The sequence below is a fragment of the Pseudomonas fluorescens genome, assembly GCF_900636825.1.
In the GTDB taxonomy this organism is placed as follows: Bacteria; Pseudomonadota; Gammaproteobacteria; order Pseudomonadales; family Pseudomonadaceae; genus Aquipseudomonas; species Aquipseudomonas fluorescens_BG.
In genome coordinates, this window is the sequence record NZ_LR134318.1 from 5007501 (window position 1) to 5065171 (window position 57671).

At 59.6% G+C, this 57671-nt stretch carries 53 protein-coding genes and 4 tRNA genes (2 of these 57 cut by a window edge); 32 read left to right on the plus strand and 25 right to left on the minus strand.

Annotation, left to right across the window (positions count from 1 at the left end; genetic code table 11):
* The 5 genes from msrP to EL257_RS22780 form a co-directional block, all read right to left on the minus strand.
* Positions 1-351, minus strand: the 5' end (the start) of a protein-coding gene (gene msrP / locus EL257_RS22760; RefSeq protein ID WP_126366413.1) for a protein-methionine-sulfoxide reductase catalytic subunit MsrP. Its footprint begins 663 nt before the window's first position; 351 of the gene's 1014 nt are visible here — the first part of the coding sequence; it begins with the start codon at positions 349-351; the stop codon falls past the left edge of the window.
* A 63-nt stretch (positions 352-414) separates the two neighbouring features.
* Entirely contained in the window at positions 415-1272 is an 858-nt protein-coding gene (gene pssA, locus EL257_RS22765) for a CDP-diacylglycerol--serine O-phosphatidyltransferase (protein WP_122599687.1), read from the minus strand.
* A gap of 147 nt (positions 1273-1419) precedes the next feature.
* Positions 1420-2436, minus strand: a complete 1017-nt coding sequence (gene ilvC / locus EL257_RS22770) for a ketol-acid reductoisomerase (protein WP_003228216.1) — start codon at positions 2434-2436, stop codon at positions 1420-1422.
* Between the two features lie 45 nt (positions 2437-2481).
* Entirely contained in the window at positions 2482-2973 is a 492-nt protein-coding gene (ilvN, locus tag EL257_RS22775) for an acetolactate synthase small subunit (RefSeq protein ID WP_003176102.1), read from the minus strand.
* A gap of 2 nt (positions 2974-2975) precedes the next feature.
* Positions 2976-4700 carry an acetolactate synthase 3 large subunit gene (locus tag EL257_RS22780; protein ID WP_126366414.1) on the minus strand — a complete coding sequence of 575 codons (1725 nt, stop codon included), beginning with the start codon at positions 4698-4700 and terminating at the stop codon, positions 2976-2978.
* 399 nt (positions 4701-5099) lie between these two features.
* On the opposite strand from EL257_RS22780, the gene EL257_RS22785 reads away from it, so the two are divergent.
* Positions 5100-5516 (plus strand): DUF4124 domain-containing protein, encoded by a 417-nt coding sequence (locus EL257_RS22785; RefSeq protein ID WP_126366415.1) that lies wholly within the window; start codon positions 5100-5102, stop codon positions 5514-5516.
* Positions 5517-5617: 101 nt separating this feature from the next.
* On the opposite strand, the gene EL257_RS22795 is transcribed toward EL257_RS22785, so the two are convergent.
* From EL257_RS22795 to mrcB, 3 genes are read right to left on the minus strand one after another with little or no spacing between them, the layout of a single operon-like run.
* Complete coding sequence (locus EL257_RS22795) at positions 5618-5953, minus strand: YqcC family protein (protein ID WP_126366417.1); 336 nt, start codon at positions 5951-5953, stop codon at positions 5618-5620.
* Entirely contained in the window at positions 5953-6702 is a 750-nt protein-coding gene (locus tag EL257_RS22800; RefSeq protein ID WP_126366419.1) for a tetratricopeptide repeat protein, read from the minus strand. Before EL257_RS22800 ends, EL257_RS22795 begins: the two co-directional genes overlap by 1 nt.
* 16 nt (positions 6703-6718) lie before the next feature.
* Positions 6719-9043, minus strand: coding sequence for a penicillin-binding protein 1B (mrcB, locus tag EL257_RS22805; RefSeq protein ID WP_126366421.1), 2325 nt, complete (start codon positions 9041-9043; stop codon positions 6719-6721).
* Positions 9044-9160: 117 nt separating this feature from the next.
* On the opposite strand from mrcB, the gene EL257_RS22810 reads away from it, so the two are divergent.
* The 3 genes from EL257_RS22810 to EL257_RS22820 all read left to right on the plus strand — a co-directional run bounded on the left by EL257_RS22810 (position 9161) and on the right by EL257_RS22820 (position 11700).
* The gene (locus EL257_RS22810) at positions 9161-10717 is read left to right on the plus strand and encodes an AAA family ATPase (RefSeq protein WP_126366423.1); all 1557 of its coding nucleotides are present in this window, start codon (positions 9161-9163) and stop codon (positions 10715-10717) included.
* Between the two features lie 91 nt (positions 10718-10808).
* Positions 10809-11153, plus strand: a complete 345-nt coding sequence (locus EL257_RS22815) for a pentapeptide repeat-containing protein (RefSeq protein ID WP_126366425.1) — start codon at positions 10809-10811, stop codon at positions 11151-11153.
* 274 nt (positions 11154-11427) lie between these two features.
* Positions 11428-11700, plus strand: a complete 273-nt coding sequence (locus EL257_RS22820; protein ID WP_007971093.1) for a TfoX/Sxy family protein — start codon at positions 11428-11430, stop codon at positions 11698-11700.
* A 324-nt stretch (positions 11701-12024) separates the two neighbouring features.
* Here the strand turns inward: EL257_RS22820 and EL257_RS22825 are convergent, their stop codons facing one another.
* From EL257_RS22825 to EL257_RS22840, 4 genes are read right to left on the minus strand one after another with little or no spacing between them, the layout of a single operon-like run.
* Complete coding sequence (locus EL257_RS22825; RefSeq protein ID WP_126366427.1) at positions 12025-12876, minus strand: ChaN family lipoprotein; 852 nt, start codon at positions 12874-12876, stop codon at positions 12025-12027.
* 21 nt (positions 12877-12897) lie between these two features.
* A complete protein-coding gene (locus EL257_RS22830; protein ID WP_126366429.1) occupies positions 12898-13665 on the minus strand; it encodes a heme ABC transporter ATP-binding protein in 768 nt (255 codons plus the stop codon).
* On the minus strand, positions 13665-14648 hold the full coding sequence (locus EL257_RS22835; RefSeq protein WP_172604578.1) for a FecCD family ABC transporter permease: 984 nt from the start codon (positions 14646-14648) through the stop codon (positions 13665-13667). Before EL257_RS22835 ends, EL257_RS22830 begins: the two co-directional genes overlap by 1 nt.
* A 50-nt stretch (positions 14649-14698) precedes the next feature.
* Positions 14699-15571: a heme/hemin ABC transporter substrate-binding protein gene (locus EL257_RS22840; protein WP_126366433.1), complete on the minus strand. Its 873-nt coding sequence runs from the start codon at positions 15569-15571 to the stop codon at positions 14699-14701.
* A 165-nt stretch (positions 15572-15736) separates the two neighbouring features.
* On the opposite strand from EL257_RS22840, the gene EL257_RS22845 reads away from it, so the two are divergent.
* A complete protein-coding gene (locus EL257_RS22845) occupies positions 15737-16054 on the plus strand; it encodes a Rieske (2Fe-2S) protein (protein WP_126366435.1) in 318 nt (105 codons plus the stop codon).
* On the opposite strand, the gene sfsA is transcribed toward EL257_RS22845, so the two are convergent.
* Both sfsA and EL257_RS22855 read right to left on the minus strand, forming a co-directional pair.
* Positions 16051-16764 (minus strand): DNA/RNA nuclease SfsA, encoded by a 714-nt coding sequence (gene sfsA / locus EL257_RS22850; RefSeq protein ID WP_126366437.1) that lies wholly within the window; start codon positions 16762-16764, stop codon positions 16051-16053. The two genes, EL257_RS22845 and sfsA, sit on opposite strands and share 4 nt — an antisense overlap.
* Positions 16764-17933 (minus strand): pyridoxal phosphate-dependent aminotransferase, encoded by a 1170-nt coding sequence (locus tag EL257_RS22855; RefSeq protein WP_126366439.1) that lies wholly within the window; start codon positions 17931-17933, stop codon positions 16764-16766. The genes sfsA and EL257_RS22855 overlap by 1 nt, the downstream gene beginning before the upstream one ends.
* Before the next feature lie 333 nt (positions 17934-18266).
* Here EL257_RS22855 and dksA point away from each other — a divergent pair, with 333 nt between their 5' ends.
* The 15 genes from dksA (at position 18267) to EL257_RS22945 (ending at position 38820) form a co-directional block, all read left to right on the plus strand.
* Complete coding sequence (gene dksA, locus EL257_RS22860; RefSeq protein WP_064118688.1) at positions 18267-18710, plus strand: RNA polymerase-binding protein DksA; 444 nt, start codon at positions 18267-18269, stop codon at positions 18708-18710.
* 210 nt (positions 18711-18920) lie between these two features.
* Entirely contained in the window at positions 18921-19817 is an 897-nt protein-coding gene (gene gluQRS, locus EL257_RS22865) for a tRNA glutamyl-Q(34) synthetase GluQRS (protein WP_126366441.1), read from the plus strand.
* 77 nt (positions 19818-19894) lie between these two features.
* Positions 19895-20071, plus strand: a complete 177-nt coding sequence (locus EL257_RS22870; RefSeq protein WP_003176118.1) for a hypothetical protein — start codon at positions 19895-19897, stop codon at positions 20069-20071.
* Complete coding sequence (locus EL257_RS22875; protein ID WP_172604516.1) at positions 20055-23009, plus strand: sensor histidine kinase; 2955 nt, start codon at positions 20055-20057, stop codon at positions 23007-23009. The genes EL257_RS22870 and EL257_RS22875 overlap by 17 nt, the downstream gene beginning before the upstream one ends.
* A gap of 22 nt (positions 23010-23031) precedes the next feature.
* Positions 23032-24468 (plus strand): sigma-54-dependent transcriptional regulator, encoded by a 1437-nt coding sequence (locus EL257_RS22880; RefSeq protein ID WP_126366443.1) that lies wholly within the window; start codon positions 23032-23034, stop codon positions 24466-24468.
* Positions 24469-25203: 735 nt separating this feature from the next.
* Positions 25204-26604: a polynucleotide adenylyltransferase PcnB gene (locus EL257_RS22890; protein WP_172604517.1), complete on the plus strand. Its 1401-nt coding sequence runs from the start codon at positions 25204-25206 to the stop codon at positions 26602-26604.
* A 3-nt stretch (positions 26605-26607) separates the two neighbouring features.
* Positions 26608-27087, plus strand: a complete 480-nt coding sequence (gene folK, locus EL257_RS22895) for a 2-amino-4-hydroxy-6-hydroxymethyldihydropteridine diphosphokinase (RefSeq protein ID WP_126366449.1) — start codon at positions 26608-26610, stop codon at positions 27085-27087.
* A gap of 386 nt (positions 27088-27473) precedes the next feature.
* A complete protein-coding gene (panB, locus tag EL257_RS22900; RefSeq protein ID WP_126366451.1) occupies positions 27474-28274 on the plus strand; it encodes a 3-methyl-2-oxobutanoate hydroxymethyltransferase in 801 nt (266 codons plus the stop codon).
* Positions 28271-29131, plus strand: coding sequence for a pantoate--beta-alanine ligase (gene panC, locus EL257_RS22905; RefSeq protein ID WP_126366453.1), 861 nt, complete (start codon positions 28271-28273; stop codon positions 29129-29131). Before panB ends, panC begins: the two co-directional genes overlap by 4 nt.
* A 354-nt stretch (positions 29132-29485) precedes the next feature.
* Complete coding sequence (gene pgi / locus EL257_RS22910; RefSeq protein ID WP_126366455.1) at positions 29486-31150, plus strand: glucose-6-phosphate isomerase; 1665 nt, start codon at positions 29486-29488, stop codon at positions 31148-31150.
* A 228-nt stretch (positions 31151-31378) separates the two neighbouring features.
* Complete coding sequence (acs, locus tag EL257_RS22920) at positions 31379-33316, plus strand: acetate--CoA ligase (protein WP_126366457.1); 1938 nt, start codon at positions 31379-31381, stop codon at positions 33314-33316.
* Positions 33317-33366: 50 nt separating this feature from the next.
* Entirely contained in the window at positions 33367-34239 is an 873-nt protein-coding gene (locus EL257_RS22925; protein ID WP_126366459.1) for an oxygenase MpaB family protein, read from the plus strand.
* 115 nt (positions 34240-34354) lie between these two features.
* The gene (locus tag EL257_RS22930; protein ID WP_126366461.1) at positions 34355-35371 is read left to right on the plus strand and encodes a class I SAM-dependent rRNA methyltransferase; all 1017 of its coding nucleotides are present in this window, start codon (positions 34355-34357) and stop codon (positions 35369-35371) included.
* A gap of 201 nt (positions 35372-35572) precedes the next feature.
* Positions 35573-38524 carry a DUF748 domain-containing protein gene (locus tag EL257_RS22940; protein ID WP_126366463.1) on the plus strand — a complete coding sequence of 984 codons (2952 nt, stop codon included), beginning with the start codon at positions 35573-35575 and terminating at the stop codon, positions 38522-38524.
* Positions 38521-38820 carry a DUF2845 domain-containing protein gene (locus EL257_RS22945; RefSeq protein ID WP_126366465.1) on the plus strand — a complete coding sequence of 100 codons (300 nt, stop codon included), beginning with the start codon at positions 38521-38523 and terminating at the stop codon, positions 38818-38820. The genes EL257_RS22940 and EL257_RS22945 overlap by 4 nt, the downstream gene beginning before the upstream one ends.
* A gap of 262 nt (positions 38821-39082) precedes the next feature.
* Here EL257_RS22945 and EL257_RS22950 read toward each other — a convergent pair whose 3' ends face one another.
* Positions 39083-39436, minus strand: coding sequence for a BON domain-containing protein (locus EL257_RS22950; RefSeq protein ID WP_126366467.1), 354 nt, complete (start codon positions 39434-39436; stop codon positions 39083-39085).
* Between the two features lie 296 nt (positions 39437-39732).
* Positions 39733-40149 (minus strand): pilin, encoded by a 417-nt coding sequence (locus EL257_RS22955; protein WP_126366469.1) that lies wholly within the window; start codon positions 40147-40149, stop codon positions 39733-39735.
* Positions 40150-40374: 225 nt separating this feature from the next.
* On the opposite strand from EL257_RS22955, the gene pilB reads away from it, so the two are divergent.
* Genes pilB through yacG form a run of 5 tightly spaced genes read left to right on the plus strand, consistent with a single transcriptional unit; the run spans position 40375 to position 44986 of the window.
* The gene (gene pilB / locus EL257_RS22960; RefSeq protein WP_126366471.1) at positions 40375-42075 is read left to right on the plus strand and encodes a type IV-A pilus assembly ATPase PilB; all 1701 of its coding nucleotides are present in this window, start codon (positions 40375-40377) and stop codon (positions 42073-42075) included.
* Between the two features lie 2 nt (positions 42076-42077).
* Positions 42078-43295 (plus strand): type II secretion system F family protein, encoded by a 1218-nt coding sequence (locus tag EL257_RS22965; protein ID WP_126366473.1) that lies wholly within the window; start codon positions 42078-42080, stop codon positions 43293-43295.
* A gap of 1 nt (position 43296) precedes the next feature.
* A complete protein-coding gene (locus EL257_RS22970; protein WP_126366475.1) occupies positions 43297-44169 on the plus strand; it encodes a prepilin peptidase in 873 nt (290 codons plus the stop codon).
* Positions 44166-44789: a dephospho-CoA kinase gene (coaE, locus tag EL257_RS22975; protein ID WP_126366477.1), complete on the plus strand. Its 624-nt coding sequence runs from the start codon at positions 44166-44168 to the stop codon at positions 44787-44789. The genes EL257_RS22970 and coaE overlap by 4 nt, the downstream gene beginning before the upstream one ends.
* Positions 44786-44986: a DNA gyrase inhibitor YacG gene (gene yacG, locus EL257_RS22980; protein ID WP_016773149.1), complete on the plus strand. Its 201-nt coding sequence runs from the start codon at positions 44786-44788 to the stop codon at positions 44984-44986. The genes coaE and yacG overlap by 4 nt, the downstream gene beginning before the upstream one ends.
* Before the next feature lie 32 nt (positions 44987-45018).
* Here the strand turns inward: yacG and EL257_RS22985 are convergent, their stop codons facing one another.
* Complete coding sequence (locus EL257_RS22985; protein ID WP_126366479.1) at positions 45019-45708, minus strand: energy-coupling factor ABC transporter permease; 690 nt, start codon at positions 45706-45708, stop codon at positions 45019-45021.
* Between the two features lie 188 nt (positions 45709-45896).
* On the opposite strand from EL257_RS22985, the gene EL257_RS22995 reads away from it, so the two are divergent.
* From EL257_RS22995 to EL257_RS23010, 4 genes are all read left to right on the plus strand, one after another.
* The gene (locus tag EL257_RS22995; RefSeq protein ID WP_126366481.1) at positions 45897-46523 is read left to right on the plus strand and encodes a DUF1780 domain-containing protein; all 627 of its coding nucleotides are present in this window, start codon (positions 45897-45899) and stop codon (positions 46521-46523) included.
* Entirely contained in the window at positions 46520-47047 is a 528-nt protein-coding gene (locus EL257_RS23000; protein WP_126366483.1) for an MOSC domain-containing protein, read from the plus strand. Before EL257_RS22995 ends, EL257_RS23000 begins: the two co-directional genes overlap by 4 nt.
* Positions 47048-47098: 51 nt before the next feature.
* A complete protein-coding gene (locus EL257_RS23005; protein ID WP_007909875.1) occupies positions 47099-47272 on the plus strand; it encodes a DUF3094 domain-containing protein in 174 nt (57 codons plus the stop codon).
* Positions 47273-47335: 63 nt separating this feature from the next.
* Positions 47336-48634 (plus strand): NAD(P)/FAD-dependent oxidoreductase, encoded by a 1299-nt coding sequence (locus EL257_RS23010; protein WP_100847187.1) that lies wholly within the window; start codon positions 47336-47338, stop codon positions 48632-48634.
* A gap of 208 nt (positions 48635-48842) precedes the next feature.
* On the opposite strand, the gene EL257_RS23015 is transcribed toward EL257_RS23010, so the two are convergent.
* The 8 genes from EL257_RS23015 to rluD all read right to left on the minus strand — a co-directional run bounded on the left by EL257_RS23015 (position 48843) and on the right by rluD (position 55722).
* A complete protein-coding gene (locus tag EL257_RS23015) occupies positions 48843-50468 on the minus strand; it encodes a methyl-accepting chemotaxis protein (protein ID WP_126366485.1) in 1626 nt (541 codons plus the stop codon).
* 162 nt (positions 50469-50630) lie between these two features.
* Positions 50631-50707, minus strand: a tRNA-Pro gene (locus EL257_RS23020).
* A 97-nt stretch (positions 50708-50804) separates the two neighbouring features.
* Positions 50805-50880 (minus strand) — tRNA-Lys (locus EL257_RS23025).
* 5 nt (positions 50881-50885) lie between these two features.
* Positions 50886-50962, minus strand: a tRNA-Pro gene (locus tag EL257_RS23030).
* Positions 50963-50971: 9 nt separating this feature from the next.
* Positions 50972-51047 (minus strand) — tRNA-Asn (locus EL257_RS23035).
* Positions 51048-51344: 297 nt separating this feature from the next.
* Positions 51345-53909 carry an ATP-dependent chaperone ClpB gene (clpB, locus tag EL257_RS23040; protein WP_126366487.1) on the minus strand — a complete coding sequence of 855 codons (2565 nt, stop codon included), beginning with the start codon at positions 53907-53909 and terminating at the stop codon, positions 51345-51347.
* 131 nt (positions 53910-54040) lie between these two features.
* Complete coding sequence (pgeF, locus tag EL257_RS23045) at positions 54041-54763, minus strand: peptidoglycan editing factor PgeF (protein ID WP_126366489.1); 723 nt, start codon at positions 54761-54763, stop codon at positions 54041-54043.
* Positions 54760-55722, minus strand: a complete 963-nt coding sequence (gene rluD, locus EL257_RS23050) for a 23S rRNA pseudouridine(1911/1915/1917) synthase RluD (RefSeq protein ID WP_007909858.1) — start codon at positions 55720-55722, stop codon at positions 54760-54762. Before rluD ends, pgeF begins: the two co-directional genes overlap by 4 nt.
* Positions 55723-55873: 151 nt before the next feature.
* Between rluD and EL257_RS23055 the strand changes: the two genes are divergently transcribed.
* The 3 genes from EL257_RS23055 to EL257_RS23065 all read left to right on the plus strand — a co-directional run.
* The gene (locus tag EL257_RS23055) at positions 55874-56890 is read left to right on the plus strand and encodes an outer membrane protein assembly factor BamD (protein WP_126366491.1); all 1017 of its coding nucleotides are present in this window, start codon (positions 55874-55876) and stop codon (positions 56888-56890) included.
* A 126-nt stretch (positions 56891-57016) separates the two neighbouring features.
* Positions 57017-57250, plus strand: a complete 234-nt coding sequence (locus EL257_RS23060) for a PP0621 family protein (RefSeq protein ID WP_126366493.1) — start codon at positions 57017-57019, stop codon at positions 57248-57250.
* Positions 57240-57671, plus strand: the start of a protein-coding gene (locus tag EL257_RS23065) for a sensor histidine kinase (RefSeq protein WP_126368242.1). Its footprint extends 1158 nt past the window's final position; 432 of the gene's 1590 nt are visible here — the first part of the coding sequence; the start codon lies at positions 57240-57242; the stop codon falls past the right edge of the window. The genes EL257_RS23060 and EL257_RS23065 overlap by 11 nt, the downstream gene beginning before the upstream one ends.

Consider the following 57671-nt stretch of genomic DNA (forward strand, 5'->3'; position numbering starts at 1 on the left):
CGGCTCGGTTTTAAGCGAGCCCGCATTCGCCGCCGGATCGCCCTTGTCGGTGCCGAACTCATAGAAGTTGTTGTAGTGCGTCGCGTCTTTGTAAGGCGTAATCGCCTCGTCCTTGACGTTGACCGCGCCCCACTGGGTAGAAGTGAGCTTCTCGGCGAACCAGCCCGGCGCCTTGCCCGGTTCGACATCAGCATAGCGAGCGCTATCGTCGGCCAGCGTCCAACGCGGCAGGCTGCTGGCAGCGATACCTGCAGCAGTGGCACCCAATAACTGGCGGCGCGAGAGGTAGATGGATTCAGGCGTGACATCCGACTCATTGCAGTCAGACGCTTTGGGGATTTTGATCAACATGGCAACTCCGCAGCTTTGGAGGACAGATGCACCCATAGACTGCGGAGTATGCGCGAAATTACATCACTCGGCTTTTTTGTGCCGACGTAGACGCAACAGGTACTGCACGGGGCCGGAAGCTGCATAGGCAAGGAACACCAGCAGCAGAATGCGCGGCGGATCGCTGAACACCACGGCGAACACCAACACCACGGCAAGAATCGCCACGAATGGCACGCGCCCTTTGAGATCCAGCTCCTTGAAGCTGTTGTACTTGATGTTGCTGACCATGAGCATGCCGGCCGCTGCCACCATCAGCGCAACGAGGAACGACATCTTCGAACCCTGGATGCCGTAATCGCTGAACGCCCAGACAATACCCGCCACCACACCGGCCGCCGCTGGACTGGCCAAGCCGATGAAGTAGCGTTTGTCCGCCGTGCCGACCTGGGTATTGAAACGCGCCAGACGCAACGCTGCACCGGCGACATAAATGAAGGCGACCATCCAGCCGACCTTGCCCATATCCCCCAGCGCCCAACCGAAGGCCAGCAACGCCGGCGCGACACCGAACGCGACCATGTCCGACAGCGAGTCGTACTCGGCGCCGAATGCGCTTTGTGTGTTGGTCATGCGCGCCACACGACCATCGAGGCCGTCGAGCACCATGGCGACGAAAATCGCGATCGCGGCGAACGCAAAATACTTGCTCGCATTCACCGAGTCGCCGGCGCTTAGCGCGGCCTGGGCGCTCATCGAATTGATGATGGAATAGAAACCTGCAAACAGGTTGGCAGTGGTGAACAGGTTCGGCAGCAGATAGATACCACGATGCCGGACTTTACGACCTTCTGCGTCATGCCCTTCTTCGATGTGTTCATCGATGGGCAGCAGGCTTTCGGCGTCAGAAGCCTTGTTCGGCTCTTCGGGACGTTCGCTCATGGACATTACCTTGCAACGGTTTGAAGAAATTCGACAGGTGCTTGAGGACGACAGATCGGCCACAAACGCTGCAGCTTTATACCAGAACCACCGGCTCAAACGAAAAAACGCGGCCGAGGCCGCGTTTTTCGTACAAGGAGCGACGACTTAGTTTTTGGCTTTGTCGACGATCTTGTTGGCACCGATCCACGGCATCATGGAGCGCAGTTGCTCGCCGATGATTTCGATACCGTGAGCGGCGTTGTTACGACGCTTGGCGGTCATCGAAGGGTAGCCGGTTGCGCCTTCGCTGATGAACATTTTGGCGTATTCGCCGTCCTGAATACGTTTCAGGGCGTTGCGCATGGCCTGACGGGACTCGGCGTTGATCACTTCCGGGCCGGTCACGTACTCGCCGTACTCGGCGTTGTTGGAGATCGAGTAGTTCATGTTGGCGATACCGCCTTCGTACATGAGGTCAACGATCAGCTTCAGTTCGTGCAGGCATTCGAAGTAGGCCATTTCCGGCGCGTAGCCAGCTTCAACCAGGGTTTCGAAACCGGCCTTGACCAGTTCAACAGTGCCGCCGCACAGAACCGCTTGTTCGCCGAACAGGTCGGTTTCGGTTTCGTCCTTGAAGGTGGTTTCGATGATGCCGGTACGACCGCCGCCAACGCCAGCTGCGTAGGACAGTGCAACGTTCTTGGCGTTGCCCGAGGCGTCCTGATAGATCGCGATCAGGTCAGGAATGCCACCGCCCTTCACGAATTCGGAACGTACGGTGTGGCCCGGGGCTTTCGGCGCGATCATGATCACGTCGAGGTCGGCACGCGGAACAACCTGGTTGTAGTGGATCGCGAAGCCGTGGGAGAAGGCCAGGGTGGCGCCCTTCTTGATGTTCGGCTCGATTTCGTTCTTGTACAGCGACGATTGGAATTCGTCCGGGGTCAGGATCATGACCAGGTCGGCCGCCGCAACAGCGGAAGCCACGTCGGTCACTTTCAGGCCGTGAGCTTCAGCTTTGGCAACGGTGGCCGAACCTTTACGCAGACCAACAGTAACGTCGACACCGGAATCTTTCAGGTTGCACGCTTGGGCGTGGCCCTGGGAACCGTAACCGATGATGGCAACTTTCTTGCCCTGGATGATCGACAGGTCGCAGTCTTTATCGTAGAAAACTTTCATGAATTTCCCCTTATATCCGGCCATTCAGGCCATACGCTAATTGGTTTAGATGCTGAGTACTTTGTCGCCGCGGGCAATGCCGGTCACGCCGCTACGGACGGTTTCCAGGATCGATGCGGTGCCGATGGACTGAATGAAGCTGTCGAGCTTGTCGCTGGTACCGGTCAACTGAACGGTATACACGCTGGCGCTGACGTCGACGATCTGTCCACGGTAAATATCGGTGGTGCGTTTGATCTCGGCGCGCTGGGCGCCAGTGGCCTTGACCTTGACCAGCATCAGTTCGCGCTCGATGTGAGCGCTTTCCGACAGGTCCACCAGCTTGACCACTTCGATCAGCTTGTTCAGGTTTTTGGTGATCTGCTCGATGACTTCATCGTGACCCACGGTGGTCAGCGTCAGACGCGACAGGGTCGGGTCTTCGGTCGGAGCCACAGTCAGGCTTTCGATGTTGTAGTTGCGCTGCGAGAACAGGCCGACTACGCGAGACAGAGCGCCGGGTTCGTTTTCCAGAAGCAGGGAAATAATGTGCCGCATGATTAAGTACGCTCCGTCTTGCTCAGCCACATATCGCGCATGGAGCCGTCTTTGATCTGCATCGGGTAGACGTGCTCGCTGGTGTCGACCGCAACATCAATGATCACCAGGCGATCTTTCATGGCGAACGCTTCGGCCATCTGCGACTTCAAATCCTTCGACTCGGTGATGCGTACACCAACGTGGCCGTAGGCTTCAGCGAGCTTGATGAAGTCGGGCAGCGATTCCATGTAAGAGTGCGAGTGACGGCTGCCGTAGCTCATGTCCTGCCATTGGCGAACCATGCCCAGCACACCATTGTTGAGAATGACGATCTTCACCGGCAAGCCGTATTGCAGGCAGGTAGACAGCTCCTGGATGTTCATCTGGATACTGCCTTCGCCGGTGACGCAGGCAACGTCGTCGTCCGGGAAGCTCAGTTTGATGCCCATCGCGGCTGGCAGACCGAAGCCCATCGTGCCCAGGCCACCAGAGTTGATCCAGCGGTTCGGCTTGTTGAACGTGTAGTACTGCGCAGCGAACATCTGGTGCTGACCAACGTCGGAGGTCACAAAGGCGTCGCCCTTGGTCACTTCGCAGAGGGTTTCGATCACGGTCTGCGGCTTGATCTTGCTGCCGTCACCCTTTTCATAAGGGAACAGGCCGCGATCACCGCGCCATTCATCCACCTGCTTCCACCAACTGGCGACGGACTCCTTGTTCGGGGTCTCGCCGATTTCCTTGAGGATCGCGACCATTTCGGTCAGGACGCTCTCCACCGGACCCACGATCGGCACGTCGGCCTTGATAGTCTTGGAGATCGACGCCGGGTCGATGTCGATGTGAATGATCTTGGCGTTCGGGCAGAATTTCGCCGGGCCGTTGATCACGCGATCATCGAAACGCGCGCCGACCGCAAGGATCACGTCGGCATGGTGCATCGCCAGGTTGGCGGTGTAGCTGCCGTGCATGCCGAGCATGCCGATGAACTGGCGATCAGTTCCCGGGAAAGCGCCCAGGCCCATCAAGGTGTTGGTCACTGGCAGATTGAGCATTTTCGCCAGTTCAGTCAGCGGTGCGGAACCATTGCCGAGGATCACGCCGCCGCCGGAGTACAACACGGGGCGCTTGGCCGCCAGAAGCATTTCTGCAGCCTTGCGGATCTGCCCGGAGTGACCGCGAACGGCCGGGCTGTAGGAACGCAGCTTGGCTTTTTTCGGGAAGATGTATTCGAACTTCTCGGCCGGGTTGGTCATGTCTTTCGGAATATCGACCACGACCGGGCCCGGACGACCGGATTGCGCCAGGTAGAAAGCCTTCTTCATGACTTCCGGGATTTCCGAAGCGTGCTTGATCATGAAGCTGTGCTTCACGATAGGCCGAGAGATGCCGATCATGTCGGTTTCCTGGAACGCGTCGGTGCCGACCATGGTGCTTGGCACCTGACCGGAAATGATCACCATTGGAATCGAGTCCATATAGGCCGTGGCGATACCGGTGATGGCGTTTGTGGCGCCTGGACCGGAAGTCACCAGAACCACGCCGGCTTTACCGGTGGCACGAGCGTAGCCGTCAGCCATATGGGTCGCCGCTTGTTCGTGACGAACCAGGATGTGATTCACTTCCGGCTCTTTGAACAGGGCATCGTAAACATGCAGGAGAGCACCACCCGGGTACCCGTAGATATATTTGACGCCTTCGTCACGCAAAAAGCGGACGAGCATCTCACCGCCAGATAAAAGCTCCACGTTGTTCACCTCTAAAACGCCAGAATACCGTCCACACAAAAGGGGCGGGTCTTAATAGGTTTACTTCTCGGCAGAGCATGAGCGACGGTGGTCGCCGACTACGTCAGCACTGACTGAGCAAGTATTGGGATCGTCCCAAGTGTTGCGGGCCTTTCCCACCCAGCGCGAGGTAACGCGTTGCGGGTGTAACAGGTCGGCGCGGATGTGCGCCTCATGATCTACCGAGTGGGTCTGCTTCTGGCAGTCCCTCTACAGCGGACTTTGGATTCTTCTGTTTCGCCCTCTGCAAGTCAAGTCGTCTGTGTGGTTAATTGTGGGTAAGCACATGAGAACGCAAGAAAAAACCTGAAAACCGCTACTCTGTTAGCGTCAATTGCGCAATTTTGCCAAGGAATCAGCATGCGAACGCTCCTCTTCACCCTGCTGATCGGCCTCAGCCCCTGGTGCTCGGCCGCTCAAATCTACAAATGGGTCGATGCCCAAGGTGTCACCCACTTCGACGCACAGCCGCCGCAGGGTCAGCCGTCCACCACCGTACAAACGCCCTCCTCGCCTCCACCGAAACCGGCGCCGATGCCCGGCAGCGGCGCACTCGGCGATCAGAAAGCCATTGATGTCAAGGTGAAGAAACAGGTCGCCGAGCAGCAGGCGCAGCTCAAGCAGTTTTGTGAACAGGCACGCACAAACCTGGCGCAAATGCAGAATAATCCGCGCTTGCGTGAGGAGGTCGAGGGGGATTTGAGACGCCTGGATGATGCGCAGCGTCAGGAGCGCATCGTCGAAGCACAGAAACAAATCGCGCAGAATTGCGAATAAACATCTGTAGGAGCTGCCGAAGGCTTCGATCTTTTGATCTTGATCTTCAAAAACCAGATCAAAAGATCGCCGCCTTCGGCAGCTCCTACATTGATCCGGTGTCAGCGCGAGGCGCTGATCAGCAGATCAAACTCTTTGAGCAGCACCTGCAACTGGCGATCCTTGCCGCCAAGGTTGCGTTGGGCAAAAACCATCTCGGCCATTTCCTGAATGCCCGAGGCATTGGGCAGCGGTAGATCCTGCTCGAGGATGATCTTCATGCGCGGCAGGAAGATCCATTGCAGCCACTGCTCGAAGTCCAGCGTATCGACCGAAAACGGCTCGACACTGCTCAGGGCTTCGGCTGATGGCTGCACTTCATCCCACCAGCCTTGGGTGCGCAGTTCGCGCTCGATCAGCAATAGCTGGTCGGCGATTTTCGGAAAACGGCGATCCATCACAGCGAGACCTTGGCCTTTTGCCGCGCCAGCGCAGCACCGGCGGAATCACCTTGTTTCTCACGCGCCTGAGCGATGATTTCCCACAAGCTCGCTTGCAGGTCCGGACGCCCGTTGGCCATGGTCAGCGCACGCCGGGCGAACTGCTCGGCCTGCGGCGCATCGCCTTGGGCCATTCGTACTTGCGCCAGACGATAAAGCACTTGCGGCTCGCGCGGAGCGACACGCTGGGCACGTTCCAGGCTTGAGGATGCACCGTTGAGATCGCCACCAGCCTGTTGCTGTTGAGCAGTGGTCAGCAACGCGAGCACCGGACCATCCAGTTGCTCGTCGGCGGACAAGCCACCACCGCTGCTGGCGGAGGGAATGCCGCTAGGCGACGAAGGCATGCTGTAGCTGCCGGAACTGGCCGGCGCTGAGTCCGCTGGCGAAGGCGTGTACGGTCCCGACGTGATGCCGCCGGAGGACGGGCCCGGCACGATTGGCGCAGAGCTGATGGGTGTCGACACGGCGGCACCGCCGCCAGGCACCATCACCACCACACCGGTATCGCCCTGCGGAATCGCCTGAGTCTGGCCTTGCACCGGGCGCTTGACCGTGGTCTGGCGGAAACCGCCATTGGCGCCGATGCGTTCGCTGTTGGACACAGCCGTCCCCGAATCCACCACCGGAATCGAACCACGCTGTACGGTGGAGCAACCGCTGAGCAAAGCCACGGCAGTCACCGCTGGAATCAACCACTTGTTCACTTGAAACCCTCTTTGCTTAATTCATCCAGCCCTTGACCCAATCCATCACCGACTCCGGCGAGGCAGGCGTTTCGCCCGAACACGCCGCGCCGGGTGGCGGTTCGCTGCCGCGAATATACGGCATCTGCACGGCTCCCGGGCAGTTGGCATCGGAGCCCTGTCCGGTCCGCGAATCTACCCACGCCTGGACGACGTTATCCGGCTGCGGCATGTCCAGCGGCAGCGGGTCGGCCTTGCGCATGAAACTGGTCCAGACCTGCAACGCACCGGTGGCACCGGTAAACGGCGTTTTGCCGTTATCGTCGCGCCCCAGCCAGACCACCGCCAACAGATCCTGACTGAAACCGGCGAACCAGCTATCGCGCGAATCGTTACTGGTACCGGTCTTGCCCGCCAGCGTCAGGGTCTTGGGCAGCACGTTGTAAACCGAACTGCCGGTACCTTCACGCATCACTCGCTGCATGGCGTTCTGGATCAGGTAAATGGAGGCCGGATCGAAACGCTGCTCGATCTGGAACGGATAACGCTTGAGCGGCTCGCCCTCAGCGGTCAACACACTGCGGATGCCACGCATCGGCGTATTGAAACCACCGTTGGCCAGCGTCTGGTACATGGTCGCCACTTCGATCGGCGTCATGCCGCCGGCACCCAGCAGCATGGACGGGAACGCCGGGAACTCACGGGTGACGCCCAGGCGACCGAGAGTCTTGAGCACGTTCGGCACGCCGACTTCCAGGCCCAGACGCGATGTCGACAAGTTGTAGGAGTGCGCCAGGCCCTGATAGAGGAACACCGTGCCATGGGAACGCCGATCGTAGTTCTGCGGCTTCCACACTTGGCCATTTGCGCCTTTCACCGACAATGGGTCATCCGACAGCCAACTGGTGAGCGTGTACTGGCTCGGCTTTTCCAGCGCCGTCAGATAAACCGCCGGCTTGATCAACGAGCCGATCGGCCGCACCGCATCCAGTGCGCGGTTGAAACCCGCGTAACTGGCCTGACGACTGCCGATCATCGCCTGAACTTCGCCGGTTTCCGGGTTGGTCACGACCATCGCCGCTTCGACGTCATCGGAGCCCTTGCGCCCAGCCAGACGTTTGAATGTATCGTTGACCGAAGCTTCGGCCTTCATCTGCAGAATCGGATCGAAACTGGTGAAGATGCGCAGGCCCTCTTCGGTCAAGTCTTCGTCGCGGTAATCTTCGCGCAACTGACGTTTGACCAGATCGATAAAACCGGGGAACGAGCTGTCAGCGAGCTTGCCGCGCGTGGTCACGCCCAGCGGCATTTTCTTCGCCGCTTCGACCTGTTCCGCCGTCGCCACGCCTTGCTGCTCAAGCACGTCGAGCACCAGGTTACGTCGCTCCAGCGCGCGTTCCGGGTTACGACGCGGATTGTAATAGGACGGGCCTTTGACCATGCCGACCAGCATCGCGACCTGGTGCAGTTTCAGTTCGGACAACGGTTGGCCGAAGAAGAACTGACTCGCCAGACCAAAGCCGTGCACCGCTCGCTGGCCATCCTGACCGACGAAGACTTCGTTGAGGTAAGCCTCAAGAATTTCCTTTTTGTCGTAATGCAGCTCGAGCAACATCGCCATCATCGCTTCGGTGAGCTTGCGGGTCAGGCTGCGTTCGCTGGTCAGGTAGAAATTCTTCACCAACTGTTGGGTCAGCGTACTGCCGCCCTGAGTCATCTTGCCGCCAGAAGTGTTGACCCAGACGGCCCGGGCGATCGACTTCGGCGACACGCCCCAATGGCTGTAGAAATCGCGGTCTTCGACGGCGACCAGAGTTTCCAGCAGATATGGCGGGGCCTGATCGAGTTTGATCAGAATCCGGTCTTCGAGATTTTTCGGGTAAATGCCGCCGATCATCAGCGGTTCGAGACGCACCACGGACAATTTCGAGCCGTTGGTCGCCGATAATTCAGCCACGTAATCGCCGGAGAAACGCACGCGCACCGGCTGTGCTTTCTCCAGCCCTTCATAGAACTGGAAGCCGCGGGTGTTCAGATCGACAGTGTTGCCGTTGACCGCAGCGGCACCCGGGCCGTTGCTCACAGCTTCGCGGCGATAACCGAGGGCATCGAGTTCAGTGAGGAAGTCGTCCTTGCTGAGCTTTTGTCCGACGAACAGCTCAAGCGGCCGCGCGTAGACCTTGGCCGGGATAGTCCAGCGCTTGCCGGAGAACTTCTCCTGCACCACGGCATCGAGGTAAACGGCAAAGCCGGCCAGCACCACAAGGCCGACCAGACTGAGTTTAATGGCCCAGCTCAACCACGGGCTGAGGCCCTTGGCTGGTGGTTTTTTCTTCGTACGGGGGGATCGGGATCGAGTCATGGCGGCGGATTATACGCACTTTATTCAGACTCAACAGGAGCGCTCCGAGGTTTGCGTCAGGCGGGCAAGCAGCCATAATGGCCGCCTCGAATTTCCCACGTCTCTGAAGGATCACCCGTGAGCCAGTCACTGATCGCTGCCCTGCAAAACCCGGCCCTCTACCCGCATCCCGTCGAAGGGTTTCAGGTCATCGAAACCCATATCTCGTGGGTGATTCTCACAGGCCCCTTCGCTTATAAAGTGAAGAAGCCGGTCAATTTCGGCTTCCTGGACTTCACCGGGCTCGAATCGCGCGCACATTTTTGCGCCGAGGAGCTGCGCCTGAACCAGCGCCTCACCGACGATCTGTATCTGGAAGTGTTGCCGGTCACCGGCAGCGTCGAAGCACCGCAACTGGGCGGCGACGGCCCGGCCATCGAATACGTGCTGAAAATGCGCCAGTTTCCGCAGACCGGTTTGCTCAGCACCTTGCAAGCCAACGGCGAGCTGACCACTCAGCATATCGACGCGATGGCCGAGCAGATCGCGCGCTTCCACCTCAACGCTCCCAAAGTCCCTGCCGAACACGACGCTGGCACTTCGGACAGCGTGATGGCGCCGGTCTCGCAGAACTTCGAGCAGATCCTGCCGTTCCTCAGCGATAAAAACGATCTGCTGCAACTCGAAGCACTCAAGGCTTGGGCCGAGAGCAGCTTCGAGCGTCTCAAGCCACTCTTCGCCCAGCGCAAGGCCGAGGGTTTCACCCGTGAGTGCCATGGCGATATCCACCTGGGCAATGCCACGGTCATCGACGGCAAAGTGGTGATCTTCGACTGCATCGAATTCAACGAACCGTTCCGTTTCACCGACGTCTGGGCCGACACCGGTTTCCTCGCGATGGACCTGGAAGACCGTGGCCTGAAGTCCCTCGCCCGCCGCTTCATCAGCCAATACCTGGAATTGACCGGGGATTACCAAGGGCTGGAAGTGCTGAATTTCTATAAAGCCTACCGTGCACTGGTTCGTGCCAAGGTTGCTCTGTTCAGCATGCCGGCCGACGCGACTCCGGTGCAGCGTGCCACCACCCTGCGCCAGTACCGCAACTACGCCAACCTGGCCGAAAGTTACAGCACCATTCCTTCCCGCTTCATGGCGATTACCCATGGCGTTTCCGCCGTCGGCAAGAGCCACGTAGCCATGCGTCTGGTCGAAGCGCTGGGCGCGATTCGTTTGCGTTCCGATGTTGAGCGCAAGCGCCTGTTCGGTGAGCAGACGGTAACCAACGATGTGCAAGCCGGGATTTATAGCGCTGACGCCAGCACGGCGACCTACGCGCGTCTGCATGAAATCGCCGGAGTCATACTCCACGCTGGCTTCCCGGTGGTTATCGACGCGACTTATCTCAAGCGCGAACAACGCGATAACGCCGCGAAAATTGCTGAAGCCACCGGCACGCCGTTCCTCATCCTCGACTGCAACGCCCCGCAAGCGGTGATCGAGAGCTGGCTGTCGATCCGTCAGGCTGACCAACAGGACCCATCCGACGCCACCCTCGCCGTGATCGCTGCGCAACAAGCCAATCGCGAAGCGCTGACGCCGGAAGAAATCCTGCGCAGCAAGCGCGTGCAGACCAACGAATCCGGCACGCTCGACACTGTGGTCGCGCAGATTCGCCAGCGCCTGCCAGGCCTGTAAGAAACTATTTCGGCCGTGAAGCCCTCGCTTGCTTCACGGCCGTCAGATAGTGGCACTATACTGGCGTCATAAAACCAACAGGTGATCTGACATGAGCCAGCCGAAACTTCTCGACACCCCGCTGTATGCCTTGCTGCATAAAGATGATGTCACCGGTTTTAACAAGGAACGCCCACAGGATGGCTCGATCGATATGGTCGGAGGCGATTTTCGGGGCCTCGACTTGCGCGAACTGAACGCTGACGGCGTGGATTTCCGCGATGCGTATTTTCGCTCCGCCGATCTGCGCGGCATCGATTTCCGCAAAGCCTCGCTAGAAGGCGCAAGCCTGGCCCACGCACAAATTTCCGGCGCCTACTTCCCGCCGGAACTCAGTGCCGACGAGATTCTGATGTCGATGAATTTCGGTACTCGGTTGCGTTATCGCACACGCTGATATTCGCAACTTTTCCTGACACCACGCCTTTCCCATGTGGGAGCGAGCCTGCTCGCGAAGGCGTAGTGTCAGCCGAATATCGATAGTGCCTGATACATCGTCTTCGCGAGCAGGCTCGCTCCCACACCCTTCCTTCTGCGTTCGCAGGCCTTTTACTCCTCTTTCTTAGAAGCTTTTGCGTCGAATCCGACCAAAGAACCACGCTTTTCCTACTGATGGCTACACTCCTGAGGAAGCTCGCCCACGCACCATTCGGCCGTCGCAAGGAGGCTTGATGAATGATGAACTGCAACACCTGAAGAATCTTGGCAAGACGTCGGCGCAATGGCTGCATGCCGTGGGCATCCACAGCGCCTCGGACTTGCGTCGGCTGGGCGCGGTGGACGCCTACCGGGCCGTGCGCACACGCGGGTTCCGCGCATCGAAGGTGTTGTTGTACGCGATCGAGGGCGCGTTGATGGATGTGCACTGGAATGACATTCCCGCCGAGCGCAAGGAAGCTCTGAACAAGCAGCTCGAGGCCATTTCTTCGCGGCACAAGAACTGAAGGGGTTATGACGGTCATGTAATTACCGGGCCAGCTAGAGTGTGCTGAATGGCTGCGACCCCGACCGGGATGTTTCATGGCAAGAAAAGCGTCTAAGAAGCCGTATTTATCAGGGCTATCCGGCCACTTGGCAGACTAAATCAAACAAATCCGGAATCAGCTGTTGACTCGGTAATGAGAATCGCTATGATTATCACAACTGGTCGCGAGATCAGTCGATATTCTGAAAAGCCCTTGGTTCGGACTCTCAGATTATCTCCTCATCAGGCTAATCACGGTTATTTGACCCGGTTTTTACCGGGTCTTTTTTTGCCTGTGGAAAAGTCATTTGGCGAATTGTTTTCGCATCTGCTCACAGTAATCCTGCTTCGGTGTGGCCGGGGTGTACCAGACATAATCGGCCATGGCCGAAGTCACTTCATCGCCCTGCTCGGACAGCATCAGCACGGCAGTGTCTGCAGCCGCGCCCAAATCCTGCAGATGCAACGGCACGCCAACATCCTTGCGCGCATGCCACGCCCCGGCCAGCAACAGCGAAGGCGTCGGCGCGACCATCAGGCGCTCAGCCATACGCCGATCGCGCTGTTGCTGAACGGCGAGCATCGCCGGTATTTGTGACGTCGGCAGCAAGCCGCAGTGGGAATCGCTGATCTGTTCCAGCAACGTGTTTCGCACTGACTCGGCGTTGCTGCGCGCACCGCTCAAAATCGGCGGATGGTGATAGACGCCACGGATTTCGCCGCTATCAAGGTTGGCCGCCAGCAGCGGATACGGCTGTGTGAGAGCGAAGCGAACGATTGGCCCATAAAGATTCCAGTCCCAACCATCCTGCCAGGCCAGCGCTTCGGGAAGATTGGAGGGTGACGACGGCGCTTCGCGCGCTGCAGCGATTTTCGGTTGCTGATCGGGTGTGAGCATTTCCAGCAACAGACTGCCTTGCGGCCGCTGCTCGCCGAGCGACTGCAAGAGCCATAACTGCGCGGCGTGGTGATCGGCGTTGTCATGCTGCTCGCCAATGATCAGCCGCGCGGGAGCCGCCAGGCGCTTCAAGAGTTGCGCCGCGGTCAACACTTCACCGCTGCGCAGATCGCGAATCTCGCCACTGACCGGCGCTGGCGCAGCAACGTGCTGGCACCCCGCGAGCGACATTATCAACAACAGCCACAACCCACGCATGCAATCACCTCGATATTCGAATCAGCGGGCGATGATCAGCGGATGCCCACGCTCCGGGTGCGGCTGCACTAAAACTTCGAGACCGAACACTGCCTTGAGCACACCCGGTTGCAGCACCTGTTGCGGTGTATCCAGCGCCACTGGCCGGCCGGCTTCCAGCAGCAGAATACGATCACAATAGCGCGCCGCCAGATTCAGATCATGCAGGATCACCAGCACTGCCGCGCCGCGATCGGCAAACTCGCGCACGGCTTGTAACGTAGTGTGCTGATGCAGCGGATCAAGCATCGATGTCGGTTCGTCCAGCAGCAGCGTCTGCCCAGCCTGCCCCGGCCAGAGTTGCGCCAGCACTCTCGCCAGATGCACGCGTTGACGCTCGCCGCCGGACAACGCCAGATAACTGCGCCCGCTCAGATGTCCGGCATCGGCGGCGTCCAACGCTGCGGCGATAATCTCGTCATCACGCACGTGGCCGCTCTGATAAGGCAAGCGCCCCATGCCGACCACTTCTTCTACACGAAAGGCAAAATCGAGCGTCGACACCTGGGGCAAAACCGCCAGACGCTGCGCACGCTGCGTGCCCGTCCAGCGCTGCAAAACCTCGCCGTCGAGCGAAACTTCGCCCTCACTGGCCTTCAACTCACCGCACAAGGCCCCAAGCAAAGTGCTTTTGCCCGCGCCGTTCGGCCCGAGCACGCCCACTACTTCGCCCGGTTCAAGTTGCAGGTTGACCGCGCTGAGTACAGTCTTGCGACCGCGCTGAATGTGCAGATTGTGCGCACGCAACATCAGGCACGCCCCCGCAGCAGCAAATAAAGAAAGAACGGCGCGCCGATGAACGCCGTAACGATGCCGATCGGCAACTCTGCCGGAGCGAGTCCCAGCCGCGCCACCAGATCGGCGAGCAGCAACAGACTCGCACCGGCCAACAGCGACGCCGGCAACAACACCTTGTGATCTGGCCCGGCCAGCAAGCGCACCAGATGCGGCACCACCAGCCCGACGAAACCAATCATCCCCGCCGCCGCCACCGCTGCACCAACCCCTAGCGCGGTGCAGAACACCAACTCGCGCTTCAGCCGCTCGACATCGATGCCCAGGTGCCCGGCTTCCGATTCGCCGAGCAGCAAGGCGTTGAGCGCTTTCGCCCGGCGTGGCAACCACAACGCCACCGCGGCGCTGATGATCAGCAGGGGCCACAGCCGCGCGTAACTGGCGCCGTTCAGGCTGCCGAGATTCCAGAAGGTCAGCGTGCGTAACGTCGTATCGTCGGCCAGATAAGTGAACAGGCCAACCGCCGAACCGGCCAGCGCGGTGAGGGCAATACCTGCCAGCAACATGGTTGCAACGTTGGTCTGGCCATTGCGCCGACCGAGCCGATAGACCAGTGCCGTCACTCCGAGGCCGCCGAGAAATGCGCAGACCGACAACAGATACGGCGCGAACCATTCCGGCAGACCGCCGAAGAACGAACCGCCGACAATCGCTACCGCCGCGCCCAACGCCGCACCGCTGGATACCCCCACCAACCCCGGATCCGCCAACGGATTACGGAACAGGCCCTGCATCGCCACGCCGGACAAGGCCAGCACGCCACCGACCGCAAGCCCGAGCAAGGTGCGTGGCAGGCGAATCTGCCCGACAATCAACTCCGCCTGCTCCAGCCCATCCGGGGCCAGCGGCATGCCGAGCAGGCGCAACGCCGCTCGCAATGTATCGACCAGCGGCAGGCTGACCGGCCCCAACGCCAATGACAGCCAGATCGCCAGCAAGCACAAGAGTGTCAGGCCAACGAACAAGGCGCGCGGTTTGCCCAGTGTGGTCATTGGCCGCTCGTTGCCGGATAGAAACCGTCAGACAAGGTTTTCAGCGCCGCCGGCACACGCGGCCCGAGACCGCCAACCAGCAGGGTCGGGTCAAGCTCCAGTACGCGGCCAGCCTTGGCCGCACGGCTTGCAGCAAGAATCGGGTTTTCCTTGAACAGAGCGGCTTTCGCAGCCTCACCGGTCAATGCACGATCGGCGAACACCAGCACCTCGGGATCGAGGCTGGCCAGGGATTCGGCGGAAAAAGGTTTGTAGCCGCTATGCGTCGCCAGGTTGACCGCGCCAGCCTGCTGCAGCATCCAGTCGGCGGCGGTGTCTTTACCGGCAATCAAGGGTTTGCCCCCGGCATGCCCGAGCAATAGCAGAACGCCGGGAGATTTCTGTCGGGTTTGCGCGCCAGCCACCCGTGCCTTCTGAGCATCGAGTTGCTGTTGGTAGCCGTGCAACAACTGCGCAGCCTGAGGTTCAGCGCCCAGCAACTGGCCGAGACGCGTAACGCTTTTCTCCAGCGTCGACAGATCTGGCTGCGCCGAAAACAGTTCAACCTGCACCTTGGCCGCTCTGACCTGCGACAGCACCGGTGGCGGGCCCATTTCCTCGGTGCCGATCAGAATATCCGGGCGCAAGCTGAGGATGCCTTCGGCCGATAGACTGCGCTGATAACCGATGCTCGGCAGCGCCTTCAACGATGCGGGATGCTGGCTGGTGGTATCGACGCCGACCAGTTTCGCTTCCCCGCCCAACGCGCTGACCCATTCCGACAACCCACCGCCGGCGCTGACCCAACGCTGCGGCAGTTCGGCCGCTACGGCCTGCTGGCCGAGCAAAAGGGCGGCACACAACACAGCGACGTGGGTACTCAGGCGCATGCAAAGCTTCCTTGAATAGAGTTTTTCCGGGCATCGGGGTGACAGGCCAAGTATCCTCGGCATCTGCCAGCCGCCCTGCCGGCGAAGGCCGCCATTTGATAATTGTTTGCATTTAAACGTCAAGCTCGGACATATCCGGACACGAGCCGACAATAGAGGATAGTCATGAAGTTTCTCTGCGCGGGGGCCGATCTGGCCGAAGCCGGCAGCCGCGGTTTCGAGGTCGACGGGAAAAAACTGCTGGCCGTACGCCGCGATGGCTTGGCTTATGTCTACCTCAACCGCTGCCCCCATCGAGGCATTGCGCTGGAATGGCAGCCGGACCAATTTCTCGACCCCAGCAACAGCCTGATCCAGTGCGCCACCCACGGCGCACTGTTTCTGATCGAGGACGGTGAATGTGTCGCCGGGCCGTGCGCAGGCCAATCACTCACCGCGGTCCCCTGCCGCGAAGACGCGCAAGGGCTGTGGATCGATGTTTAACCGTTGAGCAAAACGTCGAGACGGCGGTCGATGACTATTTCTTCGTGGTCCAGACGCACGCCATAGGCCAACACCTCGACACCACAGGCGACCGCTTCACGCAGCGCTTCGGCATAGGCCCAATCGATCTGTTCAGCGGGGCGCACCGCTTCAATTGCGCTGAGGTTCACGCAATACAGCTGCACCGCGCGGATCCCGTCCCGCGCCAGATGCGCCAGTTCGCGCAAATGCTTGGCGCCGCGCTGGGTCACCGCATCGGGAAACGCTGCCACCGCCGAGCCGTCGAAACCAAGAGTGACGCTTTTCACTTCGATGTACGCCGGGCCGCTCGGGTATTCGAGGCGGAAGTCGATGCGGCTCTTCTCCTGCCCATATGCCACTTCCCGCTTCAACGCGGTAAACCCGGCCAGCTCGGTGATGACTCCCGCCTGCAAGGCTTCTTCGACCAAGCCGTTGGCGCGCCCGGTGTTCACGCAAAACAGCCGACCCTGCGGGGTTTCACCGATTTCCCAAGTGCCGGGCAATTTACGTTTCGGATCGTTGGAGCGGCTGAACCAGACTTGCCCGCCCTCAACCTGACAATTGAGCATCGAACCGGTGTTCGGGCAGTGAATAGTCAGCAACTCGCCGCTAACGGTTTCGATGTCGGCGAGAAAGCGCTTATAGCGACGGATCAACCGTGCCTCTTCCAGAGGCGGATAAAAACGCATCAGCCTTGCCAGCTCTTCAGGCCACGAGCGATGCGCTCTACCGCCTCCTGCAAGCGCGGAAGATTTTGCGTGTAGGCGAAACGCACATGATGGCCGGCCTGATACCGGCCGAAGTCCAGGCCCGGGGTGAAGGCAACATGCTCGGTTTCGAGGAAATGCCGGCAGAAGGCGAAGGCATCCCCGCCGAACCGGCTGATATCCGCGTACAAATAAAACGCCCCTTCCGGCACCACGGCAATGTTGAAACCCAGCTCGCGCAGCGCGGGCAAAAGGAAATCCCGGCGGCGGCCAAACTCGGCGCGGCGCTGTTCGAGGATGGCGATGGTGTCGGGCTCGAAGCAGGCCAGCGCGGCGTGCTGCGCCATGCTCGGCGCGCTGATGTAAAGGTTCTGCGCCAGTTTCTCCAACTCGCCGACCGCCGCATCCGGCGCTACCAGCCAGCCGAGACGCCAACCGGTCATGCCAAAATATTTGGAAAAACTGTTCAGCACGAAGGCGCTGTCATCGACCTCAAGCACGCTGGCCGCGTCGGTGCCGTAGGTCAGGCCGTGATAGATCTCATCCACCACCAGATGGCCGTGTTTGCCTTTGATCGCGATGGACAACCCGGCCAGCTCATCGCGGGTCAGGATCGTACCGGTCGGGTTGGCCGGCGAAGCGACCAGCGCGCCGACACTGTCCTGATCCCAATGGCGCTCGACCAGATCCGGGGTCAGTTGATAGCGCACGTCCGGCCCGACCGGCACCAGCTGCGCCGCGCCTTCGACCAGACGCAGGAAGTGCCGATTGCACGGATAGCCCGGATCCGCCAACAGCCAGTGTTTACCCGGATCGACCAGCAAAGCGCTGGCCAACAACAACGCACCGGAGCCACCCGGGGTGATCAGAATGCGCCGTGGATCGATGTTCAAGCCGTAACGCGACTGGTAAAAACCGGCGATCGCCTCACGCAGCTCCGGGATCCCGCGGGCGGCGGTGTAACGGGTATTGCCGGCAGTCAGTGCTGCCTGTCCGGCGCGGATGATCGGCTCTGCGGTAGTGAAATCCGGCTCGCCAATTTCCAGGTGGATGACGTCGTGCCCTTCAGCTTGCAATTCGTTGGCCCGCGCCAGCAGCGCCATTACATGGAACGGTTCGATCGCACGGCTGCGTGCACTGTAAGGGGCCATTGACTTGCCTTCGACGGGAAAAAGAAACGATTCTACCTGTCTGCCGGAACGAGCGAGAACCCGTAACGGTCACAGCCTCAAGAACGCTGGACTGTAACGATATAAGCGTACGCTCCAGGATTGACTAAAATCAGTGATTGAACAGGTCTTCAACACCGCCTGACACGGCTTGCCAAACATTTGCAAGCGCCACCCGCCGGGGGCTCGACATCCGGGAGTAGCGCAGTCCGAATTGATCTGGTAAGTTCGCCCGCTTGCAGCCGCAGGGCCGGCAGGTGTCGGTGATGGAGCAATCCTGCGCAATGGATTACAAGAGTAGAGGCGGTCCATTTCATGCCCACCCAAGCAAAGCAACAGCAGCAAACGACCATCAGCGGTTTCGAACCTTACGTTCCGAAGGCCGGTGAAGAGTACATGGGCGCCCCGATGCGAGCGCACTTCACCAAGATCCTGAACAAGTGGAAACAGGACTTGATGCAGGAAGTCGACCGTACTGTTGATCACATGAAGGACGAAGCGGCCAACTTCCCTGACCCGGCCGACCGTGCCAGCCAGGAAGAAGAATTCGCCCTCGAGCTGCGCGCCCGCGACCGCGAGCGCAAGTTGATCAAGAAGATCGACAAGACGCTCGAACTGATTCAGGACGAAGAATACGGCTGGTGCGAGTCCTGCGGCATCGAGATCGGCGTCAAGCGCCTCGAAGCCCGTCCGACCGCGGATCTTTGCATCGACTGCAAAACCCTGGCGGAAATCAAGGAAAAGCAGGTCGGCAAGTAATCTCGACCTGAACGAAAAACGGAGCGTGCGAACGCTCCGTTTTTGTTTCTGTCTTTTGCCCGCCGAATCAGCTTCTGCCTTTGTGGGAGCGAGCCTGCTCGCGAAAGCGCCCCTTCAGACGACTCATCAATGACTGATAGAGCGCTTTCGCGAGCAGGCTCGCTCCCACAGGGGTAATCTGCGTAACTTCTGAATAGTTTCATCGCCCCCATGACTGCCAAAACCTCCCCGCCCTACATCGGCCGCTTCGCCCCAACCCCCAGCGGCCACTTGCACTTCGGTTCACTGGTCGCTGCGCTGGCCTCCTACCTCGACGCCCGCTCGGTCGGCGGCCGCTGGCTGGTGCGCATGGAGGATCTCGATCCGCCCCGTGAAGAGCCCGGTGCGCAGGCCGCGATTCTCCAGGCGCTGGAAAGCTATGGCTTCGAATGGGACGGCGAGATGGTCCGTCAGAGTGATCGGCACGAAGCCTATGCCGATGTGCTCAACAGCCTGTTCAATCACGGCCTGGCTTATGCCTGCACCTGCTCGCGAAAGCAATTGGAGCCTTATCACGGGATTTATCCGGGTTTGTGCCGCAACGCTGGCCACGACCAGCACGACGCGGCGATCCGCCTGCGTGTGCCTGAGCTGGAATACCACTTCGTCGACCGCGTGCAGGGCGAATTCCGTCAGCACCTGGGCCGCGATGTCGGTGACTTCGTGATCCGTCGCCGCGACGGCCTCTATGCCTATCAATTGGCCGTGGTGCTCGACGACGCATGGCAAGGCATCACCGATATCGTGCGCGGCGCCGATCTGCTCGACTCGACACCACGCCAGTTGTATCTGCAGGAATTGCTCGGCCTGCGCCAGCCGCGCTATCTGCATTTGCCTCTGATCACTCAGCCGGACGGCAACAAGCTCGGCAAGTCCTATCGCTCACCGCCCCTTGAAGCCGATCAGGCCACGCCGTTGTTGCTGCGGGCCTTGCGCGCACTGGGGCAAAACCCCGACGCCGAGCTGAATCACGCCACGCCAGAGGAATTGCTCAAGTGGGGCAGCGCGCATTGGGATGCGACCAGGATCCCGCGCACACTGACCTTGCCCGAGGCGCAATTGCAATGACCACCCTTGCACAAGCGCGCCCATCCGTTACCATCGCCGCACGTTTTCGGGCACGCGCATAAAAAAGAGAGGCCGGGATGTACATCTATCGCTTGGTCCTGCTTTTAGTCGTGGGGATCTACCTGTTTTCCCCCGCCATCATGGATTGGTGGATCGACGCGACGGGCGCCTGGTATCGCCCTTATCTGCTTTGGCTGATCCTCATAGTCGTGACCTTCATCCTGCAGAGCCAAAAAGATGCCGATGAGCTTTAGCCTGACCCAGATGATCCTGATCAGCGCCGCGTACCTGGCGGCGCTGTTCGGCGTTGCCTGGGTCAGCGAACGGGGCATGATCCCGCGCGCGATCATTCGCCACCCGCTGACCTACACCTTGTCGCTGGGGGTTTACGCCAGTGCGTGGGCGTTCTACGGCACGGTAGGTCTGGCGTATCAATACGGCTATGGATTTCTGTCCAGTTATCTCGGCGTGTCCGGCGCGTTTCTGCTGGCGCCAGTGCTGCTCTATCCGATCCTGAAAATCACCCGCACCTATCAACTGTCGTCGCTGGCGGATCTGTTCGCCTTCCGCTTTCGCAGCACCTGGGCCGGCGCCTTGACCACCATCTTCATGCTGATCGGCGTGCTGCCGTTGCTGGCCCTGCAGATTCAGGCGGTGGCCGACTCGATCGGCATTCTGACCGGCGAACCGGTGCAGAGCCGCGTCGCGCTGGCGTTCTGCGCGCTGATCATTCTGTTCACGATCTTCTTCGGCTCGCGCCACATCGCCACCCGTGAAAAACACGAAGGCCTGGTGTTCGCGATTGCTTTTGAATCGGTGATCAAGCTGATCGCCCTTGGTGGCGTCGGCCTGTATGCGTTGTACGGGGTATTCGACGGTCCGCAACAACTCGAATTATGGCTGCTGCAGAACCAGACCGCCCTCGCCGCTTTGCACACGCCGCTGCAGGAAGGCCCATGGCGCACATTGCTGCTGGTGTTCTTCGCCTCGGCGATTGTGATGCCGCACATGTATCACATGACATTCACCGAGAACCTCAACCCGCGCTCACTGGTCAGCGCGAGCTGGGGCCTGCCGCTGTTCCTGTTGCTGATGAGCCTGGCAGTGCCGTTGATCTTGTGGGCCGGCCTCAAGCTCGGCGCCACGACCAATCCGGAGTATTTCACGCTGGGCGTCGGCATTGCCGCCAATAGCAAACCGCTGGCATTGCTCGCGTATGTCGGCGGTTTGTCGGCGGCAAGCGGGCTGATCATCGTCACCACACTGGCGCTGTCGGGCATGGCGCTCAATCACCTGGTGCTGCCGCTTTATCAGCCACCGGCCGAGGGCAATATCTACCGCTGGCTGAAGTGGACGCGCCGTGCGCTGATCGTCGCGATCATCATGGCCGGTTTCGGTTTCTATCTGATGCTCGGTGCCGAACAGGATCTGGCGAATCTCGGCATCGTCGCCTTCGTCGCGACCCTGCAATTTTTGCCCGGCGTGTTGTCGGTGCTGTACTGGCCGACCGCCAACCGTCGCGGCTTTATTGCCGGTCTGCTGGCAGGGATTCTGGTCTGGGTGGTGACCATGCTGCTGCCGTTGGTCGGCAACCTGCAGGGTTTCTACATTCCGCTGCTGAACATGATTTACGTGCTGGACGACACCAGTTGGCACATGGCAGCCATCGCCTCGCTCGCCGCCAACGTCCTGATGTTCACGCTGATCTCGCTGTTCACCAACGCCAGCCCGGAAGAAGCCAGTGCCGCCGAGGCGTGTGCTGTGGATAACGTGCGCCGCCCGCAACGTCGCGAATTGCACGCGGCCTCGCCACAGGAGTTTGCCACGCAACTGGCCAAACCGTTGGGTGCCAAGGCTGCGCAGAAAGAAGTCGAGCAAGCGTTGCGGGATCTTTATCTGCCCTTCGACGAGCGCCGCCCCTACGCGCTGCGCCGTTTGCGCGATCGCATCGAAGCCAACCTTTCCGGCCTGATGGGCCCGAGCGTGGCGCAGGACATGGTGGAAACCTTCCTGCCGTACAAGGCCGGCGGCGAAAACTACGTGACCGAAGACATCCACTTCATCGAAAGCCGTCTCGAGGATTATCACTCGCGCCTCACCGGCCTGGCGGCCGAACTCGATGCCCTGCGTCGTTATCACCGCCAGACTCTGCAGGAACTGCCGATGGGCGTGTGCTCGCTGGCCAAGGATCAAGAGATCCTGATGTGGAACAAAGCCATGGAAGAGCTGACCGGCATCGCCGCGCAACGGGTAGTCGGTTCGCGCCTGAGCACTATCGCCAATCCGTGGAAAGAACTGCTGCAGGGCTTCATCAATCTGCCCGATGAGCATTTGCATAAACAGCATCTGGCCCTCGACGGCCAGACCCGTTGGCTGAACTTGCACAAAGCGGCGATCGACGAGCCGCTGGCACCCGGTAACAGTGGCCTGGTGTTACTGGTCGAGGATTTGACCGAAACGCAGATGCTTGAAGATAAACTGGTGCATTCCGAACGTCTGGCCAGCATCGGGCGCCTGGCGGCGGGTGTGGCCCACGAAATCGGCAACCCGATCACCGGCATTGCCTGCCTCGCGCAGAATCTGCGCGAAGAACGCGAAGATGACGGCGAACTGACGGAAATCAGCGGACAAATTCTCGAGCAGACCAAACGCGTCTCGCGCATCGTGCAGTCGCTGATGAGCTTTGCCCACGCCGGCAGCCATCAGCACAGCGACGAGCCCGTTTGTCTGGCCGAGGTGGCGCAGGACGCAATCGGCCTATTAGCGTTGAACCGCCGCAATTTCGAAGTGCAGTTCTACAACCTGTGCGATCCCGACCACTGGGTCGAAGGCGATCCGCAGCGACTCGCCCAGGTGCTGATCAATCTGCTCTCCAACGCCCGCGACGCCTCGCCGCCGCACAGTGCGGTACGGGTCAAGAGCGAAGCCGGCGAACACACGGTCGATCTGATCGTCGAGGACGAAGGCAGCGGTATTCCATCGAGCATCATGGACCGATTGTTCGAACCTTTCTTCACCACCAAGGATCCGGGTGAAGGCACCGGTCTGGGCCTTGCACTGGTCTATTCCATCGTTGAAGAGCATTATGGACAAATCACCATCGACAGCCCGGCTGATGTACAAAGCCAACGCGGCACCCGTATCCGGGTGACCTTACCGCGTCATGTCGAAGCGACGTCCGCTGTGAACTGAGACCGTCGAGAGTATCGAATCAATGCCGCACATTTTGATCGTCGAAGACGAAACCATTATCCGCTCCGCCTTGCGCCGCCTGCTGGAACGTAACCAGTACCAGGTCAGCGAAGCCGGTTCAGTGCAGGAAGCACAAGAACGCTTCACCATTCCTACGTTCGATCTGATCGTCAGCGACCTGCGCCTGCCGGGTGCTCCGGGCACCGAGCTGATCAAGCTCGGCCAAGGCACGCCGGTGCTGATCATGACCAGCTACGCCAGCCTGCGCTCGGCGGTCGATTCGATGAAAATGGGCGCGGTCGATTACATCGCCAAGCCGTTCGACCACGATGAAATGCTTCAGGCCGTTGCGCGCATCCTGCGTGATCGTCAGTCGGCACCAGCCGCCGGCGAAGCCACGACGAGCAAGCCTGCATCTGCCGGCAATAAATCGGCTGTGGATAACAGCAACGGCGAAATCGGCATCATCGGCTCCTGCCCGCCGATGCAGGATCTGTACAGCAAGATCCGCAAGGTCGCGCCCACTGATTCCAACGTGCTGATCCAGGGCGAGTCCGGTACCGGTAAAGAACTGGTGGCGCGCGCGCTGCACAATCTTTCCAAGCGCGCCAAGGCGCCGATGATTTCGGTGAACTGCGCGGCGATTCCGGAAAGCCTGATCGAGTCCGAACTGTTTGGCCACGAGAAAGGCGCGTTTACCGGTGCCAGCGCCGGGCGTGCCGGTCTGGTCGAAGCGGCGGACGGCGGCACGCTGTTCCTCGATGAAATCGGCGAACTGCCGCTCGAAGCTCAGGCGCGCTTGCTGCGAGTCTTGCAGGAAGGCGAAATTCGTCGGGTCGGCTCGGTGCAGTCGCAAAAAGTCGATGTGCGCCTGATCGCTGCAACGCACCGCGATCTCAAGAGCCTAGCGAAAATCGGCCAGTTCCGTGAGGACCTTTATTACCGTCTGCACGTGATCGCTTTGAAGTTGCCGCCCCTGCGCGAGCGTGGCGCCGACGTCAACGAAATCGCCACTGCCTTCCTTGCCCGTCAGAGCGCGCGCATCAATCGCACTGACTTGAAATTCGCCGCAGATGCCGAACAAGCAATCCGGCATTATTCCTGGCCGGGCAACGTGCGTGAGCTGGAGAACGCGGTCGAGCGCGCGGTGATTCTGAGCGAAAGCCCGGAAATTTCCGCCGATCTGCTGGGCATCGACATCGAGCTAGGCGATCTGGAGGACGATGAATTCATCGGACTGCCGCCGCAAACGGCCGGTAACGCCAGCAACAGCAGCCATGAGCCGACCGAAGACCTGTCGCTGGAGGATTACTTCCAGCACTTCGTCCTCGAGCATCAGGATCACATGACCGAGACCGAACTGGCGCGCAAACTGGGCGTCAGCCGCAAATGCCTGTGGGAACGCCGCCAGCGATTGGGCATTCCGCGACGCAAGACCGGGGTTGCCAGCGAGAGCTGACCGTTACCCATGACGCACACGGGTAACGCATGAAAATGTGAAAAAACTGTTACCGCAGTCGATTCACGTAACAGAAGCCGGGGTTATCGGTAACGAAACCCCGGCTTTTTTTCGCCCCTGCAAAACGGTTATATCGACCTAACCCCTTGTTTTACTGGGCGTTGGAAAAGTTGGCACGCACCCTGCTATATGTTTGGTACAAGAACAATAACAAGCAATGCACAAGACAATAAAAATAAGACGAATCGACTCACGCACAATAAAAACAAGACGGCGAGAGGCGCAGCTAACTGATTCTTTTGGAGAGGCGTTGTATTTGGGGCTTGCCCCACGACCAGGCCGAGAACAACAAAAACTGTCCTAAGACAGAGCCTGTACTGGTTGGATCGAGAGATCACTGCAATTCAGCGACCAAAGCAATCCGTTTGCTCTTGGCTCCCGATTGGGAGGGTCACGAAACGAAAGCTTCGTGACGAGGGCACTCAACAAAAACAAGAAGCCCGAATCAATAATAAAAAGAGCATGCAACTACTTCTTGGGGAGCTTCGGCTCCCCTTGTAGTTTCTCCCTCCTGGCAAAATCCCTCTGTTTTTCCTCCCTCGACCCTTGCAGCTTGCGGCTTACAGCTCATATCTGCCGTGTCCTACACCATCCCTCGACTAAATGCTAGAATCTGCGCCCATCATGCGGTCATTCTTTTGGTATGGCCGAACATTCCTTCAAACAGTGCATCCCATGCTGAAGAAGCTGTTCCAGTCATTCCGAACTCCCGTGCGTCGTACGCAACACATCCGCAGCACCCCTGAAGTGCTCAACAGCGGCCAACATTCGCTGCAGAAAACGCAGTTCAGCCGCTATGCGGTGAATATCGTCGAACGTCTGCAAGGCGCCGGTTACCAGGCTTATCTGGTCGGCGGTTGCGTGCGCGACATGCTATTGGGCATCACCCCCAAGGACTTCGACGTCGCCACCAGCGCCACGCCCGAGCAAGTCCGTGCCGAATTTCGCAATGCGCGGATCATCGGTCGTCGCTTCAAACTGGTGCATATCCATTTCGGTCGCGAAATCATTGAAGTGGCGACCTTCCGCGCCAACCATCCGGTCAACGAAGACGACGAGGACAGCAATCAGTCGTCGCGTAACGAGAGCGGGCGGATTCTGCGCGACAACGTCTACGGCACTCTGGAAGAAGACGCGCAACGTCGCGACTTCACCATTAACGCCCTGTATTACGATCCGGTCAGCGAGCGCATTCTCGATTACGCCAATGGCGTCCACGACATCCGCAATCATCTGATCCGTCTGATCGGCGATCCGAAGCAGCGCTATCAGGAAGACCCGGTGCGCATGCTGCGGGCCGTGCGTTTCGCCGCCAAACTGAATTTCGGCATCGAGAAACATACGGTGCAGCCGATCCGTGAACTGGCGCCAATGCTGCGCGAGATTCCATCGGCGCGGCTTTTCGAAGAAGTGCTCAAGCTGTTCCTGTCCGGCCACGGCGCGATCACCTTCGAGATGCTGGTCGATCTGCAACTGTTCGCCCCGCTGTTCCCGGCCAGTGCCGACGCGCTGGAACACAACCCGGAATACACTCACACGCTGATCAGCGAAGCGCTGACCAACACCGACTTGCGCATCAAGCAGAACAAACCGGTGACCCCGGCGTTCCTGTTTGCCGCACTGTTGTGGCCTGCCCTGCCGGCCCGCGTGTTGCGCTTGCAGGAACGTGGCATGCCGCCGATTCCGGCAATGCAGGAAGGCGCCCACGAGCTGATCGCCGAACAGTGCCAGCGCATTGCGATTCCGAAGCGCTTCACCATGCCGATCCGCGAAATCTGGGACATGCAGGAACGCCTGCCCCGCCGCAGCGGCAAGCGCGCCGACCTGTTGCTGGACAACCCGCGTTTCCGCGCCGGTTACGACTTCCTGTTGCTGCGTGAAAGCGCCGGCGAAGAGACCGACGGCCTCGGCGAATGGTGGACCGACTACCAGGACGCCAACGAAAGCGAGCGCCGCGACATGATCCGCGACCTCAGCGGCAAGGGCGACGACGCCAGCGGCGCACCGCGCAAACGTCGCCGCAGCGGTGGTGCCAAGCGCAAGCGCGCCGGTGCCCCGAGCGCCACGGGCGAGTAACCCATGGAGCGTATCTACATCGGCATGGGCAGCAATCTCGCTGACCCCGCCGAACAATTGCGCAGCGCCATCGCGGCGCTGGGGCAATTGCCGCAGACCTCACTCGTCGGCGTTTCAGCCTTCTACCAAAGCGACTCGTTACTGCCGGGCCAGCCGCGTTACACCAACGCGGTCGCCGCGCTCGACAGCGCGCTCGACCCACTCGAATTGCTCAACGCCCTGCAAGCTATCGAAAACGACCAGGGTCGCGAGCGCCTGCAGCGCTGGGGACCGCGTACGCTGGATCTGGACATTCTGCTGTTCGGCGATCGCCTGATCGACGAGCCAAGGCTGAAAGTCCCGCATTATCAAATGCAGGAACGTGCGTTTGTCCTCTATCCCCTCGCAGAACTGGCTCCGGCAGACCTGCGTCTCGCGGACGGCCGCACCCTCCCCGCCCTGCTCGCCGCCTGCCCGTTCGTCGGCCTCGAACGCCTCTCCTGAGCCAATCCTTGTGTAGGAGCTGTCGAGTGAAACGAGGCTGCGATCTTTTGGTCTTCAACATCAAGATCAAAAGATCGCAGCGTTCCGCAGCTCCTACAATTGATTCACGGTTTTGTCGGACAAAAACTCTTCGAATCAAGCCCGCTGCGCCGCTGAATCGCATCAGTTACGCCGGTAACACCTCCCTCGTAACAATGCGGTAACACACGCAATTGACTTCCTGTTGGCTCATCACGACTATAGGCGTCCCGCTGCCGCCAACCCGGCACATACGGGCGCAATCCAGGCCTTATAAGCACGACACAAGACCGTGCGCCTGAGTAGATGACGAATCACGCGCGTTACTCGCAGCAGTTTCCAAAGCGCCTGAACGAGGATTTTTTTACATGCCAGCCATCACCCTGACCACGCTCCAGAGCCTCAAGCAGAAAGGTGAAAAGATCACCATGCTGACCTGCTATGACGCGACTTTCGCTCACGCCTGCAACGAGGCCGGGGTCGAAGTGCTGCTGGTGGGCGACTCCCTCGGCATGGTGCTGCAAGGTCACGACAGCACGCTGCCGGTGACCACCGCAGAAATGGCCTATCACACCGCGTGCGTCAAACGCGGCAACACCGACGCCCTGATCCTGGCCGACCTGCCGTTCATGGCCAACGCCACCCTTGAACAAACCATGATCAACAGCGCCATGCTGATGCAGGCCGGTGCGCACATGGTCAAAGTCGAAGGTCAACTATGGCTGGCGGACTCGATCCGTCTGCTCGCCGAGCGCGGTGTACCGGTCTGTGCGCACATGGGCCTGACCCCGCAAGCGGTGAACCTGCTCGGCGGCTATAAAGTGCAAGGCCGCAACGAAAACCAGGCGCGGCAGATGCGTGCCGATGCGATCTCGCTGGAGCAGGCTGGCGCCGCCATGCTGCTGCTCGAATGCGTGCCGAGTGAATTGGCCGCGGAAATCACCCAAGCGGTGAAAATTCCGGTCATCGGCATCGGCGCCGGTAACGCCACCGACGGCCAGGTACTGGTGCTGCACGACATGCTCGGGCTGTCGATCACCGGCCGCGTGCCGAAATTCGTCAAGAATTTCATGCACGGGCAGGACAGCGTCCAGTCCGCGTTGAAGGCTTACGTCAACGAAGTCAAAGCCACCACGTTCCCAGGCGTCGAACACGGATTCTCTGCATGAACACCGTAAAAACCGTACGCGAACTGCGCGCCGCTGTTGCCCGCGCCCGCAGTGAAGGCAAGCGCATCGGCTTTGTGCCGACCATGGGCAACCTGCACAGCGGCCACGTCGCGCTGATCACCAAAGCCACGCAACGCGTCGATTTTGTGGTCGCGAGCATCTTCGTCAACCCGCTGCAATTCGGCGCCGGCGAAGACCTCGACAAGTACCCGCGCACCCTTGCCGCCGATCAGGAAAAGCTGCTCGAAGCCGGTTGTTCCCTGCTTTTCGCGCCAACTGTCGAGGAAATGTACCCCGACGGCATGGCCGGACAGACGCGGGTCAGCGTGCCGCAATTGTCCGAAGGCCTGTGCGGCGCCAGCCGTCCGGGTCACTTTGAAGGCGTGGCGACCGTGGTCAGCAAGCTCTTCAACATGGTCCAGCCGGACCTGGCAATTTTCGGGCAGAAGGATTACCAGCAACTGGCGGTGATCCGCGCGCTGGTGCATGACCTGAACATGCCGATCCAGATCATTGGCGAACCCACCGTGCGTGCGGCCGATGGCTTGGCGTTGTCGTCGCGCAACGGTTTTCTCAGCGAAGACCAGCGCGCCGTAGCGCCGGTGGTCTATCGCGCGCTGAGCAACATTGCCGAATCGATCAAACAGGGCGAACGCGATTATCCGGGATTGATCGCTGCGCAGTTGCAAGTGCTGGAAGCAGCGGGGCTGCGTCCGGACTATCTGGAAATCCGCCATGGCCTGACCTTGCGCCCGGCGACGGCCGAGGACCGTGATCTGGTGATTCTGGTTGCCGCATTCCTCGGCACCACGCGACTGATCGACAATCTGCACCTGAACCTCGATAGCCCGGTTTAAACAGCAAAATCAAAAGATCGCAGCCTGCGGTAGCTCCTACACATAACCCTGTAGGAGCTGCCGCAGGCTGCGATTTTTTGCGTTGCATAGCCGTTACCCGTTGTTCGATTCCATTGCGCTTCAGCTCTCCCGACCGCGCACTCCACTCCGTTTGTCGGCCAAATCCCAGTCAGGATGTTAAAAAAGTACAGGGATCAGGTCAGACAAAGTCAAGACAGAACGCAGCGCGAGGTTTACTGTATTCGCCCTGTGTCCAGATATCGTGTCGACGCAGTTGATCCCGCGCTCAAACATGGCGTGCCGGGTCTGTTCCGTGTTCAAAAGGCCGTTCAAGTAAAAAGGAAAACCGCAGCGATGGCGTACTACCTCACTCCTCACGACGTTACCGCTCTGCCCGCCTGGCAAGCGTTGAAAGACCACCGCCAAGCCATGCAGGATTTCAGCATGCGCGAAGCCTTCAACGCCGATCCGCAGCGTTTCAATCAGTTCACCCTCAGCAGCTGCGGACTGTTTCTCGATTATTCGAAGAATTTGATCAACGCCGAGACCCGCAATCTGCTGGTGGGTCTGGCCAATGAAGTCGATCTGAAAGGCGCGATCAAAGCGCTGTTCGACGGCGAAATCGTCAACGCCTCTGAAGGCCGCCCGGCGCTGCACACTGCTCTGCGCCGCCCTGTCGGCGACAAGCTGTCGGTGAACGGCGTTAACGTGATGCCGGAAGTTCACAAGGTGTTGAACCAGATCACCGATCTGGTCGGCCGCATTCATGACGGTCTGTGGCGCGGTTACACCGAGAAGCCGATCACTGACGTGGTCAACATCGGCATCGGCGGCTCGTTCCTCGGCCCGGAGCTGGTCTCCGAAGCGCTGCTGTCGTACGCGCAGAAAGGCGTACGCTGCCACTATCTGGCGAACATCGATGGCAGTGAGTTCCACGAGCTGACGCAGAAGCTGCGCGCCGAAACCACGCTGTTCATCGTTTCGTCGAAATCGTTCAACACCCTCGAAACCCTGAAGAACGCTCAGGCGGCTCGTGCCTGGTACCTGGCACAGGGCGGTTCGGAAGCCGAGCTGTATCGTCACTTCATCGCGGTATCGAGTAACAACGCCGCCGCCGTAGCGTTCGGTATCCGCGAAGAAAACATTTTCCCGATGTGGGACTGGGTTGGCGGTCGTTACTCGCTGTGGTCGGCCATTGGTTTGCCAATCGCCCTGGCCATCGGCATGTCCAACTTCAAGGAACTGCTGTCCGGCGCCTACACCATGGACCAGCATTTCCAGACCGCGCCGTTCGAACAGAACATGCCGGTGCTGTTGGCGCTGCTCGGCGTCTGGTACGGCAACTTCTGGGGCGCGCAAAGCCACGCGATCCTGCCGTACGACCACTACCTGCGCAACATCACCAAGCACTTGCAACAGCTGGACATGGAATCCAACGGCAAGAGCGTGCGGCAGGACGGCACCTCGGTGTCGACCGATACTGGCCCGGTGATCTGGGGCGGTGTCGGCTGCAATGGTCAGCACGCTTACCACCAGTTGCTGCATCAAGGCACCCAACTGATCCCGGCCGACTTCATCGTGCCGATCGTCAGCTTCAACCCGGTGTCCGACCACCACCAGTGGCTGTACGCCAACTGCCTGTCGCAGAGCCAGGCCCTGATGCTCGGCAAGACGTTGCCGGAAGCCGAAGCCGAGTTGCGCGACAAAGGCATCAGCGAAGAAGAGGTGCGCAAGCTCGCGCCGCACAAGGTGATTCCGGGCAACCGTCCGAGCAACACCCTGGTGGTCGAACGCATCAGCCCGCGCCGTCTCGGCGCACTGGTGGCGATGTATGAACACAAAGTGTTCGTGCAGAGTGTGGTCTGGGGCATCAACGCCTTCGACCAGTGGGGCGTGGAGTTGGGCAAAGAGCTGGGCAAAGGCGTTTACAACCGTCTGGTCGGCAGCGACGAGACCGTTGCTGACGATGCGTCCACCCAAGGCCTGATCAACTACTTCCGCGGTCGTCACCGCGGGTGATAGGCTGATGGGGCGGTTTGCCTGCCCCATCAGCTAGCAACATCGACAGTTCCGCGGCACCGGCCAATCGCAGAATCGGTGGCGTACACGACCTCTGTAGGAGCTGCCGCAGGCTGCGATCTTTTGCTCTTGACCTTAAAAAACAAGATCAAAAGATCGCAGCCTGCGGCAGCTCCTACAAGGGTCGTCCAGCTCCCCTCTTGTCTCACACAAGAATAAGGAACCGTCATGTTCGATATCAGCACGTTCCCCAAAGCCGATGCCGTGCGCCGGGCTGCGCAATTGAGTCAGGACGACTATCGGCGCCTGTATCGCGAATCTATTGAACACCCCGACACCTTCTGGGCCGAGCAGGCCACGCGCTTCCTTGAATGGAGCACACCGTGGCAGACCGTTCAGCGCTGTGATCTGAAAACCGGCGAAGCCGCCTGGTTTGCCGGCGGTAAACTCAACGTCAGCTACAACTGCATTGACCGCCACCTCGGACAACGTGGCGACCAGACCGCCCTGCTCTGGGAAGGCGACGACCCGGCCGAGTCGGCGCAAATCACTTACCGAAAACTGCATCACCACGTCTGCCGCCTGGCCAACGTGCTGAAAAGCCGTGGTGTGAAGAAAGGCGACCGCGTCTGCATCTATATGCCAATGATCCCCGAGGCCGCTTACGCGATGCTCGCCTGCGCACGGATCGGCGCGATTCATTCGGTGGTGTTCGGCGGTTTTTCCCCGGATTCCCTGCGCGACCGCATTCTCGATGCCGACTGCCGCACCGTGATTACCGCCGACGAAGGCGTGCGCGGCGGTAAATTCGTCCCGCTGAAACACAATGTCGACAAAGCCCTGCAGAGTTGCCCGGACGTCAGCACCGTCGTGGTGGTCGAGCGCACCCAAGGCGATGTCGACTGGGTCGAGGGCCGCGACCTCTGGTATCACCAGGCCGTGCGCGACGTCAGCGACGAATGCCCGCCGGAACCGATGGATGCCGAAGACCCGCTGTTCATCCTCTACACCTCCGGCAGCACCGGCAAACCCAAAGGTGTGCTGCACACCACCGGCGGCTACCTGCTGCAAGCGGCGATGACTTTCAAATACGTACTCGATTACCGTGATGGCGAAGTCTTCTGGTGCACCGCCGATGTCGGTTGGGTGACCGGCCACAGTTACATTGTCTACGGGCCGCTGGCCAATGGTGCGATTACGTTGATGTTCGAAGGCGTGCCGAGTTATCCGAACAGTTCGCGCTTCTGGCAAGTCATCGACAAACACCAGGTCAACATTTTCTACACCGCCCCCACCGCTCTGCGCGCGCTGATGCGCGAAGGCGCCGAACCGTTGAAGGAAACGTCGCGCGCGAGTCTCAGATTACTCGGCAGCGTCGGTGAGCCGATCAACCCGGAAGCGTGGGAATGGTATTTCAACGTCGTCGGCGAACAGCGTTGCCCGATTGTCGATACCTGGTGGCAGACCGAAACCGGCGGCATCATGCTCAGCCCGCTGGTCAGTGCACAACGGATCAAACCGGGCTGCGCCACACAGCCGATGTTCGGCGTGCAACCGGTGTTGCTCGATGAGCAGGGCAACGAAATCCAAGGTGCCGGCAGCGGCGTGCTGGCGATCAAATCCAGTTGGCCTGCGCAAATCCGCAGTGTTTACGGCGACCCGCAGCGGATGGTGGACACTTATTTCAAACCCTACGCCGGTTACTACTTCACTGGCGACGGCGCGCGCCGGGATGAGGACGGCGATTACTGGATCACCGGGCGCATCGACGACGTGATCAACGTGTCCGGGCACCGCATCGGCACCGCCGAAGTGGAGAGCGCGCTGGTGCTGCACGACAGCATCGCCGAAGCTGCCGTGGTTGGTTATCCACACGACGTCAAAGGTCAGGGCATCTACGCATTTGTCACGCCAATGAACGGCGCCCAAGCCAGTGATGAGCTGAAGCAGACGCTGCTGGCCCACGTCAGCAAGGAAATCGGCAGTTTCGCCAAACCCGACCTGATCCAGTGGGCGCCGGCCTTGCCGAAAACCCGCTCGGGCAAGATCATGCGGCGCATTCTGCGCAAGATCGCCTGCAACGAACTCGACAGTCTCGGCGACACCTCGACCCTGGCCGACCCGAGCGTCGTGCAAGGCCTGATCGACACGCGCCTCAACCAGTAACACCGCGTGCGCGGCCCACCCACCGCGCCCGCCCTTTTCACTGAGTGGTCATGGAATTCATCCGCAGCCGTATTGAACAGCAACTCATGAGCCTGACCGGGCTGTCGCTCGGTCAGCTTGATCTGGAAAATCCCAAGGGCGATCCCGGCCTGTTTGGCCCCGACTCGATCAGTTGGCAGGTGCACGGCGACTTCAGCAGCATGTTGATCGGCGGCATCAGTGCGTTGTTGCTGCAAGCGCTGCATCCGCTGGCACTGGCTGGCGTGTGGGACCACTCGAATTTTCGTCAGGACATGCTCGGGCGCTTGCGCCGCACCAGTCAGTTCGTCTCCGGAACCACGTTTGGCGCTCGGCGGGATGCCGATTGGTTGATCGAGAAAGTTCGTACCATTCACCTGCAAGTGATCGGCACCGCGCCAGACGGCCGCCCTTATGCAGCCAGCGATCCGGACTTGTTGACCTGGGTGCATGTGGCCGAGGTCAGCAACTTCCTTGCAGCGCATTTGCGTTATCGCAATCCGCAGTTGTCGGCGGCGGATCAGGATCGTTATTTCATCGAAATCGCCGTGGTTGCCGAACGTTTGGGTGCCCGCAATGTGCCGAAATCGCGGCAAGCCGTGGCTGATTATCTGCAACGCATGCGCCCGCAATTGCTGTGCGACGAGCGCAGCCGTGAAGTGTTGCGCTTGTTGCTGGCGGCACCCGCACCCAGCGTTCTGGCGCGGCCGTTCGGCGATCTGATGATGAAGGCTGGCATCGATCTGCTGCCGGACTGGGCCAGTGACATGCTGGATGCTCGCCAGAGTTCGTTGCAACGCCAGTTGATTCGCGCCAGCGTCAGACGCAGCGCACCGATACTGCGCTGGGCGATGCGCAATGGCTCGGCGCAACGGGCCAAGCGGCGGATGGGGTTGCTTCGCTGATGCTCAGAGTTGCAAGCTGCAAGCTGCAAGATCAACTTGGGGCTTGAAGCTTGGAGCTCGAAGCTCAGGAACTGCTAAACTCCCGCGCCCTCATTCTCTCCAGCAAGGCGCCCGCATGTCTTCCCTGAATCAGGCGCTGCGCGCCGCCCTCGATCAACGCCAGGACTTGCTCGCTGAGCTGCACCACCAAGGCACCGATTGCTATCGACTGTTTCACGGCAGCCAGGAAGGCGCCGGCGGTTTGACCATCGACCGCTACGGCCCGCAATTGCTGGTGCAAAGCTTTCACCAGACGCTGGAACGTGACGATCTGCTGCAACTGCACGCGATGGTCAACCAGACGCTGGGGTTCGAATCGCTGCTGGTCTACAACGATCGCTCCCGTGGCAATTCGCGCATCGACCGCGAGGACAGCGTCTACAAAGCCGACGACGCTGCGCTGGGAGATCTGGTCGGTCACGAATGGGGCCTGAACTACCGTGTCCGCGGTCGCCATGCCGGACAGGATCCTTTGTTGTTTCTCGACCTGCGTAACACCCGCGGCTGGGTCAAGGATCACGCTAAAGGCAAAAGCGTGCTCAATCTGTTCGCCTACACCTGCGGCGTTGGCCTCAGTGCTGCGGCCGGCGGCGCCAGTGAAGTGTGCAATCTGGATTTCGCTGAAGGCAATCTGGCGGTTGGTCGCGAAAACGGTTTGCTCAACCCGCAATTGCCCGAAATGAAATTTATCCAGTCCGATTACTTCCCGGCGATCCGCCAACTCGCCGGCCTGCCGATCAGCCAGCGGCGCGGGCAGAAACTGCCGAGCTATCAGCGTCTGGAACAGCGTCAATACGATCTGGTTTTGCTTGATCCCCCAGCGTGGGCCAAAAGCGCCTTCGGTACCGTCGACCTGCTGCGCGATTATCAGAGCCTGCTCAAACCGGCCTTGCTGACCACCGCCGACGATGGCGTGCTGATCTGCTGCAACAACCTGGCGAAAGTCAGCATGGACGACTGGCGCGAGCAGGTTCTGCGTTGCGCCGAGAAGGCCGGGCGGCCGGTGCGCGAGTGGAGCGTGATGACCCCGGGCGCGGATTTCCCGTCCATGGACCAGCAACCGCCGCTGAAAACGCTAATCCTGCAACTTTGACCACTCTCCCTGTAGGAGCTGCCGAAGGCTGCGATCTTTTGACTTTGTCTTTTCAAATCGACATCAAAAGATCGCAGCCTCCGGCAGCTCCTGCATAGATCGTGTTTTTTCCTACAGAAGAATCCGGACAATCCTGTCCCACATCAAGCACTTCGGAACCTGAATCGCGTGCCATACTCCAAGGCACTCCGATTCAGACAGATGAAGCCGCACATGCCCAAAGGATTGATTCGCGCGACAGGCGCCTTGTTGACAGCTCTGGCGCTTTACAGCCTGCTGGGGTTTCTGATTCTGCCGGGCATTGCCTTGCGCATCGCCAATCAGCAACTGGCCAACTACGCGACCGTGCCTGCGCACCTTGAGCGTATCGAACTCAACCCGTTCAGCCTTGAGGTCACGCTGTGGGGACTGGTCATCGGTGATCCCGGCAAGGAACAGGTCGGTTTCGAGCGCCTGTCCGCCGATCTGCAAATCGACAGTTTGTGGACCAAAGCCCTGCATCTGGCGAACATCGAGCTGGACAAACCGAAAACCGAAATTCTCTTTGCCAAAGACGGCAAGCTCAATCTGCTGGGTCTGTTCAACGTGCCGGCGAGTGAGCCGACACCGACCGATCCCGATGCCAAACCCTTTCCGCTGCGCATCGACAACATCAAACTCGCCGGTGGCGTCGTGCACTTTGCGGACGTTCGCCCGAGCGAGCCTATCGAGTTTCTCTACGACGACCTCAGTTTCGAGCTGAAAAATCTCAGCACATTGCCCGAAGACAGCGCCGCCATGACCCTGGTCGCAATCGGCCCCGCTGGCGGTCGAATCGACTGGAGCGGCAACTTCAGCCTGATCCCTTTCACGTCCGAAGGCACCCTGAAAGTCACCGACGGCAAGATGAAAGCCTTCTGGCCCTACGTGCGTGACTCGGTGCCTTTAGTGCTCGAAGACGGCGTGATCAGTCTCAACACCGAATACAAACTCAATCTGTCGAAAGAAACCGAACTGCTGCTGAACAATGTCGCGGTCAGCATCGCGCCTTTCGCGATCAAGGCGCCCGATGGTCGCCCCTTGGCGCGACTCGAACGCCTCGACGTCAGCGAAACCAGCGTGGACCTGGCCAAACAGCAGGTGGTGGTCGGCAAGATCCGCAGCCACAAACTGGAAACCTGGGCGGCGCTTGAAGCCGATGGGCAACTGGACTGGCAGAAGCTGTTCGCCAGCCAGCCTTCAAAACCTGCCGCTCGGGCCGCCGCCGAGCCAGCAAATGCACCGGCCGCCGCCGACTCTCCGCCGCCAGCCGCCGCTGCGCCGAGCAAGCCATGGCAGGTATTGCTCAAAGACGTGCAACTGCGTGACTACACCGTGCACATGGCAGACCGTTCCGCCAATCCCCCAGTGGCCGTGGACATCACACCGCTGAACGTCGATCTGCAGGATTTCGACAGCCTCAATGGCTCGCCCTTCAAGCTCAAGCTCGATACCGGCGTGGGCAAGCAAGGCAAACTCAGCGCCGACGGCACGCTCAATCTCGCCCCGGTCAATGCTCAGCTCAACGTCAAAACCCAAGACATCGACCTGCGTGTCGCGCAGTCCTACATCAACCCCTTCATTCGCCTCGAATTGCGCAGCGGCATGCTCGGCAGTGACTTGCAGGTCAATCTGAAAAGCACCGAACCGCTGGCCCTCAGCGTGACCGGCCGCGCCCAGATCGATCAATTGCACACCCTCGACACCCTGAAAACCCGGGATTTCCTCAAGTGGCAGCAAGTGGTACTCGAAGGCCTGAATTATCGACACGGCGACAGCCTGACGATTGACAAGGTCAACCTGCTGCAGCCGTATGTGCGGTTCATGATCAACGACGATCGCACCACCAACGTCGATGATCTGCTGATTCCGCAGCCCGCGGACAACGCTGCCAAAAGCACCGCGGCGAAACCGGCCAGCAACGAAAAACCGCTGGGTATTCACATTGGCGCGATAGCGATCAACGACGGCTCGGCCAACTTTGCCGACTTTAGCCTGACGCCGAATTTTGCCACCGCCGTGCAACAGCTCAATGGCCAGATCGGCACCATCGACAGCCGCCAGGCGAAACCGGCCAGCGTTGACATCAAAGGCAAGGTCGACCGTTATGCCCCGGTGACCATCAAAGGCGCGGTGAATCCGTTCGACCCGATGGCCAGTCTCGACATCGCGACCAGTTTCAAGCGCGTCGAACTGACCACCCTGACCCCCTACTCCGGCAAATTTGCCGGCTACCGTATCCGCAAGGGCCGACTCAATCTCGACCTGCATTATTTGATCACCAAAGGCCAGCTCAAAGCCGAAAACAAAGTGGTGGTCGAGCAACTGCAACTCGGTGAGAAAGTCGACAGCCCGGACGCCGTGAGCCTGCCGCTGAAGCTGGCGGTTGCCTTGCTCAAGGACGTCGACGGCAAGATTTCCATCGAATTGCCGGTGACTGGCGATCTGAACAATCCGCAATTCAGCGTGATGCCGATTGTCTGGCAGACCCTGCGCAATCTGATCGTCAAAGCCGCTGCCGCGCCGTTCAAAATGATCGGCGGACTGGTCAGTGGCGGTGGTTCTCAAGACCTTGGCACGGTTTCATTCGCAGCCGGTTCCAGCGAACTGAACAAGGATGCCGAAGCAGCGCTGATCAAACTGTCCCAGGCACTCAAGGAACGTCCGGCCTTGCGTCTGGAAATTGAGGGCACCGCCGCGCAGAGCAGTGACGGCCCGTTGATTGCCGAACAGCGTCTGGAACGCGAATATCAATACAACTACTACAAGATGCTCCAGCGTCGGGGCGACAAAGTCCCGGCACAGGCGTCCTTGCTGCAAGTGCCGGAAGGCGAGAAAGGCGCGCTGCTTGAAGGCATCTACCGTACCCGTCTGAAAACCCAGCCGCCGGCAGAATGGAAAGATCTCGGCAAGGAAGAACGCACGGCGAAAATGCGCGAGGGCGTGATCAAATTCTGGAGTGGCAGCGACGTGTTATTACGTCAGCTCGGTCAGGATCGTGCCAGCGTGATCAAGGATTACCTTGTCGACAAAGGCAAACTTGAGGATGACCGTGCGTATTTCATCGACGCCAGACTCGGTGAAGCCGAGAGCGATGGTCGCGTGGTGACGCAAATGCATCTGGATGCCGAATGAATACCCGCCAATGGCTGACGGTGTTGCTGTTGGCGTGCGCTAGTGGGCACGCGTCGGCCTCCGACACCTTGCGCTGCGGCAGCCAGTTGATCAGCCTCGGCGATCGCTCCAGTGAAGTGCTGCAGAAATGTGGCGAGCCGGTCAGCCGTGACGTGCTGGGATACAAGCGCAGCGCCAATCGGCGCGAGGAGTTTCAGGTCGAAGAGTGGACCTACGGCCCGAACAACGGCATGTACCAATACCTGCGTTTTGAAGGCAATCGCCTGCGGCAGATCAACAGCAAACGCGGCAACTGACCCGACACCAAAACGATTGTGGGAGCGAGCCTGCTCGCGAATGCGTCGTGTCAGTCGATATCTTCGTCAGCTGACAGATTGCTTTCGCGAGCAGACTCGCTCCCACATTTTTTTTCGTTCCAATAGAACAGGCCCCGACACAAGTGCGGGGCCTGTAATGGTCACATCCGTGTGACCGTTCGCATGAACTCTAAAGTTGCGACAGCCGTATGACTCAGCCCGTCTGTCGCATCTTCTCCCGGTCCAGGCGAGAAGTCTTGGCTTACTCGGCTTTCAGGCCGTCAGCGGAGACTGCTTTAACGCCTTTGATTTTCTTGGCGATAGCTACAGCCATGTCTTTTTGCGACTCGGTCACTGCAACAGTAGAGGACAAGGACACAACGCCTTTATTGGTTTCTACTTTGATGTCAGTGCCTGGGATGCCTTTTTCGGTGACCAGGTCAGTTTTGACCTTGGTGGTGATCCAGGTATCGCTGGTGTCTTGTTTCATTTCGGTTACTTCACCGGCTGCCAGAACCATTGGCGACTGGGTAGCCTGAGTGGTCTGGGCGAAAGCGCCACCAGCCATGGTCAGGGTCAGAGCGGTAGCAGCGGCAGTGATAGCGAACTTCTTCATACGAGTAACTCCTGTTTTTCTGGAAAGTCTGCTGGATTGCTCTTCAGCAGGGTTACCAAGGTAGTTGCGAACGCTGTGCCAACTTCTCGAAACGCATAATTCCCATATAAAACAATGAGTTATGAAAACAGCAAATTTTCATTTTCATGCAAAATGCATGACTTGCGCTCAAACCGCATGCAAGTTGCGGTATTTAGGAAAGTTCCTAAGGTGCTGAAATTATTGAAGCTTTTGCGAACTGCTGCGCAATGAAAAATGCCCCGCAATGCGGGGCATTTTTAGGTAGCGAGCGTGGTTCAGACGCCAGGGCAACTCGTGGTCGAATAGTCCTTCGAGCCGGAGAACTTGCACCCCCAGCCAGCTGTGGCACTGCGAGTAAGCGTTATTGTTTGGCCCAGGACAGGTGCTGGAGCGTTGAGCAGCGTGCAGGTGATAGTGCCAGTCCCATCTGCGATTTTTCCGGATGCGGCCAAGGTGCAGTTCTGAGTTGCTGCTACCCCGGCGTTCACATTGGTAATGCTTGGATCAGTCGATCCGGCATTGATCACATCTTCAAAGTTGACCTTGAGTGCCGAGGCCTCGGCAATCCCAGCGGTAACTTTCGCTCGAGCCTGATATTTCGAATACTGCGGCAGGGCAATGGTCGCCAGAATCCCGATGATCGCTACTACGATCAGCAATTCGATCAGCGTAAAACCTTGTTGTTTTTTCATAGACACGCTCCATGCATGAGTGAAAATCTCATGATCTGCATGGGACGCAGCATAGCCCATGCCAACGCCTCGCAGCCCCAATCACTAGGCGCCATCCCCTTGCTGCGCCATTTCCTACAACCTCTAACCGCACTATCTGACACTTTTTGTCACCTGCACCGTCCGTGTTTGGCGCTGTGACTTGACTAGGCTATAAGTCATGAACGGCAAGCGTGCGGAATCCCCATGAATGACATCGCTCTGAGCGGTCTGGCCAAGCAATTGGTGCAGGCCGAACTGCTCACGGAAAAAAGCGCCCAGCAAGCCTGGCAGCAGGCTCAACGCAGTCGCCAGTCGCTGGTCAGCTATCTGGTGCAAAACAAACTGGTGAAAGGCTGGCAGGTCGCCGAAATCGCTTCGGAGCATTTCGGCATGGCCTTTCTTGACCTTCAATGTCTGGACAAAGAGACCCAGCCCAAAGGCCTGGTCAGCGAAAAGCTTGTGCGCCAGCATCACGCCCTGCCCTTGTGGCGGCGCGGCAACAAGCTGTTCGTCGGCATTTCCGACCCGAGCAATCATCAGGCGATCAATGACATCCAGTTCAGCACCGGGCTAAGCACCGAAGCCATTCTGGTGGAAGACGACAAGCTCACCGATGCCATCGAAAAATTCTTCGACACCCACGCCAGCGGTCTCGAGGACATGGCCGATGTCGACCTCGACGGCCTCGATGTCGAATCCATCGACGACAGCAAACAGGACGCTATCGGTGGCCTCGACGCCGACGATGCGCCGGTGGTGCGCTTCGTCCACAAGATGTTGCTGGACGCGATCAAAAGCGGCTCGTCCGACCTGCACTTCGAACCGTACGAAAAAAACTACCGGGTCCGGATGCGCACCGATGGCATGTTGCGCGAGGTGGCCAAGCCGCCGATCCAGTTGGCCGGACGCATCGCCGCGCGCCTGAAAGTCATGGCCAGCCTCGATATCTCGGAGCGCCGCAAGCCGCAGGACGGCCGGATCAAGATGCGTCTGTCGAAAAGCAAGTCGATCGATTTCCGCGTCAACACCTTGCCGACTCTGTGGGGTGAGAAAGTGGTGATCCGGATTCTCGACCCGTCGAGTGCGCAGATGGGTATCGATGCCTTGGGTTACGAGCCGGAGCAAAAAGCCCTGTATCTGGCCGCGCTCAAACAACCCCAGGGAATGATTCTGGTCACTGGCCCCACCGGCTCTGGCAAGACGGTGTCGCTGTACACCGGGCTGAATATTCTCAACACCGTCGACATCAATATTTCTACCGCCGAAGACCCGGTGGAAATCAATATGGAGGGCATCAACCAGGTCAACGTCAATCCCCGCCAAGGCCTCGACTTCGCCCAGGCCCTGCGCTCGTTTCTGCGACAGGACCCGGACGTGATCATGGTTGGCGAGATTCGTGACCTGGAAACCGCCGAGATCGCCATCAAAGCGGCGCAGACCGGTCACCTCGTACTCTCCACCCTGCACACCAACAGCGCGGCGGAAACCCTTACGCGCCTGCACAACATGGGCATTCCCGGTTTCAACATTGCCACTTCGGTCAGCCTGATCATTGCGCAGCGACTGGCGCGCAAGCTCTGCAGCCATTGCAAAAAGCCCATCGAGATTCCGCACGACACGCTGACCCGCGAAGGCTTCCCTGAGGAACGCATCGGCAGTTTCACGATCTACGAACCGGTCGGCTGCGATCACTGCAACGGCGGATACAAAGGACGCGTAGGTATCTATGAAGTGGTGAAAAACACTCAGGCGCTGCAACGGCTGATCATGGCCGAAGGCAATTCACTGGAAATCGACACGCAGATGCGCCGCGACGGTTTCGACGATCTGCGCACCGCCGGGCTGCACAAAGCCATGCAAGGCATTACCAGCCTTGAAGAAATCAATCGGGTTACCAAGGACTGAACATGGCGGTCAAGGCAGCGAAAATGAACGTCTACGCCTGGGAAGGCACGGACAGGAAAGGCAGCAAAATCAGCGGCGAACTCAGCGGCGTCAATCCCGCACTGGTCAAGGCGCAGCTACGCAAACAGGGAATCAACCCCGGTAAGGTGCGCAAGAAATCCGCGTCGTTGCTGACCTTGGGCAAACGCATCAAGGCGCAAGACATCGCCCTGTTCACCCGGCAAATGGCGACGATGATGAAGGCTGGCGTGCCGCTGTTGCAGTCGTTCGACATCATCGGTGAAGGCTTCGATAACCCGGCCATGCGCAAGCTGGTGGACGAGGTGAAACAGGAAGTGGCCGCCGGTAACAGCTTCGCCGCGGCACTGCGCAAGAAGCCGCAATATTTCGACGAATTGTATTGCAACCTGGTCGATGCCGGCGAGCAGTCCGGCGCCCTCGATACGCTGCTGGAACGGGTCGCGACCTACAAGGAAAAAAGCGAACGGCTCAAGGCCAAGATCAAGAAAGCCATGACCTACCCTACCGCCGTGATCCTGGTGGCGGCCGTGGTGACCGGGATTCTGCTGGTCAAAGTGGTGCCGCAGTTCCAATCGGTTTTTTCCGGCTTCGGTGCCGAGTTACCCGCGTTCACCTTGATGGTCATCAGCCTGTCGCACTTCATGCAGGATTGGTGGCTGGCGCTGCTCGGCGTGCTGGCGGTGGCAATTTTCGGCACTCGTCATGCACTGAAAAAATCCCAGGCCTTGCGCGACCGCCGCGACACCTGGCTGCTGAAACTGCCCTTGGTCGGCACCCTGATGTACAAATCCGCCGTGGCGCGCTTCGCCCGCACCCTGTCGACGACGTTCGCCGCCGGCGTGCCGCTGGTCGAAGCGCTCGACTCGGTGGCCGGCGCCACCGGCAACGTGGTTTTCAAACGCGCCGTGCTGCGTGTTCGCCAGGATGTATCCACAGGCATGCAGCTGAACTTTTCAATGCGCAGCACCGGCGTCTTTCCGAACATGGCGGTGCAAATGACCGCGATCGGCGAAGAGTCCGGTGCACTGGACGATATGCTCGACAAGGTCGCTGGTTTCTATGAGGAAGAAGTGGATAACATGGTCGACAACCTCACCAGCCTCATGGAGCCGTTCATCATGGTTGTGCTGGGGGTAATCGTCGGCGGATTGGTCGTGGCGATGTACCTGCCGATTTTCCAACTCGGCTCAGCGATCTGACATGCCTATCGACGAACTGTTTGCGATCTATCCGCTGGCCTTCGTTTTCACCGCGCTGTTACTGGGTCTGGTGGTCGGCAGCTTTCTCAATGTGCTGATCTGGCGCTTGCCGAAAATGCTCGAACGCGATTGGCGTCAGCAAGCGCGCGATGTTCTTGGCCTGCCCGTCGAAACACCGCAACCGACGTACAATCTGCTGCTGCCGCACTCCCAGTGTCCGCACTGTGAATACCGGATTCGTCCGTGGGAAAACATTCCGCTGCTCAGTTACCTGTGGCTGGGTGGGCGCTGCTCAGCGTGCCAGGCGCCGATCAGCAAACGTTATCCACTGACTGAACTGGCGTGCGGGTTGCTCTCGGCCTTCATTGCCTGGCACTTGGGTGTCGGCTGGCCCGCCTGCATGCTGATCTTGCTGACGTGGGGCTTGCTCGCAATGAGCCTGATCGACACCGAGCATCAGTTGCTGCCCGACGTCCTGGTGCTGCCCTTGTTGTGGCTGGGACTGATCGTCAACAGCTTCGGGTTGTTCGTGCCCTTGCACGATGCACTCTGGGGCGCGGTCGCCGGCTACATGGCGCTGTGGACGGTGTTCTGGCTGTTCAAAGTGCTCACTGGCAAGGACGGCATCGGGCACGGCGACTTCAAGCTGTTGGCGCTGCTCGGCGCGTGGGGCGGTTGGCAGATTCTGCCGCTGACCATTCTGCTTTCGTCATTGGTGGGGGCGGTCATCGGCGTGATTGTCCTGCGTTTGCGCAGACAGGAAACCTCGACGCCAATCCCTTTCGGCCCCTATCTGGCAATTGCCGGCTGGATTGCCTTGCTCTGGGGTGGTCAAATAACCGACTTCTATTGGCAGTTTGTCGGTTTGAAATGAATACCCCTGTGGAAAAACCCTGGATTCTCGGCCTGACCGGCGGCATTGGCAGCGGCAAAAGCGCGGCGGCCCAGCATTTCATCGACCTCGGTGTGCATGTGGTGGACGCCGATCATGCGGCGCGCTGGGTGGTCGAACCGGGCCGACCGGCACTGGCGAAGATTACCGAACATTTCGGCGCTGACGTGCTGCAGGCCGACGGCACACTCGATCGCGCGGCGCTGCGCAAGCTGATCTTCGAGGTGCCGGAACAACGCCGCTGGCTCGAAGCGTTGCTGCATCCGTTGATCGGCGAGGAAATCGCTCACCACCTGGCGCTGGCAAAATCGCCTTACGCGATTCTGGTTTCGCCGCTGCTGATCGAGTCCGGTCAATACGCGATGACCCGGCGCATTCTGGTGATCGACGCGCCGCAACAGCTGCAGATCGAACGCACCTTGCAGCGCGACCAGACCAGCGAACAACAGGTGCAGGCGATCCTCAAAGCGCAATCCAGCCGCGAAGATCGCGTGAGCCGTGCTGACGATGTAATCGTCAACGACCGCGACCTCGCCTGGCTGCACAGCGAGGTCGAGCGTCTGCATCACTTTTACCTGACTTTAACCGGAGGCCAAGCATGAGCCAGATTCCAACCGTTGAATGCCCAACCTGCGGCGCACCCGTCGAATTCACCCCAGCGAACAAATTCCGGCCGTTCTGCTCCGACCGCTGCAAACTGATCGATCTCGGCGCCTGGGCATCAGAGGAACACAAGATCCCGGTCGCACCGGACGCTGAAGACGAGCTGTTTTCCGGCGATTTCGATCCGCGTCACTGATTGCCGCGCGAACCACGCAGGTGTGAAGTCGATCAAGGCTTGGGATCGTCATCCTTCCACGGTGCCGAAAGGTAGCGCGTGCGGTTGAAGGTCTCGAGCCATTCCGGGCAGAACACCACGAAGGCACTGACGACCATGCCGTTGATGAACGCCTCGGGAAACAGCAGCAGCCAAAGATAACCGACGAAATCCTCCAGCCATTCCGGCATGGCGAAGAGGCCGTCGTACCACAGCAGCGTCAGGCTCAGAATCAGGCATGAAAGGCCGGCAAGCGCGGCGGCGAAGAAACCGGAACAAAAGATGTATACGAAAGGATTTCGCGGCTGCGCACGCTCGACGAGGATCGCCACACCCTCGGTGATGAGCACCGGTAACAGGATCAATAACGAACCGTTGACCCCGAGCGCTGCCAGATCCTGGCGCCCCAACAGCACCAGGCCCATTTGCGCCACCAGCCCGCCGACAATCGCCAATGGCCAGTCGAGCAACAGCGTTACCGCCGTCATGCCGATGAAGTGATACGACACGCCTGTATCGAAATCCCGTCGTACCAGCCACAGCAGAAACAACGCGAATACCGTACCGAACAGCAGATGCTGGCGGCGTCTGTCGCTGAACAGCTCAACCCATGGCGCACGCATGACCGCCCAGAGCAGCACCGGCAGATAAATCAGCCAGCCGAGCGTCAGGCTTGCCGAGGACAGCAGTTCAGCTCCAATCATGACCCTTCACCTTTGCCACGACACGTCCTCTGTAGGAGCTGCCGAAGGCTGCGATCTTTTGATCTCGTTTCATGAAAGCAAAAGATCGCAGCCTTCGGCAGCTCCTACAAGGGCGCAATTGCGTGTCGGTTATATTCGGCCAATGCAAAGCTTTCTGCTTGTCGCATTTGAACGCTAAGCTTGGGCATATGGATGACTCAGATTACTTACGCCTGCTGACCATCGCGGCCGAGCAGGCCAACGCGTTCTTGTCCAATGCCCGCAAATGGGAGCGTGAGCGTTGGGTTTGCCAACGCCTGCTGCAAGGTCTCAACATACCCTACCGTGTCGATGAGTTCGCACCGGCGGGCGAGCCACCGGACGTGTTGTTTCGCGATGCCAATTTCGAAGTGTTTTTCGTCCTCGATGAAGGCCGCAGGCTCAACGATGAATGGCGTGACGAGTTGCAGCGTCGGCGCAGCGCATTTTCCCTCAGTCAATTGGTGCGCCGCGAAGCCAAACCCAAACGCATCCCGGCCAACGAATTTCTGGTGCGCCTGGCGCCGACCCTGCGCAAGAAAGCCCACAACTACCAGGAGCGCGGCATGGATCTGGGCGAGCTGGACATCATCGCTTTCGCCAGTCTCAAGCGCGAGGTACTCGATCTGAACAGCCACTTTCCGCCACCTACCGAATACCTGCGTCAAGGCTGGCGCTCGCTGTCGCTGGTCGGGCCGACGTTCGCCCGCGTATTGTTCGCCCACCCGGATGCCCCGGATTTCCTGCGCAGCAACCTTGGCCGCAGCATCGTCTTCGATGTCGGGATCAGCCTGTGACGCCGCTGCAGCAACTGATCGCCGATGTCCCGCAGACTGGCCGTGTGCGCTGGATTGGCGTGCGCCCGCAGTCCCGAGGGCCGATGCTCGAACTGGATGCCGTAGAGGCTCGACTCGAGGCCGGGCTCACCGGCGACCACGCCCGCCCCGGCGTGCGCAATGCGCGGCAGGTGACGCTGATCCAGTGGGAACATCTGGCGGTGATCAGGGCATTGATGGGCCGCCCCGAGGATCAACCGATCAGACCTGAAGATCTGCGGCGCAATCTCGTTATAAGCGGAATCAATTTGTTTAGCCTGAAGGGGCGGCGCTTTCGCATTGGTCAGGCGATACTCGAAACCACCGGCTGGTGTCAGCCCTGTGCACGCCTGCAGAACAACCTCGGCCCCGGCACTTTTCAAGCGGTGCGCGGACATGGCGGACTCACCGCGCGGGTGCTGCAAAGCGGCATCATTCGCCTCGACGATAGCCTGAGCGTCGAACCGGTTCCGGACAGCGGCTATGCTGCGTTCAACCCCGGCTGAAAACCGCTGTAGCTTCTGACCATTCAGTTACGTCTACCTGACGAGGCAAATATGACCAGCCGCCTGAACCCCGAAGACCAAAAGCATGTCGAAGAGTACCTGCAACTGTCCCAACACCGTGTCGAGCGCCGGCCATTCCGGCCGTGGATGCTCCTGGTGCTGGTGTTGGCAGTGACCATTGGTCTTGGCCTGTTGAGCCGATTTATCAGTTACCTGACGCTATGAGCAGCCTGGCGCTCGCTCGGGTAACCGCACCGATTTCCTTTAAAAACCTTGCGAGTTATCCCTATGTCTCATCGTATTGTCATTGTCGGCGGCGGCGCCGGCGGTCTGGAGTTGGCTACCCGTCTGGGTAAGACTCTGGGCAAACGCGGCACGGCCAGCGTCATGCTGGTCGACGCGAACCTGACGCACATCTGGAAACCGCTGCTGCACGAAGTGGCTGCCGGTTCTCTGAACTCTTCCGAAGACGAACTCAACTATGTCGCCCAAGCGAAATGGAACCACTTCGAGTTCCAGCTCGGGCGCATGAGCGGGCTCGATCGCGCACAGAAGAAAATCCAGCTGGCCGCCACCTACGACGAAAATGGCGTAGAACTGGTGCCGGCGCGCGAAGTGGCTTACGACTCGCTGGTAATCAGCGTCGGCAGCACCACCAACGATTTCGGCACCCAAGGCGCGGCGCAACACTGCCTATTCCTCGATACGCGCAAACAGGCCGAGCGCTTCCACCAGCAACTGCTCAACCACTACCTGCGCGCGCACGCCGGGCAAACCGATGTGGTCGAGCAGATCAGCGTGGCTATCGTCGGCGCCGGAGCCACTGGCGTCGAGCTGGCTGCAGAACTGCACAACGCGGCGCATGAACTGGCGGCGTACGGCCTCGACCGGATCAAGCCGGAAAACATGCATATCACCCTGATCGAAGCCGGCCCCCGGGTGTTGCCTGCCCTGCCGGAACGCATCGGCGGGCCGGTACACAAGACCCTGGAAAAACTCGGGGTCAATGTGATGACCAATGCGTCGGTCAGCGAAGTGACGGCTGACAGCCTGATTACCGCCGATGGCAATGAAATCAAAGCCAGCCTGAAGGTCTGGGCGGCCGGGATTCGCGCCCCGGGTTTCCTCAAGGACATCGACGGGCTGGAAACCAACCGCATCAATCAGCTGCAAGTGCTGCCGACCCTGCAAACCACTCGCGACGAGAACATCTTCGCCTTCGGCGATTGCGCCGCCTGCCCGCAGCCGGGCACGGATCGCAACGTGCCGCCGCGCGCACAAGCGGCGCATCAGCAAGCTTCGCTGCTGGCCAAATCGCTGAAACTGCGCATCGAAGGCAAGACACTGCCGGAGTACAAGTACACCGATTACGGTTCGCTGATTTCGCTGTCGCGTTTTTCAGCGGTGGGTAATTTGATGGGCAACCTCACCGGCAGCGTGATGCTGGAAGGCTGGCTGGCGCGGATGTTTTACGTGTCGCTGTACCGCATGCACCAGATGGCGCTGTACGGACCGTTCCGCACGGCAATGCTGATGCTCGGCAGCAAGATTGGCCGCGGCACCGAGCCGCGCCTGAAATTGCACTAAAGCCAGCATCTGTGGGAGCTGGCTTGCCGGCGATGGCGCCGGGTCAGTTGATATTTCTATTGCCTGACCCACCGCTATCGCGGGCAAGCGCGGCTCCCACATGTTTTCGTGCTGCTCGCAGATCCAGCGCATTCGCGAGCAGGCTCGCTCCCACCTTTGATCTTTATTCCAAGCCCCGCATCGCGCGGGGCTTTTTATGGGCTGTCGATTACAGCTGGAAGCGTCGCACCATGCCTTGCAGCGCATTGGCCAGTTGCGACAGTTCGTGACTCGACGCGCTGGTCTGATCCGCCCCCGCAGCGGAACGCACCGAGAGGTCGCGGATGTTCACCAGATTGCGATCCACTTCCCGCGCCACTTGCGCCTGTTCTTCGGCGGCGCTGGCGATCACCAGATTGCGCTCATGAATCTCATGCACCGACGCCGTGATGGTCACCAACGCTTCACCGGCGCGCTCAGCCAGGATCAAGGTGCTGGCCGCACGCGAAGCGCTGGCTTGCATTGAATCCAGCGCCAGGCTCGACCCGCTGCGCATGCCCTGCACCATTTGCTCGATCTCCTGGGTCGATTGCTGCGTGCGATACGCCAACGCCCGCACCTCATCGGCCACCACCGCAAAACCTCGCCCGCTTTCACCGGCGCGCGCTGCTTCGATGGCCGCATTGAGCGCCAACAGGTTGGTTTGCTCGGCGATGGCGCGGATCACATCAAGCACTTTGCCAATGTCCTGCGACTGATTCGCCAGCGATTGCACAAGATCACCGGTGTGCTGCACATCGCTCGCCAGCGCATTGATCGCGCTGGCCGTTTCGCTGACGCGCTCCTGACCCAGTTGCGCGGACTGACTGGATTGGCGAGTGGCATCGGAGGTCGATACCGCATTACGGGCGACTTCCTCCACCGCAGCGGTCATTTCATTCACAGCGGTGGCGGCTTGTTCGATTTCGTCGTTTTGCTGCTGCAGGCCTTGAGTGCTGTCGACGGTGACGGCGCTCAGCTCGTCGGCGGCGGTGGCCAGTTGCGTTGCCGAGCAGCTGATGCCTTGCAGGGTTTCGCGCAGGTTCTGCTGCATGGTCGCCAAGGCTTTCAACAAGCGGCTGACTTCGTCGTTGCCATGGGTTTCGATCGGTCGGGTCAGGTCGCCCCGGGCCACGCTCTCGGCGGCGCTCAATGCGTTGCTCAGCGGGCGCACAATGCTGCGAGTGAGCAACATCGCCAGCGCCACTGTCGCCAGCGCTGCCAAAGCAATGAACAGGCTGACGATAGTGCGCGACGTGGCGTAATGGGCGGCGGATTTTTCGCTTTCAGCAGCGACCTGACGGGCGAACAGATCGGCCAGATCGTTGAGTTGCTTGCCGGAGCCGTCGACCACGGTTTTCATGTCGATCAGCAACAGTTTGGTCAGCTCGTCACGCTTGCCTTGCTCAGCGAGTGTGAACGACTGCGCGATGCCGGTGCGATAGGCGGCAAAGGTTTTCTTGAACTGGTCATACAGCTGCTGACCTTCCGCGGTGTCGACCAGCGTGTCGTAGGCGGCGATCTTCTCGCTAAGTTCCTTGTCTCGGGTGTCCATCTGGCCGCGGTACGTGGCGATGTTGGCCGGATCCTGATCCAGCGCCATGCGCAGGGAAATCGTGCGGATGCGCAACATCAGTTCGCGAATCTCGTCGCCTCCGCGAATGCTCGGCAACCAGCGATTCTCCACCGCCACCTCACTGTCGCGAATGCTGGACATTTGCCCCAATGCAAACACGCCAAGCAGCGCGACCAGCACCGCAATCAAGGCGAACCCCAAGGCCGCCCGAGGAGCAATATTCAACTGACGAAGCAACATGACGAACGCCCTTATTCTTGTATTGGCAGATTCAAAGGGCGACGCAGTGGCAGTCCCCTCGTATTAGCGGGCTGTCGGCAGGTTGTATGATGACTTGAAGAGATTCGTCTTTTCGACGGACAAAAAAAATCCCCGTATCTTTCGATACGAGGATTTTTAATATGGTCGGGGTAAGGGGATTCGAACTCCTGACATCCTGCTCCCAAAGCAGGCGCGCTACCGGACTGCGCTATACCCCGGTAAAAAAAAGGCGACCTTTCAAAGATCGCCTTCTTCGATCAGCGCTTTTGGCGTCTGATCTTAAGATTCGATCCCAGCGTTAACTGGTTTCAAAAATGGTGGGTCGTGTGGGATTCGAACCTACGACCAATTGGTTAAAAGCCAACTGCTCTACCAACTGAGCTAACGACCCAAAAATGGTCGGGGTAAGGGGATTCGAACTCCTGACATCCTGCTCCCAAAGCAGGCGCGCTACCGGACTGCGCTATACCCCGGTTTGAAATTGGCTCCGTGACCAGGACTCGAACCTGGGACCCAATGATTAACAGTCATTTGCTCTACCGACTGAGCTATCACGGAACTACATATTTCAATTTACAACGGTGAAACTTGTTGCATCTAGTCACTCGTTCGCATCGCTGCGTTCGTGTGTCTGAGGCGCGCTATTCTACAACCTAGAACACCCCTGTCAACCCCCTAAATTGCTTTCAAATTAATGATTTGCAACTTATTTCAGTTTTCAACCCAGTGGATTGAAACGCTGCCGGTGACTGACTGCGGGGCGCACTTTACAAGCCTTTTCCTTTGAGTTCAACAGCCTAACGAAAAAAAAGGCCCCACAATGTGGGGCCTCGCTTTTTTCACTGACGATTTGGCTTAGTTGAAAACGATTTCGTCGTTCTCGACCTTGCCGGTCGCAGTAGCGCCTGGCATGAAGTGGCCAGAAAGAATCAGCTGCGCCAGCGGGTTTTCGATCCAGCGTTGAATCGCACGTTTCAACGGACGCGCGCCATACACCGGGTCGTAACCAACCGCGATCAGCTTGTCCATCGCCTCCGGGCTCAATTCCAGCTTCAGCTCGCGCTCGGCCAGACGGCTGCGCAGGCGGCCCAACTGGATCTCGGTAATGCCTGCAATCTGATCCCGCGCCAAAGGCTCGAAGATCACCACTTCGTCGACCCGGTTGATGAACTCCGGACGGAAGTGCGACGTCAGCGCATCCATCACCGCAGCACGCTGCGCTTCACGATCACCGACCAGCTCCTGAATCTGCACGGAGCCGAGGTTTGACGTCATGACGATCACGGTGTTGCGGAAGTCCACCGTACGGCCATGGCTGTCGGTCAGGCGACCATCCTCAAGCACTTGCAACAGAATGTTGAACACATCCGGGTGCGCCTTTTCGACTTCGTCCATGAGGATCACCGAGTAAGGCTTGCGCCGCACCGCTTCGGTCAGGTAACCGCCCTCCTCGTAACCGACATATCCCGGTGGCGCACCGATCAGACGAGCCACAGAATGTTTTTCCATGAACTCGGACATGTCGATCCGTACCATCGCCTCTTCGGTATCGAAGAGGAATTCAGCCAGCGCCTTGCACAGCTCGGTTTTACCGACACCGGTCGGGCCGAGGAACATGAACGAGCCGCTCGGACGATTCGGATCGGACAACCCGGCGCGAGAACGTCGCACCGCGTTGGCCACAGCCACGACCGCTTCTTCCTGGCCGATGACCCGTTTGTGCAACAGGCTTTCCATTTTCATCAGCTTGTCGCGCTCGCCTTCGAGCATTTTCGATACTGGAATGCCGGTCCATTTCGACACGACTTCGGCGATCTCTTCCTCGGTGACCTTGCTGCGCAGCAACTGGTTTTCGCTCTTGCCGTGCTGGTCGACCATCTGCAGGCTGCGTTCCAGATCCGGGATCACGCCGTACTGCAATTCAGCCATGCGGTTCAGATCACCTTTGCGCCGCGCCGCTTCCAGTTCCTGACGCGACTGTTCGATCTTCTGCTGAATCTGCGCAGAACCCTGCACCTCGGCTTTTTCCGAGTTCCAGATTTCTTCCAGATCGGAATACTCACGCTCGTGACGCTCGATTTCTTCCTGGAGCTTTTCCAGACGTTTCTTCGCCGCGTCGTCGCTTTCTTTCTTCAGCGCCTGGGATTCCACTTTCAGTTGGATCAGGCGACGTTCCAGACGATCGAGCACTTCCGGCTTGGAGTCGATCTCCATGCGGATGCGGCTGGCGGCCTCGTCGATCAGGTCGATGGCCTTGTCCGGCAGCTGACGGTCGGTGATGTAGCGGTGGCTGAGCTTGGCCGCCGCGATGATCGCGCCGTCAGTGATCGCCACCTTGTGGTGAACCTCGTAACGCTCTTTGAGGCCCCGCAGGATAGCGATGGTGTCTTCTTCGCTCGGCTCGTCCACAAGGACTTTCTGGAAGCGTCGCTCGAGCGCCGCGTCCTTCTCTATATATTGGCGATATTCGTTGAGCGTGGTCGCGCCGACACAGTGCAACTCGCCGCGCGCCAGCGCCGGTTTGAGCATGTTGCCGGCATCCATCGAGCCTTCGCCTTTACCGGCGCCGACCATGGTGTGCAACTCGTCGATGAACAGAATGATCTGCCCTTCCTGCTTCGACAGTTCATTGAGCAGCGATTTCAGGCGCTCTTCGAACTCACCGCGATACTTCGCACCGGCGATCAGCGCGCCCATGTCCAGCGAGAGCAGACGTTTGCCTTTGAGGCCGTCCGGCACTTCGCCGTTGATGATGCGCTGGGCCAGACCCTCGGCGATCGCGGTTTTACCCACACCAGGTTCGCCAATCAGCACCGGGTTGTTCTTGGTGCGGCGTTGCAGAACCTGAATGGTGCGACGAATTTCGTCATCACGGCCGATCACCGGATCAAGCTTGCCATCTTCTGCGCGCTTGGTCAGGTCGACGGTGTACTTGTCCAGTGCCTGACGCGACTCTTCGTGGTTGGCGTCATTGACTGCTTCGCCGCCACGCAGGTTGTTGATCGCATTTTCCAGGGCTTTCTTGCTCACGCCCTGGCCGAGCAGCAACTTACCAAGCTTGCTGTTCTCGTCCATCGCGGCAAGCAGCACCAGTTCGCTGGAAATGAACTGATCGCCCTTTTGCTGGGCCAGACGGTCAGCCTGATTGAGCAGACGCGCCAGATCCTGCGACATGTTCACGTCGCCGGTCGGGTTCTGGATCTTCGGTAATTGGTCGAGCTCTTTGGTCAGCTCTTTGCGCAAGCTGTTGACGTCGAAGCCCACCTGCATCAGCAGAGGTTTGATCGAACCACCCTGCTGCTCAAGCATGGCTTGCATCAAGTGCGCCGGCTCAATCGCCGGATGGTCGTGGCCGACTGCCAACGATTGGGCATCGGACAAGGCCAACTGTAATTTGCTGGTTAAACGGTCTATTCGCATAAGTCACCTTCCTTTTGAGCAGGCCGGACCCAAGAAACCGTCCTGAATAAAGAAACCTGCCAGATACCCCTATAGATGCGGTCGATTCTGCAGGATTCAAGCGTCAGAGGGTTGATTCAAGTCAGGCAAGTCTAGCGGGTGAGCCAGACCAGGGAGGCGAAGCGACCAGTGCGTGAAGCACGGCGATAGGAGAAGAAGCGCGGATCGGTCACGGTGCAGAAACCGCCACCATAAACAGCGGTGACACCACGGACTGCCAGACGCAGGCGCGCCAGCATATAGATGTCCGCCATGAACTTGCCGGCATTGGTGCTCGGTACAAAGGCTTTGGCTGCTTCAGGCAATTGATTGATGAAGACTTCCCGCACTTCCAGGCCGACTTCAAAGGCTTTCGGGCCGATGGCCGGGCCGAGCCAGACCAGAATGTCTTCTGCCGGTACATCCAACGTATCGAGGGTAGCTTCCAGCACACCCGCCGCCAGCCCACGCCAGCCAGCATGGGCCGCCGCTATGCGCGTGCCCGCACGATTGCAGAACAAGGCCGGCAAACAATCCGCGGTCATCGCCGCGCAGGCAATACCGGGCGTTGCCGTCCAGCTGGCATCTGCTGTAGCAACAACGCCCGGATCAGCGTGAGCGACGGCAATCCCGTGCACTTGCTGTAACCAGGCAGGCTGTATGGAGAAGTGATCGGTGAGGCGTCGACGGTTTTCGGCAACGGCTTCCGGACGATCATCGACATGATCGCCCAGATTAAGGCTGTCGAACGGCGCCTCGCTGACACCGCCCTCGCGGGTAGTGACGCAGGCTTTGACGCTGGCCGGCGCAGGCCAGTCCGGCGTCAGCCAGTTCATCCGACGAAAGCCTCGCGATCCTGCTTGAGCAGAGTCAGCAGCCAGACGAAATCTTCCGGCAGCGGCGATTCCCAGCTCATCCGCACACCCGTCGTCGGATGATCCAGCTCCAGGAAACGCGCGTGCAGGGCCTGACGCGGGAAGTGCTTGAGCGACTCGACCATCGTCGGGTTCGCAGCAGGCGGGATGCGGAACCGACCGCCGTATGCCGGGTCGCCGACCAACGGGAAGTTAATGTGCGACATGTGCACACGGATCTGGTGAGTCCGACCGGTTTCCAGTTTCACCCGCACATGGGTGTGGGAACGGAAACGCTCCAGCACGCGGTAGTGACTGACCGCAGGCTTGCCGCCTTCCATCACCGCCATGCGCTGGCGCTGCTGGCCGTGACGACCGATCGGCGCGTTGATCTTGCCACCGGCCGTGACCACACCAATCACGATGCACTCATAGATGCGGCTGACGCTGCGACTCTGCAATTGAGTAACCAGCTTGGTCTGCGCCTGAATGGTCTTGGCCACCACCATCAGACCGGTGGTGTCCTTGTCCAGACGATGCACGATACCGGCGCGCGGGACATTGATGATGTCCGGCACGTGGTGCAGCAAGGCGTTGAGCAATGTGCCATCGGCGTGGCCGGCAGCCGGATGCACCACCAGGCCCGCAGGCTTGTTGATCACCAGGATGTCGTCGTCTTCGTAGACGATGTCGAGCTCGATATCCTGGGCGATCCACTCGCCCTGGGCTTCCTGCTCGGCAGTCAGCTCAAGGATGGCCCCGCCATGCACGATGTCGCGCGGGCGGATGACCGCCCCGTCCACAGTCAGGCGACCTTCTTTGATCCAGGCGGAAAGGCGCGAGCGTGAGTGCTCAGCGAAGAGTTGGGCGGCGACTTGATCGAGGCGTTGGCCGCCCAATTCGGACGGCACCTCTGCGCGAAGTTCTATTTTATCGGACATGCTCGGACTGGGCGTCGGCACAGCCTTTGGTTTCGGCTGCGCGCTTGTGGTTAAATACGGCGTCTTTTGCCCCGAGGCTTTTCAACGGGGCGCTCATCATAACAGGACGGCCCCGCCCAAGACAGCGGCCGTCATAGGGACGCAAGCCGCCATGCAAGTGAAACACCTGCTGCTGATCGCCATCCTCGCATTGACCGCTGCTTGCTCATCGAAGGAAGTCGTAGACGAAAACCTCAGCGAAGCCGAGCTGTATCAGCAGGCTCAGACTGACCTGGACAACAACAGCTACACCAGCGCCACAGCCAAGCTGAAGGCACTGGAGTCGCGTTATCCGTTCGGTCGCTACGCCGATCAGGCACAGCTGGAGTTGATCTACGCCAACTACAAGAACGCCGAGCCGGAAGCTGCAAAGTCTGCCGCCGAGCGTTTCATTCGTTTGCATCCGCAGCATCCGAACGTGGATTACGCGTACTACCTCAAAGGTCTGACTTCTTTCGACCAGGACGTCGGCCTGCTGGCGCGCTTCCTGCCGCTGGACATGACCAAGCGTGACCCGGGCGCTGCCCGCGACTCGTACAACGAGTTCGCCCAGCTGACCAGCCGCTACCCGAACAGCCGCTACGCGCCGGACGCCAAGCAGCGCATGATCTACCTGCGCAACCTGCTGGCCGCCTACGAAATCCACGTCGCTGACTACTACCTGACCCGTCAGGCCTATGTAGCCGCTGCCAACCGTGGCCGTTACGTCGTCGAAAACTTCCAGGAAACCCCATCGGTCGGTGACGGCCTGGCGGTAATGACCGAAGCCTATCAGCGTCTGCACCTCGACGATCTGGCGGCCACCAGTCTCGAAACCCTGAAGCTCAACTATCCGAACCATCCGAGCCTGCAGGACGGCCAGTTCGTGCCACGGGTTGCCGAAGCCGACAACCGTTCGTTCCTGAGCAAGGCGACTTTGGGCCTGATCGAATCGCGTCCACCGTTGCCGCCGGGCGAGACCCGCGCCAACCAGGACGTGCAGAAGCAGTTCCAGGATGCCAAAGACGCGATCCCGAACGAGCTGAAGCCTAAAGACGAAAACGGCGACGTGATCGAAGAGCCGGAGCCGGAATCCGCTGACACTGACCGTTCCTGGTTCAGCTACATGACCTTCGGCGTGTTCGACTGATCACACCGGATACACATAAAAGGGAGATCTGCGGATCTCCCTTTTTCATTGCCGCGTTTTAATTGGCTGTGCGCTGATCGGCTCCTTGGCTAAACTGCCGGATTATCAATCGAAAAGCCGCCCATCATGCTTCGTTTACTGTTCTGGATTGCCCTGATCTTCGCCGCCATCTGGCTCTGGCGCAAATTCAAGGCCCCCGCTTCTTCTGCACAATCGCCGCGCGAACAGGACGCGCCGCCCATGGTGCGCTGCGCCCATTGCGGCGTGCACCTGCCGCGCGACCGCGCGCTGGGCAACCAACAACAGTGGTATTGCAGCCAGGCTCATCTTGAGCAAGGCCCGGGCGCCAGTGGTCGCTGAGGCCGCCAACGCCGACCGCAAACAGGCGCAGCGTCTGTTGCGCCTTTATCATCTCTATCGCTTAAGTGTCGGCATCACCCTGGTGTTGCTGATTTCCAGCAACATGGACAACCGCCTGCTGACGTCGGCCAACGACGACCTGTTACGCGGCGGCAGTTGGCTGTATCTCGTCCTCAACATTTTGCTGGCGGTGTTTCTTGAGAACACGCGCAAACCGGGCCAGCTGTTCAGCCTGGCCCTCGTCGATGTTCTGTTGCTGTGCGGCCTGTTCTATGCGGCGGGTGGTGTGGCTAGTGCCCTCGGCAACCTGCTGATTGTCTCGGTAGCGATCAGCAACACATTACTGCGTCGGCGTATCGGTCTGCTGATCGCGGCAATCGGCGCCCTCGGTATTGTCGGGCTGAGTTTCCTGCTGAGTTTC

Coding starts and splice junctions, on each gene's coding strand:
- pssA (WP_122599687.1), bottom strand. CDS start 1,272: ATGAGCGAACGTCCCGAAGAGCCGAACAAGGCTTCTGACGCCGAAAGC.
- ilvC (WP_003228216.1), bottom strand. CDS start 2,436: ATGAAAGTTTTCTACGATAAAGACTGCGACCTGTCGATCATCCAGGGC.
- ilvN (WP_003176102.1), bottom strand. CDS start 2,973: ATGCGGCACATTATTTCCCTGCTTCTGGAAAACGAACCCGGCGCTCTG.
- EL257_RS22785 (WP_126366415.1), top strand. CDS start 5,100: ATGCGAACGCTCCTCTTCACCCTGCTGATCGGCCTCAGCCCCTGGTGC.
- EL257_RS22795 (WP_126366417.1), bottom strand. CDS start 5,953: ATGGATCGCCGTTTTCCGAAAATCGCCGACCAGCTATTGCTGATCGAG.
- mrcB (WP_126366421.1), bottom strand. CDS start 9,043: ATGACTCGATCCCGATCCCCCCGTACGAAGAAAAAACCACCAGCCAAG.
- EL257_RS22815 (WP_126366425.1), top strand. CDS start 10,809: ATGAGCCAGCCGAAACTTCTCGACACCCCGCTGTATGCCTTGCTGCAT.
- EL257_RS22820 (WP_007971093.1), top strand. CDS start 11,428: ATGAATGATGAACTGCAACACCTGAAGAATCTTGGCAAGACGTCGGCG.
- EL257_RS22825 (WP_126366427.1), bottom strand. CDS start 12,876: ATGCGTGGGTTGTGGCTGTTGTTGATAATGTCGCTCGCGGGGTGCCAG.
- EL257_RS22830 (WP_126366429.1), bottom strand. CDS start 13,665: ATGTTGCGTGCGCACAATCTGCACATTCAGCGCGGTCGCAAGACTGTA.
- EL257_RS22840 (WP_126366433.1), bottom strand. CDS start 15,571: ATGCGCCTGAGTACCCACGTCGCTGTGTTGTGTGCCGCCCTTTTGCTC.
- EL257_RS22845 (WP_126366435.1), top strand. CDS start 15,737: ATGAAGTTTCTCTGCGCGGGGGCCGATCTGGCCGAAGCCGGCAGCCGC.
- sfsA (WP_126366437.1), bottom strand. CDS start 16,764: ATGCGTTTTTATCCGCCTCTGGAAGAGGCACGGTTGATCCGTCGCTAT.
- EL257_RS22855 (WP_126366439.1), bottom strand. CDS start 17,933: ATGGCCCCTTACAGTGCACGCAGCCGTGCGATCGAACCGTTCCATGTA.
- dksA (WP_064118688.1), top strand. CDS start 18,267: ATGCCCACCCAAGCAAAGCAACAGCAGCAAACGACCATCAGCGGTTTC.
- gluQRS (WP_126366441.1), top strand. CDS start 18,921: ATGACTGCCAAAACCTCCCCGCCCTACATCGGCCGCTTCGCCCCAACC.
- EL257_RS22870 (WP_003176118.1), top strand. CDS start 19,895: ATGTACATCTATCGCTTGGTCCTGCTTTTAGTCGTGGGGATCTACCTG.
- EL257_RS22875 (WP_172604516.1), top strand. CDS start 20,055: ATGCCGATGAGCTTTAGCCTGACCCAGATGATCCTGATCAGCGCCGCG.
- EL257_RS22880 (WP_126366443.1), top strand. CDS start 23,032: ATGCCGCACATTTTGATCGTCGAAGACGAAACCATTATCCGCTCCGCC.
- EL257_RS22890 (WP_172604517.1), top strand. CDS start 25,204: ATGCTGAAGAAGCTGTTCCAGTCATTCCGAACTCCCGTGCGTCGTACG.
- folK (WP_126366449.1), top strand. CDS start 26,608: ATGGAGCGTATCTACATCGGCATGGGCAGCAATCTCGCTGACCCCGCC.
- panB (WP_126366451.1), top strand. CDS start 27,474: ATGCCAGCCATCACCCTGACCACGCTCCAGAGCCTCAAGCAGAAAGGT.
- panC (WP_126366453.1), top strand. CDS start 28,271: ATGAACACCGTAAAAACCGTACGCGAACTGCGCGCCGCTGTTGCCCGC.
- pgi (WP_126366455.1), top strand. CDS start 29,486: ATGGCGTACTACCTCACTCCTCACGACGTTACCGCTCTGCCCGCCTGG.
- acs (WP_126366457.1), top strand. CDS start 31,379: ATGTTCGATATCAGCACGTTCCCCAAAGCCGATGCCGTGCGCCGGGCT.
- EL257_RS22925 (WP_126366459.1), top strand. CDS start 33,367: ATGGAATTCATCCGCAGCCGTATTGAACAGCAACTCATGAGCCTGACC.
- EL257_RS22930 (WP_126366461.1), top strand. CDS start 34,355: ATGTCTTCCCTGAATCAGGCGCTGCGCGCCGCCCTCGATCAACGCCAG.
- EL257_RS22940 (WP_126366463.1), top strand. CDS start 35,573: ATGAAGCCGCACATGCCCAAAGGATTGATTCGCGCGACAGGCGCCTTG.
- EL257_RS22945 (WP_126366465.1), top strand. CDS start 38,521: ATGAATACCCGCCAATGGCTGACGGTGTTGCTGTTGGCGTGCGCTAGT.
- EL257_RS22950 (WP_126366467.1), bottom strand. CDS start 39,436: ATGAAGAAGTTCGCTATCACTGCCGCTGCTACCGCTCTGACCCTGACC.
- EL257_RS22955 (WP_126366469.1), bottom strand. CDS start 40,149: ATGAAAAAACAACAAGGTTTTACGCTGATCGAATTGCTGATCGTAGTA.
- pilB (WP_126366471.1), top strand. CDS start 40,375: ATGAATGACATCGCTCTGAGCGGTCTGGCCAAGCAATTGGTGCAGGCC.
- EL257_RS22965 (WP_126366473.1), top strand. CDS start 42,078: ATGGCGGTCAAGGCAGCGAAAATGAACGTCTACGCCTGGGAAGGCACG.
- EL257_RS22970 (WP_126366475.1), top strand. CDS start 43,297: ATGCCTATCGACGAACTGTTTGCGATCTATCCGCTGGCCTTCGTTTTC.
- coaE (WP_126366477.1), top strand. CDS start 44,166: ATGAATACCCCTGTGGAAAAACCCTGGATTCTCGGCCTGACCGGCGGC.
- yacG (WP_016773149.1), top strand. CDS start 44,786: ATGAGCCAGATTCCAACCGTTGAATGCCCAACCTGCGGCGCACCCGTC.
- EL257_RS22985 (WP_126366479.1), bottom strand. CDS start 45,708: ATGATTGGAGCTGAACTGCTGTCCTCGGCAAGCCTGACGCTCGGCTGG.
- EL257_RS22995 (WP_126366481.1), top strand. CDS start 45,897: ATGGATGACTCAGATTACTTACGCCTGCTGACCATCGCGGCCGAGCAG.
- EL257_RS23005 (WP_007909875.1), top strand. CDS start 47,099: ATGACCAGCCGCCTGAACCCCGAAGACCAAAAGCATGTCGAAGAGTAC.
- EL257_RS23010 (WP_100847187.1), top strand. CDS start 47,336: ATGTCTCATCGTATTGTCATTGTCGGCGGCGGCGCCGGCGGTCTGGAG.
- EL257_RS23015 (WP_126366485.1), bottom strand. CDS start 50,468: ATGTTGCTTCGTCAGTTGAATATTGCTCCTCGGGCGGCCTTGGGGTTC.
- clpB (WP_126366487.1), bottom strand. CDS start 53,909: ATGCGAATAGACCGTTTAACCAGCAAATTACAGTTGGCCTTGTCCGAT.
- pgeF (WP_126366489.1), bottom strand. CDS start 54,763: ATGAACTGGCTGACGCCGGACTGGCCTGCGCCGGCCAGCGTCAAAGCC.
- rluD (WP_007909858.1), bottom strand. CDS start 55,722: ATGTCCGATAAAATAGAACTTCGCGCAGAGGTGCCGTCCGAATTGGGC.
- EL257_RS23055 (WP_126366491.1), top strand. CDS start 55,874: ATGCAAGTGAAACACCTGCTGCTGATCGCCATCCTCGCATTGACCGCT.
- EL257_RS23060 (WP_126366493.1), top strand. CDS start 57,017: ATGCTTCGTTTACTGTTCTGGATTGCCCTGATCTTCGCCGCCATCTGG.